This is a genomic window from Blautia marasmi, assembly GCF_900258535.1.
GTDB classification, from domain to species: Bacteria; Bacillota; Clostridia; order Lachnospirales; family Lachnospiraceae; genus Blautia; species Blautia hominis.
In genome coordinates, this window is sequence record NZ_OIWX01000001.1 from 2,325,344 (window position 1) to 2,383,014 (window position 57,671).

At 48.3% G+C, this 57,671-nt stretch carries 50 protein-coding genes, 1 tRNA gene and 1 pseudogene (1 of these 52 cut by a window edge); 41 read left to right on the forward strand and 11 right to left on the reverse strand.

Translation table 11 applies throughout. The annotated features are described in order from the left end of the window. On the forward strand, positions 1–153 hold the 3' portion of the coding sequence (locus C6P39_RS10040) for a galactokinase (protein WP_104803684.1). 1,104 nt of this gene lie to the left of the window's left edge; 153 of the gene's 1,257 nt are visible here — the last part of the coding sequence; its start codon lies off the left edge, out of view; the stop codon is at positions 151–153. Positions 154–389: 236 nt separating this feature from the next. Here the strand turns inward: C6P39_RS10040 and C6P39_RS10045 are convergent, their stop codons facing one another. After that, a complete protein-coding gene (locus C6P39_RS10045; RefSeq protein ID WP_104803685.1) occupies positions 390–1,340 on the reverse strand; it encodes an AraC family transcriptional regulator in 951 nt (316 codons plus the stop codon). 215 nt (positions 1,341–1,555) lie between these two features. Between C6P39_RS10045 and melA (C6P39_RS10050) the strand changes: the two genes are divergently transcribed. Next, positions 1,556–3,022, forward strand: a complete 1,467-nt coding sequence (gene melA, locus C6P39_RS10050) for an alpha-glucosidase/alpha-galactosidase (RefSeq protein ID WP_104803686.1) — start codon at positions 1,556–1,558, stop codon at positions 3,020–3,022. A 306-nt stretch (positions 3,023–3,328) separates the two neighbouring features. Here the strand turns inward: melA (C6P39_RS10050) and pdaA are convergent, their stop codons facing one another. Continuing rightward, positions 3,329–4,177 (reverse strand): delta-lactam-biosynthetic de-N-acetylase, encoded by an 849-nt coding sequence (gene pdaA / locus C6P39_RS10055; RefSeq protein ID WP_104803687.1) that lies wholly within the window; start codon positions 4,175–4,177, stop codon positions 3,329–3,331. A 142-nt stretch (positions 4,178–4,319) separates the two neighbouring features. Between pdaA and C6P39_RS10060 the strand changes: the two genes are divergently transcribed. After that, positions 4,320–5,111, forward strand: coding sequence for an HAD family hydrolase (locus C6P39_RS10060; RefSeq protein WP_104803688.1), 792 nt, complete (start codon positions 4,320–4,322; stop codon positions 5,109–5,111). Positions 5,112–5,162: 51 nt separating this feature from the next. Here C6P39_RS10060 and C6P39_RS10065 read toward each other — a convergent pair whose 3' ends face one another. Further along, positions 5,163–5,369, reverse strand: coding sequence for a HEPN domain-containing protein (locus tag C6P39_RS10065; protein ID WP_158661523.1), 207 nt, complete (start codon positions 5,367–5,369; stop codon positions 5,163–5,165). A 194-nt stretch (positions 5,370–5,563) separates the two neighbouring features. Then, positions 5,564–5,902, reverse strand: a complete 339-nt coding sequence (locus C6P39_RS10070) for a nucleotidyltransferase domain-containing protein (protein WP_104803690.1) — start codon at positions 5,900–5,902, stop codon at positions 5,564–5,566. A gap of 514 nt (positions 5,903–6,416) precedes the next feature. Here C6P39_RS10070 and C6P39_RS10075 point away from each other — a divergent pair. The 6 genes from C6P39_RS10075 to C6P39_RS10100 all read left to right on the forward strand — a co-directional run bounded on the left by C6P39_RS10075 (position 6,417) and on the right by C6P39_RS10100 (position 12,736). Continuing rightward, positions 6,417–7,784 carry an ABC transporter substrate-binding protein gene (locus C6P39_RS10075; RefSeq protein ID WP_104803691.1) on the forward strand — a complete coding sequence of 456 codons (1,368 nt, stop codon included), beginning with the start codon at positions 6,417–6,419 and terminating at the stop codon, positions 7,782–7,784. 97 nt (positions 7,785–7,881) lie between these two features. Then, positions 7,882–8,772: a carbohydrate ABC transporter permease gene (locus C6P39_RS10080; protein ID WP_104803692.1), complete on the forward strand. Its 891-nt coding sequence runs from the start codon at positions 7,882–7,884 to the stop codon at positions 8,770–8,772. A gap of 13 nt (positions 8,773–8,785) precedes the next feature. Then, positions 8,786–9,628, forward strand: a complete 843-nt coding sequence (locus tag C6P39_RS10085) for a carbohydrate ABC transporter permease (RefSeq protein ID WP_104803693.1) — start codon at positions 8,786–8,788, stop codon at positions 9,626–9,628. A 208-nt stretch (positions 9,629–9,836) separates the two neighbouring features. Next, entirely contained in the window at positions 9,837–10,835 is a 999-nt protein-coding gene (locus C6P39_RS10090) for a Gfo/Idh/MocA family protein (RefSeq protein WP_104803694.1), read from the forward strand. 45 nt (positions 10,836–10,880) lie between these two features. After that, entirely contained in the window at positions 10,881–11,921 is a 1,041-nt protein-coding gene (locus tag C6P39_RS10095; RefSeq protein WP_104803695.1) for a zinc-dependent alcohol dehydrogenase, read from the forward strand. Beyond that, entirely contained in the window at positions 11,918–12,736 is an 819-nt protein-coding gene (locus tag C6P39_RS10100) for an AraC family transcriptional regulator (RefSeq protein WP_104803696.1), read from the forward strand. Before C6P39_RS10095 ends, C6P39_RS10100 begins: the two co-directional genes overlap by 4 nt. Positions 12,737–12,776: 40 nt before the next feature. Here C6P39_RS10100 and C6P39_RS10105 read toward each other — a convergent pair whose 3' ends face one another. After that, a complete protein-coding gene (locus tag C6P39_RS10105) occupies positions 12,777–13,619 on the reverse strand; it encodes an AraC family transcriptional regulator (RefSeq protein ID WP_104803697.1) in 843 nt (280 codons plus the stop codon). A 141-nt stretch (positions 13,620–13,760) separates the two neighbouring features. Here C6P39_RS10105 and melA (C6P39_RS10110) point away from each other — a divergent pair, with 141 nt between their 5' ends. From melA (C6P39_RS10110) to C6P39_RS10120, 3 genes are all read left to right on the forward strand, one after another. Continuing rightward, positions 13,761–15,083: an alpha-glucosidase/alpha-galactosidase gene (gene melA, locus C6P39_RS10110; RefSeq protein WP_104803698.1), complete on the forward strand. Its 1,323-nt coding sequence runs from the start codon at positions 13,761–13,763 to the stop codon at positions 15,081–15,083. A gap of 390 nt (positions 15,084–15,473) precedes the next feature. Further along, on the forward strand, positions 15,474–17,417 hold the full coding sequence (locus C6P39_RS10115) for a putative bifunctional diguanylate cyclase/phosphodiesterase (protein WP_104803699.1): 1,944 nt from the start codon (positions 15,474–15,476) through the stop codon (positions 17,415–17,417). A 476-nt stretch (positions 17,418–17,893) separates the two neighbouring features. Further along, the gene (locus tag C6P39_RS10120) at positions 17,894–18,151 is read left to right on the forward strand and encodes a hypothetical protein (protein WP_104805898.1); all 258 of its coding nucleotides are present in this window, start codon (positions 17,894–17,896) and stop codon (positions 18,149–18,151) included. Between the two features lie 22 nt (positions 18,152–18,173). Here C6P39_RS10120 and C6P39_RS10125 read toward each other — a convergent pair whose 3' ends face one another. Then, on the reverse strand, positions 18,174–18,755 hold the full coding sequence (locus tag C6P39_RS10125) for a LysE family transporter (protein WP_104803700.1): 582 nt from the start codon (positions 18,753–18,755) through the stop codon (positions 18,174–18,176). Between the two features lie 130 nt (positions 18,756–18,885). Here C6P39_RS10125 and C6P39_RS10130 point away from each other — a divergent pair, with 130 nt between their 5' ends. Continuing rightward, positions 18,886–19,437, forward strand: coding sequence for a helix-turn-helix domain-containing protein (locus C6P39_RS10130; RefSeq protein WP_104803701.1), 552 nt, complete (start codon positions 18,886–18,888; stop codon positions 19,435–19,437). Positions 19,438–19,561: 124 nt separating this feature from the next. Here the strand turns inward: C6P39_RS10130 and C6P39_RS10135 are convergent, their stop codons facing one another. Then, positions 19,562–20,749 carry a MalY/PatB family protein gene (locus C6P39_RS10135; protein ID WP_104803702.1) on the reverse strand — a complete coding sequence of 396 codons (1,188 nt, stop codon included), beginning with the start codon at positions 20,747–20,749 and terminating at the stop codon, positions 19,562–19,564. A 354-nt stretch (positions 20,750–21,103) separates the two neighbouring features. On the opposite strand from C6P39_RS10135, the gene C6P39_RS10140 reads away from it, so the two are divergent. From C6P39_RS10140 to C6P39_RS10155, 4 genes are all read left to right on the forward strand, one after another. Then, a complete protein-coding gene (locus tag C6P39_RS10140; RefSeq protein ID WP_104803703.1) occupies positions 21,104–21,949 on the forward strand; it encodes an HAD family hydrolase in 846 nt (281 codons plus the stop codon). A 323-nt stretch (positions 21,950–22,272) separates the two neighbouring features. Further along, positions 22,273–24,033, forward strand: a complete 1,761-nt coding sequence (locus C6P39_RS10145) for a phosphotransferase (RefSeq protein ID WP_104803704.1) — start codon at positions 22,273–22,275, stop codon at positions 24,031–24,033. Between the two features lies 1 nt (position 24,034). Then, on the forward strand, positions 24,035–24,931 hold the full coding sequence (locus tag C6P39_RS10150) for an NTP transferase domain-containing protein (protein WP_104803705.1): 897 nt from the start codon (positions 24,035–24,037) through the stop codon (positions 24,929–24,931). Between the two features lie 56 nt (positions 24,932–24,987). After that, entirely contained in the window at positions 24,988–25,929 is a 942-nt protein-coding gene (locus C6P39_RS10155) for a DMT family transporter (protein WP_104803706.1), read from the forward strand. Here C6P39_RS10155 and C6P39_RS28460 read toward each other — a convergent pair. Continuing rightward, on the reverse strand, positions 25,916–26,059 hold the full coding sequence (locus C6P39_RS28460) for a DUF6783 domain-containing protein (RefSeq protein WP_334293915.1): 144 nt from the start codon (positions 26,057–26,059) through the stop codon (positions 25,916–25,918). The two genes, C6P39_RS10155 and C6P39_RS28460, sit on opposite strands and share 14 nt — an antisense overlap. Between C6P39_RS28460 and C6P39_RS28465 the strand changes: the two are divergent. Both C6P39_RS28465 and spoVT read left to right on the forward strand, forming a co-directional pair. Next, positions 25,997–26,209, forward strand: a pseudogene (locus C6P39_RS28465) (DUF6783 domain-containing protein); the annotation flags it as partial. The gene C6P39_RS28460 and the pseudogene C6P39_RS28465 overlap by 63 nt on opposite strands. Positions 26,210–26,227: 18 nt before the next feature. Further along, on the forward strand, positions 26,228–26,770 hold the full coding sequence (gene spoVT / locus C6P39_RS10165; RefSeq protein ID WP_104803708.1) for a stage V sporulation protein T: 543 nt from the start codon (positions 26,228–26,230) through the stop codon (positions 26,768–26,770). Between the two features lie 79 nt (positions 26,771–26,849). Here the strand turns inward: spoVT and C6P39_RS10170 are convergent, their stop codons facing one another. Together C6P39_RS10170 and C6P39_RS10175 are read right to left on the reverse strand one after the other, a co-directional pair. Beyond that, positions 26,850–28,313 carry a nicotinate phosphoribosyltransferase gene (locus tag C6P39_RS10170; RefSeq protein WP_104805899.1) on the reverse strand — a complete coding sequence of 488 codons (1,464 nt, stop codon included), beginning with the start codon at positions 28,311–28,313 and terminating at the stop codon, positions 26,850–26,852. Between the two features lie 312 nt (positions 28,314–28,625). Continuing rightward, on the reverse strand, positions 28,626–29,207 hold the full coding sequence (locus C6P39_RS10175) for a M15 family metallopeptidase (protein WP_104803709.1): 582 nt from the start codon (positions 29,205–29,207) through the stop codon (positions 28,626–28,628). A gap of 158 nt (positions 29,208–29,365) precedes the next feature. On the opposite strand from C6P39_RS10175, the gene C6P39_RS10180 reads away from it, so the two are divergent. The 22 genes from C6P39_RS10180 to C6P39_RS10285 all read left to right on the forward strand — a co-directional run bounded on the left by C6P39_RS10180 (position 29,366) and on the right by C6P39_RS10285 (position 56,187). Then, positions 29,366–31,726 (forward strand): ATP-binding protein, encoded by a 2,361-nt coding sequence (locus C6P39_RS10180; protein ID WP_104803710.1) that lies wholly within the window; start codon positions 29,366–29,368, stop codon positions 31,724–31,726. A 151-nt stretch (positions 31,727–31,877) separates the two neighbouring features. Then, the gene (locus C6P39_RS10185; RefSeq protein WP_104803711.1) at positions 31,878–32,726 is read left to right on the forward strand and encodes a MurR/RpiR family transcriptional regulator; all 849 of its coding nucleotides are present in this window, start codon (positions 31,878–31,880) and stop codon (positions 32,724–32,726) included. Between the two features lie 444 nt (positions 32,727–33,170). After that, entirely contained in the window at positions 33,171–34,208 is a 1,038-nt protein-coding gene (locus C6P39_RS10190) for a zinc-dependent dehydrogenase (RefSeq protein ID WP_104803712.1), read from the forward strand. Positions 34,209–34,250: 42 nt separating this feature from the next. Next, complete coding sequence (locus C6P39_RS10195) at positions 34,251–35,093, forward strand: class I fructose-bisphosphate aldolase (RefSeq protein WP_104803713.1); 843 nt, start codon at positions 34,251–34,253, stop codon at positions 35,091–35,093. Positions 35,094–35,127: 34 nt separating this feature from the next. Further along, entirely contained in the window at positions 35,128–36,666 is a 1,539-nt protein-coding gene (locus C6P39_RS10200) for a xylulokinase (protein WP_104803714.1), read from the forward strand. 16 nt (positions 36,667–36,682) lie between these two features. Further along, the gene (locus tag C6P39_RS10205; RefSeq protein WP_104803715.1) at positions 36,683–37,729 is read left to right on the forward strand and encodes a DctP family TRAP transporter solute-binding subunit; all 1,047 of its coding nucleotides are present in this window, start codon (positions 36,683–36,685) and stop codon (positions 37,727–37,729) included. A gap of 21 nt (positions 37,730–37,750) precedes the next feature. Beyond that, complete coding sequence (locus C6P39_RS10210; protein ID WP_104803716.1) at positions 37,751–38,290, forward strand: TRAP transporter small permease; 540 nt, start codon at positions 37,751–37,753, stop codon at positions 38,288–38,290. A 12-nt stretch (positions 38,291–38,302) separates the two neighbouring features. Continuing rightward, positions 38,303–39,583, forward strand: coding sequence for a TRAP transporter large permease (locus C6P39_RS10215; protein ID WP_104805900.1), 1,281 nt, complete (start codon positions 38,303–38,305; stop codon positions 39,581–39,583). 27 nt (positions 39,584–39,610) lie between these two features. Beyond that, positions 39,611–40,579, forward strand: coding sequence for a D-2-hydroxyacid dehydrogenase (locus C6P39_RS10220; protein ID WP_104803717.1), 969 nt, complete (start codon positions 39,611–39,613; stop codon positions 40,577–40,579). Between the two features lie 209 nt (positions 40,580–40,788). Beyond that, entirely contained in the window at positions 40,789–42,138 is a 1,350-nt protein-coding gene (locus C6P39_RS10225) for a glucose-6-phosphate isomerase (protein WP_104803718.1), read from the forward strand. A 215-nt stretch (positions 42,139–42,353) separates the two neighbouring features. Further along, a tRNA-Gln gene (locus C6P39_RS10230) sits at positions 42,354–42,425 on the forward strand. 92 nt (positions 42,426–42,517) lie between these two features. Further along, positions 42,518–43,240, forward strand: coding sequence for an acyl-[acyl-carrier-protein] thioesterase (locus tag C6P39_RS10235; protein ID WP_104803719.1), 723 nt, complete (start codon positions 42,518–42,520; stop codon positions 43,238–43,240). Continuing rightward, positions 43,231–44,067 (forward strand): CvfB family protein, encoded by an 837-nt coding sequence (locus tag C6P39_RS10240; RefSeq protein ID WP_104803720.1) that lies wholly within the window; start codon positions 43,231–43,233, stop codon positions 44,065–44,067. Before C6P39_RS10235 ends, C6P39_RS10240 begins: the two co-directional genes overlap by 10 nt. A gap of 269 nt (positions 44,068–44,336) precedes the next feature. Continuing rightward, complete coding sequence (locus tag C6P39_RS10245) at positions 44,337–44,936, forward strand: class I SAM-dependent DNA methyltransferase (RefSeq protein ID WP_104803721.1); 600 nt, start codon at positions 44,337–44,339, stop codon at positions 44,934–44,936. Positions 44,937–45,130: 194 nt separating this feature from the next. Then, positions 45,131–48,613 (forward strand): DNA polymerase III subunit alpha, encoded by a 3,483-nt coding sequence (locus C6P39_RS10250; RefSeq protein ID WP_104803722.1) that lies wholly within the window; start codon positions 45,131–45,133, stop codon positions 48,611–48,613. A gap of 199 nt (positions 48,614–48,812) precedes the next feature. Continuing rightward, entirely contained in the window at positions 48,813–49,811 is a 999-nt protein-coding gene (gene pfkA / locus C6P39_RS10255) for a 6-phosphofructokinase (RefSeq protein ID WP_065543774.1), read from the forward strand. Positions 49,812–49,907: 96 nt separating this feature from the next. Continuing rightward, positions 49,908–51,305: a TrkH family potassium uptake protein gene (locus C6P39_RS10260; protein ID WP_104803723.1), complete on the forward strand. Its 1,398-nt coding sequence runs from the start codon at positions 49,908–49,910 to the stop codon at positions 51,303–51,305. Positions 51,306–51,317: 12 nt separating this feature from the next. Further along, positions 51,318–51,983, forward strand: coding sequence for a potassium channel family protein (locus C6P39_RS10265; RefSeq protein WP_104803724.1), 666 nt, complete (start codon positions 51,318–51,320; stop codon positions 51,981–51,983). A gap of 11 nt (positions 51,984–51,994) precedes the next feature. Then, positions 51,995–52,813, forward strand: coding sequence for a TrmH family RNA methyltransferase (locus C6P39_RS10270; protein WP_104803725.1), 819 nt, complete (start codon positions 51,995–51,997; stop codon positions 52,811–52,813). Positions 52,814–53,552: 739 nt separating this feature from the next. After that, positions 53,553–54,524, forward strand: coding sequence for a cell wall hydrolase (locus C6P39_RS10275; RefSeq protein WP_207657123.1), 972 nt, complete (start codon positions 53,553–53,555; stop codon positions 54,522–54,524). A 108-nt stretch (positions 54,525–54,632) separates the two neighbouring features. Then, positions 54,633–55,337, forward strand: a complete 705-nt coding sequence (locus C6P39_RS10280) for a response regulator transcription factor (protein WP_104803726.1) — start codon at positions 54,633–54,635, stop codon at positions 55,335–55,337. Then, on the forward strand, positions 55,324–56,187 hold the full coding sequence (locus tag C6P39_RS10285; protein ID WP_104803727.1) for a sensor histidine kinase: 864 nt from the start codon (positions 55,324–55,326) through the stop codon (positions 56,185–56,187). Before C6P39_RS10280 ends, C6P39_RS10285 begins: the two co-directional genes overlap by 14 nt. A gap of 110 nt (positions 56,188–56,297) precedes the next feature. On the opposite strand, the gene C6P39_RS10290 is transcribed toward C6P39_RS10285, so the two are convergent. Next, positions 56,298–57,671, reverse strand: coding sequence for an NCS2 family permease (locus C6P39_RS10290; RefSeq protein ID WP_095175054.1), 1,374 nt, complete (start codon positions 57,669–57,671; stop codon positions 56,298–56,300).

Sequence of the window (57,671 nt, forward strand, 5' to 3'; positions counted from 1 at the left end):
GTACACGGCGGCGGATTTGCAGGAGTGATTGCAGCTGTACTTCCGAAAGATATGACAGCGGACTATGTAAAATATATGACACCATACATGGGTGAAGAGAATATTTATGTAATGCAGATTCGCCAGACAGGTGCTGTACATATGGATTTCTAATAATTTGCAGTTGTAATAATGTACTGGCGCAAATGAGAAACGTAAACAATATTTGATCAGCGATTTTACCCAAAAGAAACCCAAAATAGAATCAGTAACATTTCTAAGTATGTGATATGCCAGCCCCCATGTGTCCAAATATACGCAAGCAAAATATATGGGCATAGGATCTGTGCATTGAAAGAAATACGAATATATAAAGCAGGAGAGTGCGGACAAAATGGCACTCTCCTGCTTTATTCCAGGGGTTCTGTATCCCAGGTCCCATCTTCCCGTATGGTATACTGCCCATGCCCTGTTGAAGTTTCCATTTTCTTTTCATGAAGCTGCCGATATGCTCTGGGGCTTGCCCCATAGTATTTTTCAAAAGTGCTGCCAAAATGCTGACGGCTGTTATACCCCGCGTGAAATGCAATATCTGTCACAGATAAGGAGCTGTTTGTCAATAAAAAGGCCGCCTGTTCCAATCGTTTTCGGTTTACATAATCTGTAATCGTACAGTGCATATGTCTGTTAAAGAGTGACTGCAGGTAGGATTTATTGATTCCGGCATAAGCGGCCAGCTTCGGAACCCGTATGTCTTCGGTCAGATGCGCAGAAATATACGACGTGGCTTTTTTCAAATACACGGCCCCTGTAGCCCCGGTATTTTCCAGTAGACAATGGGAGAGCTCCAGCATTGTGCGGAAAAACAGCAGGCGGATCAGATAATCAGCATCAGGCGCAGTGTATTTTCGTGACATATGCACGTCTTTGGAATAAGGAATCTTTTGCTCCAGCTGAGAGATAAGATCCTTCAGGGAATATCCCAGATTTCCGGTATCATGGGAAACCCAGATTGCCTTTTTGGAACGGCAGAAACGGTCAAAGGATGCGCTTTCCCGTCTTGGTTCCAAAAGGTCCAGAGTGGTCTTTTCCTTCTGGCAGCAGAATTCCAGATTCAGCAGGGAACAGGGGGAACCCTTTGGAACCCATAACCGATGCGGAACCTCACCGTCCAGAAATATAAACTGCCGTTCTCCCAGACAATGCTCCTCGTGGTTTACATAAATATGACAACTTCCTTTCGTGACATACATAATCTCACAACTGGCGTGGGCATGAGCGTGCATATCATACTCTGTCAGGGAAAGGGCATAAAAAGCCGTTATGGAGATGTAATGATGAGTAGGATTAAAGATGCTCATGGGAACACTCCTTTCTGATACCTTTATTTTGAAAGGTACATTCTTAAATGTCAAGAAAAATATATGCGGCAATATCTTGCATTTCCAATTTTGCGCAACAATACTTTCCACATCCCATAAATCTACCGTTTATAATAAACATCATAAAAACCAAGAGATGCAATAGAAAGTACGTTTGCAGACGTCCTATTGCCATAAATACGGGAGGTTATAGTATGAGTTTTAAAATAGCATTTATCGGAGCAGGAAGTCTTGTATTTGCAAGGACATTATTCACAGATATCATGTCAGTGCCCGAGCTTCGCAATGTGGAGATCGCATTTACAGATATTAATGGGGAGAACCTGGAGAGAACAAGAGCCTTATGCCAGAGAGACCTGGACGCCAGCGGGATTCCGGTGAAAATTGAGGCAACCACAGACAGAAGAGAAGCGTTCAGAAATGCCCGTTATATCATTAACTGTGTGCGTGTTGGCGGACTTGAGGGCTTTGAGACAGATATTGAAATTCCGCTGAAATATGGTGTAGACCAGTGCGTAGGTGATACACTCTGTACAGGTGGGATCATGTATGGACAGCGGGTGATCGCTGCCATGCTGGATTTCTGCAAAGATATCCGTGAGGTGGCTGAGGAGGGAGCGATTATGCTCAATTACTCCAACCCCAACGCAATGGCCACCTGGGCCTGCAATAAATACGGCGGTGTGAAGACCATCGGCCTCTGCCACGGAGAAATCCACGGAGAACTGCAGATTGCGGAGGTTCTGGGCATTCCGAGAGAAGAGTTGGATATCATCTGCGCGGGTATTAACCACCAGACATGGTACATTTCCGTAAAACACCACGGAGAGGATATGCTGTCAAAAATCCTGCCGGGATTTGAAGCCCATAAGAAGTTCAGCGAAGAAGAAAAAGTGCGTATTGATATGCTGAAACGTTTCGGCTACTATTCCACAGAGTCAAACGGACATCTTTCCGAGTATGTTTCCTGGTACCGTAAGCGTCCGGATGAAATCAAAGACTGGATCAACCTGGACAACTGGATCAACGGAGAGACAGGCGGATATCTGCGTGTGACCAGAGAGGAAAGAAACTGGTTTGATACGGATTATCCAAAAATCCTGGCTGAGGAACCGAAGAAGCTGGACGGCTCTGAGAGAGGAAAAGAGCACTGCTCCTATATTATTGAATCTCTTGAAACAGGCAAGAAATACAGAGGCCATTTCAATATGATGAATGAGGGCTGTATCACAAACCTTCCTTATGAAAGTGTTGTTGAGGTTCCCTGCTATGTAGACGGAAACGGCATCAGCGTTCCGAAGGTGGGTGATCTTCCTCTGGGATGTGCCGCTGTCTGCTCACAGTCCATCTGGGTACAGAAGCTGGCAGTGGAGGCAGCCGTGCACGGTGATGCGAAACTGCTGAAACAGGCTGCATTGATGGATCCGCTCACAGGGGCTGTCTGCAATCCTCCGGAAGTATGGCAGATGATCGACGAAATGCTGGTTGCGCAGGAACAATGGCTGCCCCAGTACAAGGAAGCCATTGCCCAGGCCAAAGAAAACCTGGCAAAGGGCAATCTGATCCCTACAAAAGAGGGGTACAAAGGTGCAGTCAGACTACAGGAGAAATCCGTTGAGGAAGTTGCGGCTGAACATGAGAAGAGAAAGATTACAGTATAAATGGCTATTGGGTTGCCGGATATGCTGTCTGTAACAAAATAAATACCATCTGCAAAGGCATTGAACTCGCTAAACTACAGCATGTTCAATGCCTTTTCTTTTGCCGTCTGTATATATTTGCGGTCATCTTAGTAAGCAGGCAGATTTACGAGGGGGTCATAACATTATACGTAACTGTTCAGTGCCCTCACAGTTACAGGCAAAAATCCATGCAGAATCGCCTTTGGTGATGGGATTTTTGCTTGGCCGTGGTACACTTTCTTGCGGTCTGCGCAGTGAATGCGCAGACCTACTGAATAGTTACCATTATACAATATTAGAAGTCTTCTTAGCCGCCCCGCTCTTTTCCACTAACTGCTCCAATGACTGGAAAGTATACCCCATCTCTTCCCATTTTGTCAGCAGTTCATCCAAAATTTGTGCGTTGGTACTGGATGTACTGTGTAAGAGCACCACAGCTCCGGGATGGATGCGTCCGATGAGTTTGCTGAATGCCTCCTCCTTGGTTGGCTGCTTATCCTGATACCAGTCCACATAGGCCAGGCTCCAGAAGAAAGTTTTATACCCCAGCTCCTGTGCCATTTTCAGATTGTTTTCGCTGTATTTACCCTGAGGCGGGCGGTAAAATTTGGTCATAGGTTTGCCGGTTGTCTCCGTGTAGAGGTCTTCCAGTTCCTGAAGTTCTTTGGAAAAGGATTCCATGGTGGATATCTTGGACATATCCGGGTGGTGGTAGGAATGGTTGCCTACCGTGTGGCCCTCTTTCACCATCCGTTTTACCAGATCAGGGCTGGTGGAGATAAAGTTTCCCACTACAAAGAAGGTGGCCGGGGCATTGTGTTTTTTCAGGGCGTCCAGGATAGTGGCTGTGTTTCCGTTTTCATAGCCGCAGTCAAAGGTGAGATAGATGACCTTCTCCTCTGTGTTTTCCGCATAATAAGCATCGTACTGCTTCAGCTCATCAAAGGTGGCATTTGCCACAGGTGGTTTGCCTTCCTCCTGGAAACTGAGACCCCAGTTGCCGTCAGCGGAGGTGGAGACGGATTCTGCCTGCCTGCCGTTTACTGCCTCGGCGATAAAACAGCCGGAAAAGTAGGCTGCGGCAAAGAGAAGGGCAATCGCAAGAAATTTCTTGATAGGAATGTTATGTATCATAATAAGTCCTGGAAGGGTTGTTTATTCTATCATATTTGACTGGCAGCGGATTTATGCTTTCTATTATTGAAGGCTGTGTACAGCCGTGATAAAATAGAGTGTCAGATAGGTTGGCGTGAACAACATGATATAAGGAGAAAAAATGGACAGTAAATTAATATTTTTTGATATAGACGGAACCCTGGCGCTGGAGCCGTCCGGGATCATACCGGACAGTACCAGGATAGCAATAGCCGGGGCGAAGAAAAACGGACACCGGGTATTTGTCAATACGGGAAGGACGTTTTACAGTATAAGTGAGGACATCCGGTCCATGGAGTTTGACGGGTATGTATGCGGCTGCGGCACTCATATTTATTACAGGGGAGAAAAGCTGCTGGAGTCGGCAATTCCCCATGAAATGTGCGTAAAAGTGGCCAAAACGCTGAGAGAGGCCAGAGTTCCTGTGTTTTATGAGGCTGACAAGGCTATATATTTTGATTTCAGCTATCCCAATCCATGGCTTCAGGAGGCAATGGAGATATTTGCCACAAAGGGCAGGAATATCGAGGAGCTGTTTTGTGATAAAAGTGAGACTTATGACAAGTGCCTCATATTCCTGCCTGATACAGAGGTAGGCAGAGAGATAAAAATGTTTTTGGATAAACACTTTTACTGTATTCCACGGGGCGGCAATGTCTGGGAGGTGACTCAGAAAAACTATACAAAAGCTACCGGGATCCAATTTATGTGCAGCCATCTGCATGCGGATATGGAGGATTGTTTTGCTGTCGGTGACAGTGAAAATGATCTGGATATGCTGAAGGCAGTGAAGAACAGTATTGCCATGGGGAATGCAAAAGAAGAGATTTTGACATACTGCAGCTATGTGACAAAAGGGATTGAAGAAGATGGGATTTACCATGCATTAAAACATTTTGGGATAATTAAATAGATGATAAAATAGCTGCCAGATTTAAACATACCGGGCAGCTATTTTGCGCTATCATTCAGCTGATCTCAAATATTTCTCCACCATATCCACAACTTCTCTCGCTGTTTCTAACTGTTCCCTGGCTTCTTCAATAGATACTATGTAGAAGTCATCATAGTCACTGGCATGACGTACTTCCTGTGCTCTGCTAATCTTTCTACTGATTTCTTTCGGAAATATACCTGCATGTACAAAATCTTTATTGAAATTACCAATCACCTGTGCGTGCTGCTTATACGCTTTGAACTCTAAGGCCAGACATCTGATATAGCCCTGAATATTGCGTAATAAGCCCTATTGTTAGATGATCTGTAATGTCCGCCTTTAAAGTTCATTTGAGCAGCTTCCAATTGTCCTTTGCGACACGGATCCTATGCAAAGCTAACTGTTTTGCTCCACCCAGATCGTCCAAATCAGGCTGCATACAACTCCACCCCTTCTTTTTTGATATTATTGTAGAATGGATACGCTCTAAGCCATTTATTAAAATGCCCTTGGTTTTTTACAATAGGCATAATCTTCAACTCGTTGTCAAAATTGTAATCAAAAGTAAGGTCAGAAAGAGCGCGCCCTTTCATTTTTATCTCTTCATCAGTCATATCTACCAGTATCATAATGTCAATATCAGAATCCGGTTTAAAATCGCCTCTGGCATATGAGCCGTATAAAATCACAGCTTTGAGCTTTTTACCATAAATCTTACAAATATCATCGACATACTGCTTCAATAACGCATTTAAAATTGTTGGCATATGGCGCCTCCTTTCCAATGTTTTTTCTTACTTATAGTATATCCATTTTTTAACCCCAAATCAACTATCAAAATTAAAACAACTATGTCATAGGTTATCCATAATATCTTAAAACGTTTTACGTGAATCGGGAGTACGGCTTTGAGCGCCCCCTAAACATATTGACAGAAAATTAATTTTGCACTTCTTTTCCAAAAAGGAAAATAGCTTGATGATTATTTAGCTTCCAAGCCTAAAAAGTCTTAAATACAGGAAAAGTATCTGATAATTAAATAATCTTATTTATCAGAAAACTCAATCAATAACAAATTTATTTGCAGTTCTACAGGTTTTTCGATTTCTAAATCCTTCCAAAAGCAAAAAAACAGTTAAAAAACATGTAAATATGCAAAGAGACTTCCAAAATATGTAAAACTGCAAAGAACAGGAAAAGGAGTGGTAAGTACATTTTCTACAAGAAATGCTATATTAAACATACCAAAAATATTAAATTTTATGCAAAGGAGATGTATTTATGGGAAGAAAATGGAAGGTATTCACCGGTTTGGTACTTGTGGGGACAATGCTGGCAGGCTGTACGCCGGGAACGGCAAAGGAGGGTGATGCTGCCGAGAGTAAAACGGAAACAACCGAGACAAAAAAGGAGGCAGGTGACGCGGGGGATGCGGCTGCTTCCGGGGAAAAGATTGAACTGAATATGTGGGATCTGAGAACAGAGGGTGCCGGTGCGAAAATGATAGACACCATCATTGAAAACTTTGAAAAAGAAAATCCCAATATATCCATCAAACGGACCGCGTTCAAGGTGGCAGACCTGAGGAACACGATCAAACCCGCCATCAACAGCGGAGAAGGGCCGGATATCTTCAGCTACGACGCCGGTGCAGGTTATCTGGGCGTGTTGGCTAATGCCGGACTGGCAATGGATCTGAGCGATTACAGGGAACAGTATAAGTGGGACGACAGATTCCATGACTGGGCGCTGGAGAAGACCGTGTATGACGGCAAACTGTACGGGGTAGCCAATGAGCTGGAAATGTTGGGTGTTTATTATAATAAGAAAATGTTCGAGGAGGAAGGCATAGAAGTACCTGAGACTTATGATGAGTTCATGCAGATATGCCAGAAATTTAAAGATAAAGGTGTCACACCGCTGATCATGGATGACAAGGAGCAGTGGCCCGGATTCCACTATGAGTCCATTTGGCTGAACAGCTTTGTGGGTGCGGACAGAGTAAAAGAAGCGGTAGCCGGAAAGATTCCCTGGACAAGCGATGGATTCGGCGCAGCTTTGGACGAACTTTATGCTGTCTTTGAGAACGGGTATGCAACGGAGAAGCCTCTCAGCCTGGCATCTGAGGATGCAAATAAAGCCTTTTACGCAGGTCAGGGCGCTATGCGTGTGACGGGAACCTGGCTGGTGTCTGCCTGTGTGGAGAATATGAAGGACAATGTGGGATTCTTCTTTGTTCCGGTAGCTTCCGATGAGTTGGACAACTGCCCTCCGGGTGGACTGGGAGAAGCTGTGGTAGTGAATTCCAAGACAAAATATCCTGATGAGACCGTAAAATTCCTGGATTACATGTTCCAGCCTGACAATATGGAACTCTGGTACGAAGCTGGCCTGATCCCTTCTGTAAAAGATGTGGATTACAGTTCTTATGAAGTCAGCGAGCTGTTCAAGGATGTTGTGGATGAGATCAACGCGTCTGAAAACCTTGGTGAAAACATAGACGTGCTGATGCCGCCTAAGGTAAATGATGTGACTCAGAACTATGTCCAGCAGTTGATCGCAGGCAAGATAGACGGCGCTGCCTGCATGGAACAGAAACAGCAGGCATTTGAGGAGGAAATAGAAGCAGGTAATTATTCAGTAGAATAGCAGAAGCATACGTTGTGAACATTCTATTGTCATGAATCAGTGAGGGGCTGCAGGTTTCTGCTGCAGCCCTGTCACGTACAGCGGGAAGGGTGTTTTTATGGATAAAAGAAAGAGGATGTTGCTGAAAAACTGGATGGGATGCTTTGCTTTTGCACTTCCGGCACTGCTGTTCTACTGTCTGTTTCTGGTGATACCTATTTTTTCAACTGTGAGGATCAGTTTTCATGAATGGAACGGCGCGGCGCCCTTCATGAAATTCGTGGGGCTGGACAATTATGCCAGAGTGTTGAAAGACCCCATTTTTTATAAGGCGCTGGGGAACAATGTTATCTGGATACTGTTCACTATATTTGTCCCGGTACTTCTTGGGCTTATATTTGCGGTCATGATGACCCAGAAGTACGTTAGAGGAAAATTTTTATATCGGCTTACCTATTTCATGCCTAATGTGGTTTCCCTTGTTGCAGTGGGGATCGTGTGGGGATGGATCTACAATCCTGAGTTTGGGATCCTGGGCAAAATGCTGAATGCGCTGGGAATGCACGGGGCAGCCGGGATTGATTTTCTGGGAGATGAGAGGCTTGTCATTTGGTTCCTGGTAATAGCCGGAAGCTGGACCTGCTATGGCTTTAATATGGTGGTGTTCCTGGCCGCCCTGCAGGGGATTGATACGACTTATCTGGAGGTGGCAAAACTGGAGGGAGCCAATGCTTTCCAGAAGTTTATCTATGTCATTGTGCCGCTGATCAAGGGGACTATCGTTCTCCTGGTATCCAATTCCCTGATCGGTTCCTTTAAGGTTTTTGACTTGATATACATAATGACAAAAGGCGGGCCATACCACTCGTCAGAGGTTATCTCCACATATATGTATAACTCAGCGTTTAATATGAATGATTACGGATACGGTTCGGCACTTGCGGTAGTCCTGGCAGTGATCATTGCGGTTTGTTCCGGTATTTTCATGAAGCTGACAGATAAAGAGTAGAGGAGGGGAATATATGAGTGAACATACAGTGGTCAGGCGGCGCCTGATCAGTATCCTGACACATGCCATTTTGATTTTGTTTGTGCTTGTTTCCGTTCTCCCTATCTTTTGGATGTGGATGGCAGCAGTAAAGCCATTTGACCCGTCGGTGAACAATCCGTTTGCATTTCCAACTTCAGTTACATTTGAATACATTAAAGAAGCGTGGACAACAGGGCGTATGGGCGGCTATATGAAAAATAGCATCCTAGTGGCTGTACCCAGGGTCTTTGTGGTGCTGTTGTTTGCATCTATGGCGGGATATGCTTTTGGAAAGCTGAAGTGGAAAGGGAGAAATCAGATTTTTTATTTCATTCTCGTTGGAATGATGATACCTATCAATGCCATGATCATACCGCTTTACTATAACGTACAGCAGCTTGGCATGATCAATACGCTGCAGGCTATGATCCTGCCCTATTTTGGACTGTCCATGCCCTTTGCCTGTTTTATGATGCGGTCCTTTTTCAGGGAACTGCCGGACGAGCTGGTGGAGTCAGCTACCATAGACGGGGCCGGGAAGTGGAAGACATGGCTGTATGTGATGCTGCCGCTGACAAAACCTGCCCTCACATCTCTGCTCATATTTGAGTTCATGTGGTCCTGGAATGACTATCTTCTGCCTATGCTGATGGTGTATGACGATAAATACAGAACACTCCCTCTGGGGCTTATGTATTTCCAGGGTGAGTATACCATGAATACGTCACTGATAGCAGCAGGGGTAACCATATGCACTGTGCCGATCATCATTGTATATTCCATTTTTCAGAGAAGCTTTGTTGACGGCATCACGGCCGGAGCAGTGAAGGGTTAGCAGCAGAAAAGAGAGCCATCCTGCGAAGATACAGCATCACCGCCGGAACAGAACGGGGACAGCAGCGGTAAAGTGAGCCATCCCGCGAAGATACGGTATCAATGCCGGAACAGAACAGGGACAGCAGCGGCAAAGCAGCCATCATGCAGAAGATACGGCAATACTGCCGGACAACAACAGAACGAACAAAAATAAGGAGAAAAATCATATGAGTATAAAAGCAGCAATACTGGGTGCCGGAAATATGGGAAAAGGCCACGCGAAAAGACTTCTGGAGTCAGGCGCGCAGATATCCTGCGTATGTGACAAGAGCAGGGCAGCCAGGGAGGCTTTTCGCAGTGAGATACAGCAGGAAAACCTGCAGGAGTTTGAAGACTTTGACAAAATGCTGGACGAGGGTGATTTCCAGGTCCTTTTCATCTGCCTGCCGCCTTTTGCTCAGGACCATCAGTTTGAGCGTGCGGCTGAGAGAGGCAAACATATTTTTATAGAAAAGCCCATTGCCCTGGACACAGATACCGGCCGCAGAATGGTGGAGAGTGCCGGGAAAAATGGCATTATCACAAGAGTGGGATTTCACATGAGACAGGGAGCAGCAGTCCGGAAAATGAAAGAGCTGATCGTATCCGGCAAAGCAGGACGCCCCGTGTTGTTTCACGGACATTATTCCTGTAATTCCCTGCATACACCCTGGTGGATCAATGTTGACCTGTGCGGCGGACAGATTTATGAGCAGGCCATTCATGTCTATGACCTGTGCCGTTATCTGATGGGGGAACCAAAATACGCTGTGGGTGTTATGGGAAATGTATGCCATAACCACATCCACAACTATACCGTGGAAGACGTGAGCGCCTCCTTTGCCGGATTTACCAACGGCGCGGTGGCAGCCATCACAGCCAATAACTGTGAGATTCCCGGAGAATGGATCGGAAGTTTTAAGGTTGTATATGAGAAAGTTACCGCTGACTTCCGCGACTTTAACCACGCTGTCTTTACCTACACAGGGGAAAGTGAGATCAGGACAGAGACCGTTGATTCCCGGGAGGACGCATACCTGGACGAAGTGAAAGAATTCCTGGCATGTGTGAAGGAAAAAAGACAGACAACATGTGACATCAGAGAAGGATTTAAGAGCCTCTGCTATGTGGAAACGGTAGTGGAGTCCGCCGGCATGGACGGTGTGAAGATAGGTTTACATAAATAATCTGGTGATCAATGAAAATGAACACTAATATAGGAGGACAAAATTATGAAACAATTACTTTTAGGCGTGAACGGAAAGCCTGTTTTGGAAGAATATGAGGATCAGCCTTTACAGGCAGGTTATGTGAGGGTGGTGTCGGATTACGGTGCACCAAAACACGGCACGGAGCTGCACGGGTATGAGAAGGATCCCTTTGCAAAGGTTTATTATGATGAGGATACCCATATTTTCAGACCCAGGGAGAAGGAGCTTGTGTATGACGGAAGGTCTGGCCTGGGAAATATGTGGGTGGGCAGGATCACTGAAATAGGTGAAGGGGTAGAAGGACTGGAAACAGGGCAGAGAGTTGCCGGGTACGGGAACCTGAAAAATACCCATACGGTAAAGGCGGAGGACGTGCTTGTTATGCCTGAGACTATGACCTGGAAAGAGGCAGTCTGCTATGATCCTCTGCAGTTTGCCCTGGGAGGGATCCGGGACGGGCATGTGCGTATGGGGGATAAGGTGCTGATCTCAGGGCTTGGCGCCATTGGCCTTATGGCTGCCCAGGCTGCAAAGGCGGCGGGGGCCTCCCTTGTAGTGGTATCTGATCCCATAGAGGGAAGACGCCAGGCAGCACTGGAGAACGGGGCGGATATGGCTTTTGACCCCACAAAAGAGGATTTCGGACTGATCCTCAGGGACAAGACAGATGGGATCGGCATGGATGTTGTGATCGAGACAAGCGGTAACTATAAGGCGGTGGAGCAGGGGATCCGGGCGCTGGCGTACGGCGGCAACTTTGCCATGGTGGGCTGGCTGGGAGAATGCCATATTCCCATCAATCTGGGATATGAGGGACATTTTAATCAGTGCCACTTCTATTTTTCCCGGGCGTGCAGTGAACCCAACAATGATTACCCCAGATGGAGTTTTGACCGGATCTGCAAAGAGGCCTGGAATATGCTGTGCAAGGGTATGTTCTCCTGTGAAAATATTGTTGCTCCGGTGGTGGAGTTTGATACCTGCGATGAGAGCTATCTGCACTATATTGTGGAGAATCCACAGGAGAGCGTGAAGATGGGCGTGGCGTTTAAAAATGTATGAGTGAACGTTTAAGACCTTTAATACAGCGGGCGGTCCTGGATATTGTGGAGTACGATTACCAGACCAGAACAGAGATGGTGCAGCTGGACAGATTGATGCCCTTCTGCGTGATGTCCTATCTGAAAAGAGGGGAGGCTCTTCTGCGCATTCAGGGAAAAGAGTACAAGTGCAGAGGCGGGGACGCTATCTTCGTACCGCCCAATGTCAGGCATGATCATGTTAAGACATCAAAAGAGGAGACAGAGTTTCTGTGGTGGCACTTTAATTTCAGGACAGCGTATAACATAGACGTACTGAGCTTTCTGAAACTCCCATACAAAGTACATATGGAAAACAGCAGTGAATTTGAACAAAAATTTTTTGACTATATGGAAGCCATACAAAATGAAAAGACCATCGCCGATATGATATACAAAAATGCAAAGGCCCTGGAAGTCCTGGCATGTATCTTTGACAGCTTTTTAAGATCAGAGAAAGCGCAGCTTGCCCCGGATATTCCGGAGGTATTCATGGATATTTTCGATGATATATCCCAGATGCCCAGAGCAGGTATGAACCTGAAGACACTGGCGGAAAAATATCATATGAACCCTACCTACATTTCCAATAAGTTCAAGGAATACTTCGGAATCTCCCCCATTTTCCTGCAGCGGAATATGCTGTTTGAGAAGGCAAAGGATCATCTGGTATCCTCAGCCATGAACATAAATGAGATCTCTGAGGAGCTGGGCTTCTCGGAACATGCGGTATTTACCCGGTTTTTCACGGAGAGAGCCGGTATATCCCCCAAGGAGTTCAGAAATACAGGTTTTTAAACAGGGCGGCGGAAAGCCGGCGCCGGCTGGCCTTGTCCCGTCAGATCGGTTCATCAAGGGAGTGCTGCGCGTATTTGGTCTCACTCTCCAAATATCCCCTGAACTGGCTGGGGGTAAAACCGGTAGCCTTTCGGAACTGGCTGCAGAATGCAGCCGCATCCCGGAACCCGCAGGAATAGGCGATCTCTGTGATGGTATATTGTGAGGTGCGCAGCATACTTGCGGATGTGCGCAGCCGGAGGCGCATGAGATACTGTTTTGGGGAAATATGCTCCTCCTCCATAAATATACGGTATAAATAGGAGCGGTCAACACCGATGTATGATGCAATATCTGAAATCCGGATATTATAGCTGTAGTTGTTGTTCATATACTCCATAGCTTTTACAAGGTATTGGCGGGGATAATCTTGCCGGCTGCTGGGTTCCTGCCCCTGCATGGAACCCAGAAGTTGGAAAAAGTATCCCATGAGTGTCAGGCTGTTCTGTCCGGGAGAAAGAAAGGAATCTAAAAGTTCCAGGATCCGTGCAGTGACAGCCGCCCTTTTCTCCTCGTCTTCGGGACAAAAATATACGCAGGAGCTCCCGAAACAGGTTCTCTTCAGTAAGTCCTCCACACTCATACCATCAAAGCCCACCCAGGCATACCGCCAAGGCTCTTTCGTATCTGCCTGGTAGTAGGTGGACTCCATGGGAGATATGAGGAACGCATCCCCTGCCTTCAGATGGTACGTCTCCCCGTTTCTTTTATAGACACCTTTTCCATCCAGCACCACATGGATCAGATAGTGGGGGCGGACGGCAGGGCCGAAGGCGTGCCCCGGGGTACAAGGCTCAGTGCCGCAGAAATAGATGGACAGGGTGCCCGATGGATCTGCATTCATTGTGTTCACTCCTTTGTGTGTAACGGTTACCGTTATGCAACATTTTTACAATATTAAGAAACAAATAAGATAGAATCTTTTCTGTTCTGATTATATAATAAGAACCATCAGAAAACAACAGGAACGGGAGGAAATGATAAAATGGCTAAGATTACTTTTATGGGTGCAGGAAGCACCGTATTTGCAAGAAATGTACTGGGAGACTGTATGTGCAGCCCCGCACTGCGTGACAGCGAGATCGCGTTATATGACATTGACAGGCAGCGCCTGGAGGATTCCGAGATCATCCTCAATGCAATCAACAAAAACGTAAATGAGGGACGCGCACAGATCAAGACTTATCTGGGTGTGGAAAACAGAAAAGAAGCATTGAGAAATGCAACATTTGTTGTAGACGCTATCCAGGTGGGCGGATATGACCCCTGCACCATCACAGACTTTGAGATTCCGAAAAAATTCGGTCTTCGTCAGAGTATTGCGGACACACTGGGGATTGGCGGCATCATGAGAGGCCTGCGTACCATTCCGGTACTGGAAGGTTTCGCCAGAGATATGGAAGAGGTCTGCCCGGATGCGCTTTTCTTAAACTATACAAACCCCATGGGCATTCTGTCCGGTTATATGCAGCGTTACACAAATGTAAAGACAGTAGGCCTGTGTCACAGCGTGCAGGTTTGCTCTGAGAAGCTGCTTGAGAAACTGGATATGAAGGACAAGCTGGAAGGCCGTGTGGAGACCATTGCAGGTATCAACCATATGGCATGGCTGCTGGATATTAAGGATAAGGAAGGCAATGACCTGTATCCGGAGATCCGCAGAAGAGCTGCAGAAATGAATGCATCACAGAAACATGACGATATGGTCCGCTTTGAATACATCAAACATCTGGGATACTATTGTACAGAATCCAGTGAACACAATGCGGAGTACAACCCGTTCTTCATCAAATCCAGATATCCGGAACTGATTGAAAAATTCAACATTCCGCTGAATGAATATCCAAGAAGATGCATTGAGCAGATCAAAGGATGGGAAGAGGAGAGAAACAGCATCCTCAAAGATGGAAAGATCACTCACGACAGAAGCAAAGAGTACGCTTCTTATATCATGGAGGCAGTTGTCACCAACCAGCCATACAAGATTGGCGGCAATGTGATCAACAACGGCGCTATCGAGAACCTTCCTGCAGATGCATGTGTGGAAGTTCCCTGCCTGGTTGACGGAACGGGTGTCAATCCCTGCAGAGTGGGAAGACTTCCGGTACAGCTTGCTGCTATGAATATGAGCAATATTAATGTACAGCTGCTGACCATCGAGGCAGCGGCCACCAGGAAGAAAGAGTACATCTATCAGGCTGCCATGATGGATCCCCACACAGGTGCAGAGCTGAGTATTGATGACATTGTGAAAATGTGTGACGAGCTTATTGACGCACACGGGGATTACATGAAAATGTACAAATAAATATGGGATAGGCATACATGTGCCTGCCGCCAGATTCACACAATATGAATATGGAAACAAATTCCGGGTGCTGCAGATCTGCAGCACCCGATTTTGTTTTGCTGAGAAACTAAAGTTTGCTTTTCCTTGTGTAAAATGATAGAATGTATTGCAAGAGACAAGGAGTCTTATGGTGAAAATGCTGATGTTTATCCGAACTGAATTCAGCAGATAGCAAAAAATATGTAATTATTCAGTAGTTCCGCGCATTCACTGCGCTGACCGTAAGAAAGTGTACCACGGCCAAGCAAAAATCCCATCGCCAAAGGCGATTCTGCATGGATTTTTGCCTGTAACTGTGGAGGTACTGAGCAGTTACAAAAATATATAAATATTGTCTGGGGGATACAGATGAAAAAATATATGAGGATATTTTTTCCGATTTTATTCCTGTGCCTGTTGATCATCAGTGGTATATCCGTAAAAATGATCCATAATATCAGTAATTACGGTACACTGATCAACTACGTGGGAATTGTCAGAGGGGCATCCCAGAGGCTTGTCAAGCTGGAAATGAATGGGGTAGAGAAGGATGACCTGATCGACTATGTTGGCTCCATTCTGAAAGAATTAAGGACAGGCCGGGGGGAATACGGGCTTGTACTGACGCAGTCAAAGGAGTACAACCAAAATCTGGAGCTGCTGGATGCACAGTGGAATATAGTCCTTGACAAGATACAGGAAGTAAGAGAAGGAAAAGATAAAACAGGTCTGTTAAATGAGAGCGAGACACTTTTTAAAATTGCCAATGACACAGTATTTTCACTTGAAAGGTATTCTTCTTACCGTTCATCCCAACTGGGCATGTTTATTTCCGTGGTGTCGGTCATATGCCTGATCCTGCTCATCTACTATATCAAGAGCTTTTTTAACTTAAAGAAAAAGAATACAGAGTTAAAGGACATTGTCAGCAGAGATAAGCTGACAGGAGCTTACAATGAAGCTGACTTTAAAAAGGAAGCGGCAGGGATAGTGGCCCATAACCAGGACAAGAAATTTGCTGTCCTCTATATTGATATTGAGAATTTTAAATATATTAACGATGTTTTCGGATACGCGTATGGTGATGAGGTACTTAAGACCTATGCGTCCTTTATGCTGAAGGATACAAGGGAGAACGAGGCGTTCGGCAGGAGTGTGGCGGACCGTTTTACAGCGATGCGCTGTTATGAGGAAAAGGAGGAACTGCTGGCAAGGCTGAAGGAAGTGGACAGGAAGTTTTTCCGGGCAGGCGGGAGGCTGTCAGGCAGACATCTGGTGACGGTTGCCTGCGGTATCTGCTGTATTGAGGATGTGATCGAGCATCTTGACATTGGCGGTTTGATCGACAGGGCCAACTTTGCGCAGAAGACCATTAAGAATGATCCCAATCAGCATTACGCTTTTTATAATGAGAACATCAGAAAAAAGATGATAGAAGAAAACGGAATCCGGGACAGGATAGACAGTGCCATGGAAAAAGGGGAATTTGTGGTATATCTGCAGCCCAAAGTGGCGCTGTCAAATGAGGAGATAGCCGGGGCTGAAGCCCTGGTCCGCTGGCAGCTCCCGGACGGCAGGATGCTGCCCCCGGGTATGTTCATACCTATCATGGAGAAGAGCCATGTGATCGGAAAGCTGGATAAATATGTATTTGAAAAAACATGTATCTGGATACATGCCAGGCTGAAAGCGGGGCTGCCTGCGGTACCTGTCTCTGTCAATGTATCAAAGCTGCAGTTCTATAATTCTGATTTTGTAAAGGAATACAAGGAGATCAAGGAACAGTATCAGGTCCCGGACGGTATTCTGGAAATAGAGTTCACCGAGACCGTAGCCTTTGAAAACCAGAAATATATGGTGGAGATCATTGAGGAACTGCACGCGAACGGATTCGGCTGTTCCCTGGATGATTTCGGTTCCGGGTACTCCTCCCTCGGACTGCTGAAGGATATTCAGATAGATGTGCTGAAGTTGGATGCTATGTTCTTCAGAAACAGCGCTGATATTGAAAAAGAGAAGCTGATCGTCAGAAGCGTTATCACCATGGCCAAGGAACTGAACATTAAAGTCGTGGCAGAGGGGATCGAACTGCGGGAACAGGTAGAGTTTTTGAGGGAAACAAGCTGTGATCTGATTCAGGGCTTCATTTACTTTAAGCCAATGCCACTAAAAGAATTTGAAAAATTAATAGATGTAAAAGCCTCGGAGCAGGCCCGGTCATATGAGGTGCCTGCCATGCAGAATATCATGGGCGGCCTGATTATGCCTGCCCTTGTAAATGGAGGCGGTATATTTGTGAGACATCCACAATAAGCCGGAAACGGCGGTGGATGTCTTTTTTGGCCCCAAATTAATATGCATCCGCAAGCTGACCGCAGATTGTACAAAAATAAGCCGGAAGTGAAGAAAAATAGAAGAATCCCCTTTATGGATTGAAAAACCGTGATATAATTATACCTTATCGAGCAGCAGATGCTGCGAGCAGCCCGGAGGGCATAAAATATGGAATGCCCTTGGGTATACCTTATCGAGCAGCAGATGCTGCGAGCAGCCCGGAGGGCATAAAATATGGAATGCCCTTGGGTATACCTTATCGAGCAGCAGATCTGCGAGCAGCCCGGAGGGCATAAAATATGGGATGCCCTTGGGTATACCTTATCGAGCAGCAAATGCTGCGAGCAGGCCCGAAGGGCGTAAAATGCGGGATACCCTTGGGTATACCTTATCGAGCAGCAGATGCTGCGAGCAAGCCCGAAGATATGTGTATAAAAACAAAGGAGAACAGCAGTATGGGATTCAATCCGATAAAAATGATGCAGGCCAGAACTGCCATGGCGCAGTTCGAGAAACGCCATCCGAAGGTCAGAGGATTTCTGGAGTCCGTGTCTGCGGACGCCCTGCAGGAGGGCACCGTGGTGGAAGTCAGCGTGACCACACCTCAGGGAAGGAATTATATTACGAATATCAAAGTCACCAAGGAAGATATAGAGCTGTTTCAGAATGCCAGGCAGGTAAGCCGGGGACGGCAGCAGGAAAAAGACATCTGATCCCGCCGCCCGTTTCAGATTTTCAGAAAAACAGAGAGACTGCGCAGTACACAAGGAGAAGTGCCATAACCGTATTGACAGCCCGGGAATGCCTGGAGAAAAATCTGCAGAAAGCAGCTCCAAACATTGCCCAGACAAAGCTGCCGGAAGCCCCAAGCAGGGACAGTACAACAGTAAATCCGGCCAGTGCCCCCGGGGAATGGAAGGCCGGCAGAATGTACAGGGACATTGCGGTAATGGCATAGATATATATTTTGGGATTGATAAACTGCAGCAGCATGCCGGAGACAAAACTGATATCCTGCCCTGCGTCTGTCTCAAGCCTGGAGGAACTTTTCCGGACCTTCCATGCCAGGTACAGCATATAAGCCGCCCCCAGGATCTGCATAACGATTTTTACTTTCGGCAGAAAGGAATACAATGCGGTACTGAAAACGGTGCAGACAGTCATAACAATGGAGAAACCCGCCAGTATCCCTAGGTTAAACCGGATACTGCGCCGGAAACCATACCGTATGGCATTGCTCATGGACAGAAGATTGTTGGCACCCGGCGTATAGGCTGTGATAAAACAATAGATCAGAAAATCATACAAATGGAACATAGAACCCCCCTCTTTACAAGATTTGTCTCATAGAATATAATATAGTGGTATAAAGTGTATAATATATTGTTCTGTACAATATAATAATACATACTGTGCAATATATTGTCAAGCGAAAGGGGAAACTTTTATGGATACCATGAATATCATTGTGGCCCAAAATATAAAAAGGCTTCGTGAAGAGAATAAATTGAGTATGGAGGAGCTTTCCAGACTGAGCGGAGTGAGCAAAAGTATGCTGGCCCAGATCGAGAGGGGAGACGGCAATCCCACGATCTCCACGCTCTGGAAAATATCGAATGGCATGAAGGTGCCTTTTGACGCGCTGACCATCCGTCCCAAAAGCCCGTACGAGCTTGTGAAGCTGTCAGATACACAGCCCTTGTATGAGGACGGCGGCAAGGTCAGAAACTATCCTGTTTTCCCTGATGATGAGGACAGGCGGTTTGCGGCATATTATCTGGAACTGGACCCAGGAAGTTACTGGGAATCAGAGCCTCATTTAAAAGGCACAGAGGAGTTCATAACAATATTCAGCGGAACTATGGAGATCCTGGCTGACAGCCGGAAATTTCAGGTGCAAAAAGGGGAGAGTATCCGGTTTAAGGCGGATACTGCTCATTCCTACAAGAACATAGGTGAGGAAATGACGATTCTGCATATGATCTTATTTAACCCCTGATGCAGGAGTTCGGTATTTATTTACTATATACTTAAACAGCATAACAGCCAGTTACTTATTTTACGATGTACTAGCTATACAGAAAAACGTTCCCTGGCCATCCGGCCGGAGAACGTTTTTAATATTATAGAGAAAGTGCATCCACCGCGCTTTTTATTTGTTCCAGCGCCTGCCGGATAACGGCTCTGGGGCTGCCCAGGTTCATGCGGAAGCAGCATTCTCCGCCTTCACCGAATACAGTACCTTTATTCATCCACACTTTAGCCTTCTGTACAAGGAACTCTTCCAGAGCGTCGCTGTCCATGCCAAGGGCGGAGAAATCCAGCCAGATAAGATAAGTGCCGTCCGGCTCCATGAGTTTTACCTGGGGAAGGTTTTCTTTCAGGAATTCCCGTACCAGGGCCACATTGCCGTTCAGATATTCCAGAAGCTCGTCCAGCCACTGCTCCCCGAAGGTGTAGGCAGCTTTGCAGGCATCCAGCGCAATTACGTTGCTGGCCTCAATGCTGGCCCGGGAGATTTCCTTCTCAAACTCCCTGCGGATGTCCTCATTGGGGATGAAGATATTGGACAATCCGAGACCCGCAATGTTGAAGGTTTTGCTGGGGGCTGTACAGATGATGCTTAACTGGGTCATCTCCTCGTTCACGGAAGCCCACTCTGTGAAGGTGTGGCCGGGAAGGATAAAGTCATGGTGTATTTCATCTGCCACCACATAGACATGATGGCGCAGGCAGATGTCCGCGATCTTCTTCAGCTCCTCCTCGCTCCAGATACGGCCGCCGGGATTGTGGGGCGTGCACAGAACCAGCATTTTTACCTGTTCCTCGGTTATCTGCTGTTCCATTTCCTGAAAATCTATGTAAAACCGTTTGTTTTCTTCAGTCTTTAAACAGTGTGTTACCACCTTTCGGTTGTTGGCGGTCAGAACGTTCTTGAAAGGGTGGTAGACCGGCTGCATGATCATCACACCGTCCCCCTCCTGGGTCAGGGCGCGGACGGCTGTGGCAATGGCGCAGACGACTCCGGGAATGCGGACCATCCACTCCTCCCTGACATCCCAGCCGTGGCGTTTCAGCATCCAATCATGGACAGCCTGAAAGTAATCCGCATGTACACCCGCATAGCCGAATATACCGAATTTTCCGGCCTCTGCGATCGCGCTGCATACCTCTTTTGGGGAGCGGAAATCCATGTCGGCTACCCACAGGGGGATTACATCTTCAGGTACATGATATTCCTTTTTAAATGCGTGTTTTATGGAATTGGACCGTGTGCGGTCAATATATTCGTCAAAATTGTATTCAGCCATATAAATTCTCCTTTGCATTTACTGTGTTTGTCATGGAACAGTATAACATTTTTTTCTGAAGATGCCTACTGTTAAAGACGCTTTCTGCAAGTTATACAAAGATAACTGAAATATTTCTGCAAAGTGCCGGAAGTATGTTTGTTGCGGCATGAATAAGGAAATAGTATAATAGAATGTAACTATTCGGTATGTCAGCGCATTCACTGCGCTGGACGTAAGGGAACAACCCGCGGCGGGAAAAACCATGATCCGGGGCAGAGTAATGGTACAGCATAGCCCGGACCGCGGCCTGTGAACAGCAACGAACAGTTACAATAGGATAGGATCATTTATTGTAAAACGGAGGGCAGGAGAATGAAAGATGTAGCAAAAGATTTTGAAAAGTCAAAGGATTTTTTAATATGTATTGATTCTGACGGCTGTGCCATGGATACCATGGATGTAAAACATATGCGCTGTTTTGCGCCGTGTCTGGTACATGAGTGGGATTTGGGGGAATACCGGGATGATATTGTGCGGCTTTGGAGAAAGATCAACCTGCTGAGCAGAAGCCGGGGCATCAACCGCTTTAAGGGGCTGGCAAAGATCCTGGTAGAGATCAACGAAAATTATGCCAGAGTGGACGGTATGGATGAGCTGGTTTACTGGGTGCAGACCACAGATGAATTATCAGATGAGAGTCTCAGGGAGGCCTATGAGAGAACCGGCTGTATCTGTATGAAAAAAGCACTGGAGTGGTCAAGACTGGTCAATGACTCTATTGTCATGATCTCCAACAGCAGAAAGTCACCATTTGACGGGGTGGAGGAAGCCCTCAAGCTTATGCGGGATAAGGCGGATGTGGTCATCGTCACAGCATCCAACGGCAAGGAAATACGCAAAGAGTGGGAGGACAGCGGTCTTATGGAATATGCGGACCTGCTTCTGTCCCAGGAGTCCGGTACCAAGGAAGCATGTCTGCAGTCTCTGTCAGAACGGGGGTATGAAAAGGACCATGTGCTGATGATCGGGGACGCACCTGCGGATAAGATGGCAGCCGAAAGTGCCGGTGCACTGTTCTATCCTGTTCTGGCCTATCAGGAGACAGAATCCTGGGAGGAATTTTCAGAGGAAGGCTTAAAGCATTTCCTGGAGGGCACATTTGCCGGAACGTATCAGGAGGCAAAGGTAAAAGAGTTCTACGCCAATCTGGATATATAGCATTTTCTATAAAGAAAAAGAAAAAAGTTCCTGTCAGATAGATCTGGTCTGACGGGACTTTTTAGTTGCACAAAAAATGAAAAAATGACCTGGGTGGTCCCTAAAAGCAAAAAAATCTTGACAAGTATACAGTGGAGCGGTATTATAATNAGAAAAAGAGAAAAGTTCCTGTCAGATAGATCTGGTCTGACGGGACTTTTTAGTTGCACAAAAAATGAAAAAATGACCTGGGTGGTCCCTAAAAGCAAAAAAATCTTGACAAGTATACAGTGGAGCGGTATTATAATAGCACAATGTTCATGAAAAGGAGAAAATGAAATTACATGAATATACAAGAATATGATATTATGAACGCTATTATAGATAAGGGTTACCGTAATCAGAGGATTCTGTCAGAGGGCACAGGTTATTCGCTGGGAAAAGTGAATCAGTCCTTAGCAGCACTGGTACGGGAAGGGTATTTAGATAAAGAATACACACTCACAGACAAAGCAGTAAAGGAAATCGCGGAGAAGAAACCAAAGAATGCCATCATTCTGGCTGCCGGATACGGTCTGCGCATGGTCCCCATCAACCGTGAGATCCCCAAGGGTCTTATAGAAGTCAACCATGAGCCTCTGCTGGAGCGCCTGATAAAGCAGCTTCATGAGGCAGGTATACACCGGATTGATGTGGTTGTGGGATTTATGAAAGAGCAGTACGAATATCTCATTGACCAGTACGGTGTGAATCTGATCGTCAACCGTGAGTATGGGGAGAAAAATAATCTGCATTCCCTCAAGCTGGCAGTTGATAAAATCTCCAATACCTATATCATCCCCTGCGATGTGTGGTGCGGTTTTAATCCCTTCTCCGAAAGAGAGCTGTATTCCTGGTATATGGTTACGGATATGGTGGATGATGAGAGTGATGTGCGTGTGAACCGTAAGCTGGAGCTGGTTGCTGTGGATGCGGAAAAAAGCGGAAACGGCATGATAGGCATTGCCTATATTCTGGAGCAGGATGCGGAGAAGCTCAGAAACAGGATCCGGGAACTGTCCGGGAAAAGGTCTTCAAGCAACGCGTTCTGGGAAGATGCGCTCATGGAGAAGGAGAAGATGGCAGTGCCGGCCAGAGTGGTTCCCGCCAGGGAAGTGTACGAGATCAATACATACGAACAGCTCAGGGAACTGGACGAGAAGTCAAAGCAGCTAAACTCCCAAATCCTGCTGGAGATAGCAGGGGCACTGCACTGTGAACTGAATGATATTGTACAGATCGAGGTGCTGAAAAAAGGGATGACAAACCGTTCCTTCCAGTTTGCCTGCCGGGACAGGCGCTACATTATGAGGATTCCGGGGGAGGGCACAGAGCAGCTCATCAACCGCAGGCAGGAATATGAGGTGTATCAGGTCATCAAGGATCTGAAACTGAGCGACACCATACGGTATTTTGATCCGGACAGCGGATGTAAACTGACGGAGTACCTGGAAGGGGCAAGATGCTGTGACTCGGAAGATCCTGAGGACGTGAAAAAATGTATGAAGGTCCTGAGGAAATTTCACGGAAGCGGCCTGAAAGCAGAGCATACCTTTGACATTTTTGAGAGGATTGAATTTTATGAGAGCCTGTGGAAGGGGGAACCTTCCTGCTACCGTGACTATGCAGCGACAAAAGAAAAAGTATATGAGTTAAAGAAATTTATAGACAGCCAGCCGAAAAACTGGATCCTGTGTCACATTGACTCCGTGCAGGACAACTTCCTGATCCAGGGAGAAGGTGAGGACGAGAAGATCTCTCTGATAGACTGGGAGTATGCGGGTATGCAGGATGAGGATGTGGATATTGCCATGTTCGCCATATATGCCATGTACGAGAAGGATAAGGTGGACGAGCTGATAGACGCCTACTATACGGAAGGGTGCACCGGGGAGGTAAGGCTTAAAATATATGCATACATTGCAGTCTGCGGTTTCCTGTGGAGCAACTGGTGTGAGTTCAAAAGGCATGAGGGCGTGGAATTCGGGGAATACTCTCTGAGGCAGTACGGATACGCCAAGGAATACTACAGGTATGTAAAACAGGGATTGGAAGGAGAACAGTGATATGTCTTATCAGGCAGAAAATGCAGTCATTCTGGCAGCCGGCCTGTCCAGCAGATTCGCACCTATTTCATATGAGATGCCCAAGGCCTTGATACCTGTCAGAGGTGAGGTACTTATTGAGCGCCAGATCCGCCAGCTTCGTGAGGCAGGCATTGACCAGGTCATTGTAGTCACAGGCTATAAAGCGGAAATGTTTGAGTACCTGAAGGAAAAGCTGGGCGTTATTCTGGTCCACAACCGGGAGTACCAGGAAAAAAATAACCACAGCTCCATCTACGCAGTCAGGGAATATCTGAAAAACACCTATATATGCTGCGGAGATAATTATTTTAATATAAATCCTTTTGAAAAAAATGTGGAGCAGAGCTACTACTCCGCCCTGTACGCAGTCGGGGAGACGGATGAGTGGTGTATGGAGACGGACGGGGACGGTATCATCACCTCCGTGAAAATAGGGGGCAGGGATGCCTGGTATATGAACGGACCGGTCTTTTGGTCAGAGGAATTCAGCCGAACATTCCTGGACATTCTGGAGGAAGCCTATGGAAAGCCCCAGACGGCTGACAAGATGTGGGAAAATATTTATCTGGAAAACATAGACAGCCTTCCCCTTAAACTCAGAAAATACGATGACAGTGTCATCTATGAATTCGATTCCCTGGAGGAGCTGAGGGAATTCGACGGGACATACAAAGAGCATTCCGGTTCCCGCATCATGGAATACATATCGGAAACCCTGGGATGCAGGGAAGGTGACATTTACAGTATCAATCCGGCAAAGAATGCGGACGGTTCTGTATCAGGCATACAGTTTCTGGCTCCGGGCGGTGCCTACCAGTATGACTATGCAACGGGAAGTATCGTCAGATATGCCATGCAGGGAAGCTGCCGGTCTTAAGGCGGCTGAAGGGAAACTTGGTCTGACGGATGGTTTGAGAAAAAGGAGAGTATAATATGATCACAGGTTTGGCAGCAGGTATCTTCTGGGCGGCAGATACGATTATTTTAGGGATCGCCCTTGCAATGACACCGTTTGTAAGTACAGAGCAGGCTGTTTTTCTGGCCCCCTTTGTGAGCACTTTTCTGCATGATTTCTGTTCTGCAGTGTGGATGCTTTTCTATATGGGGATCAGAAAGCAGATGAAACAAGTGATCCGGGCGCTGAAGACCAGGAGCGGTAAGTTCATCATCCTGGGGGCACTGTTTGGCGGCCCTATCGGTATGACCGGATATGTGTTTGCCATTAAATATCTGGGCGCAACCTACACGGCAATGATCTCCGCCATGTTTCCGGCTCTGGGAGCCGTGTTGTCCTACATCTTTCTGAAGGAGAGGATGAAACCCATTCAGATCATGGGATTTATTGTGAGCATCGGCGGTATGGTGGCACTGGGATATACACCTGGAGGAAGCCAGATCAGCAATTTCGGACTAGGATTTGCGTGTGCGCTCCTCTGCGTGGTGGGCTGGGCTGTCGAGGTGGTGATCTGTGCCTATGGCATGAAGGACCCCAATGTAAATAATGAACATGCCCTTATGATCCGGCAGATGACCAGCGCAATCTTCTATGGCGTTGTGATCCTCACAGTGATAAAAGGCTGGGGATTTACCGCGGATATTGCATTTTCCAAGACCACAGCCATTATCCTGGCGTCCGCCTTCTTCGGCACAGCGTCTTACCTGTGCTACTATAAAGCCATCAATACAATGGGAGCGGCAAAAGGCATGGCTCTTGATATTACATATTCCGCATGGTCCATTGTGCTGGCCCTTGTGTTCCTGGGACAGATGCCTGACGTAAAAAGTGTCATCTGCGGAATCGTCATCCTGCTTGGTTCATTGACCGCAGCAGCGGACCTGAAGGAAATTTTCGGGATGAAACCTAAAACAGCTTAGAGTGTGTCTGAAAATTCATTCCGACAATCTGCACGCCCCACTTTGCGGTATATTTGCCCCCAATTCGGTCAACGTAGCCCGCTACGCCTCCCTCATCGGGATCAAATCTCCCACAAAGTGTGACGCACAGCTTGCCGAAAGCAATTTTCAGACACACTCTAGTTTAAATAACAAGAAAATGTATAGTTTCCTCTATTTTACAAATACTACATTTAACTGCCAAAGTTACCATTCGCTTCAGGCGAAGGTGAAGTTAAAGAAGATAAATGTCATAATGTAAAATGGAGGAAATTTTTTTATGAAAGCTACAGGTATAGTCAGGAGAATCGACGATTTGGGGCGTGTGGTAATTCCGAAGGAGATCAGACGGACACTGCGTATCAGAGAGAGCGACCCGCTGGAGATCTTTACGGACCGGGAGGGAGAGATTATCCTGAAAAAATATTCGCCCATCGGAGAGCTTGGGAATTTTGCCAAAGAGTATGCGGAGAGCCTGGCTCAGGTAGCAGGGTGTATGGTATGTATCTGTGACCACGACCAGGTGATCGCCGCTTCCGGAAGCGGTTCCAAAGAATATATGGGAAAAAGGATCCACTCTGAACTGGAGGACGTGATCGCCGACAGAGGCAATGAGGTTATTACGGAGAAAGGTTTTCTGAAAGTAGTGGAGGATGACAGGTCTGAATACAGCTCACAGGCGTACTGCACCATCACATGCGCCGGTGACAGTATCGGTATTGTCATTCTGCTTGGAAGAGAAGGTCAGAAGGCATTCACGGAGACAGAACTTAAGCTTGCCCAGGCGGCTGCCGGATTTCTGGGACGCCAGATGGAGCAGTAGAGTTCAAGGGAAACATAATGCACCTGCCCAAAACCTGAAAGTGAGGTTTGGGGACAGGTGCATTTTTCATGTACGGATCTTATTCGATGGCAGCTTCGCCCATTTCCTCCAGGAGCCTGGATTTGATGGCGTACAGCTTGTCGGATAGATCCACGTAGACCTCCTGGGGATTTACGAGACGCATGGTCTCACTCCAGAGGGTCTTCTTTTCTTTGGCGCAGATATCCCGTATTTCCATTACGGACGGGGAAGTGTAGACACATTCGCCCTTCAGGAAGACAGGCACCAGAAGCTCACGCAGTGTATAGGTGCCGCCGCTGATCTTGGTCTTCTTCCAGGTGGCCATTGGGTCAAAGATGATCATATCCTTTTCCGTGTCAAAAGTCTCCTCAGCCAGACAGATCAGATCGGCGCGGATCTTGCCCGTGGCCTTGTCATATATCCTGTAGACGGTTTTGTTTCCGGGGTTTGTTACCTTTTCCACGTTTTCAGAGAGTTTGATCTTAGGAGCAAAATCCTCGTCATCCTTCTCCTTGATGGCTGCCAGCTTGTATACGCCCCCGAAAGCCGGATGACCGTTGGAGGTGATTAGGTTGGTGCCCACGCCCCAGGAATTGATCTTGGCGCCCTGGGCCTTCAGGCTGTCGATCAGGTACTCGTCCAGGTCACTGGATGCGGAGATGATGGCATCTCCAAATCCTGCCTCTGCCAGCATCTTGTAGGCCTGTTTGGAGAGGTAAGCCAGGTCACCGCTGTCAATGCGGATACCGTATCCCTTCAGCGTAATGCCCTCCTCCTGCATTTCCCTGAAAACGCGGATGGCGTTGGGAACACCGGAATCCAGCACATCATAAGTATCCACCAGAAGGATACAGGCATCCGGGTACTGTCTGGCGTACGCCTTGAATGCCGTGTACTCATCAGGGAAGCTCATGATCCAGCTGTGGGCATGGGTACCCTTTACCGGCACGTTGAACATCTGGCCTGTCAGCACATTGGAGGTGCCGATACAGCCGCCGATCATGGCTGCTCTGGCGCCGTATATGCCGGCATCCGGGCCTTGGGCCCGCCGCAGGCCGAATTCCATGATGCCGTCTCCCTTGGCAGCGTATACCACCCTGGAGGCTTTTGTGGCGATCAGGCTCTGATGGTTCAGGATGTTCAGAAGCGCTGTCTCAATAAGCTGGGCCTCCATGACAGGGGCGATGACCTTCACTAGGGGTTCCCTTGGGAAGATAACAGTGCCCTCCGGGATGGCGTAGATATCACCTGTAAAATGGAAGCCCCGCAGGTATTCCAGAAAATCCGTGTCGAAGATCTTCAGGGATCTGAGATAGTCAATGTCATCCGGGGAAAAGTGGAGGTCACGGATATATTCAATGATCTGTTCAAGTCCGGCAGCAATGGCGTATCCTCCGTCACACGGATTTTTTCGGTAAAAGGCATCGAAAACGACTACCTGGTCAGTAGGGTTCTTAAAATAACCCTGCATCATGGTCAGCTCATATAAATCGGTCAGTAATGTTAAATTCAAAGCTCTCATACTATAGTGCTCCTTTGCAATAGCTTTATCTGTCTGCTTTCCCTTAAAAAGCGGTCTGTTCTCCGGGACTGCGTCAGCCTTGGTGATATTATAGCACTTTTTGTGCAAAATGCAAGGATACACCGGCATTTTGCTGGATCCTTTCGTGTATTTGTTACTGTACACTCCGTGTCCAGTAACACGCTTCGCGATGCACAGATATGGAGCATTCTGCACCATATCGCGCTGGCTGCCTCGTGATTTTCATGCTTCCGGCATGAAAACGCCTCCCGGTAAAGTGGCCTGTGTACAGTAACGTGTAGTTTCGTATATTTATAACAAGTGGTATTCTTCCAGCGTTAATCCGGTGAGAGACAGATAGAGGGCCAGCGGTTCCCCCACATAGCGGATGTGCCAGGGCTCATAGGGAAATCCGGTGAGGGTTTCCTTGCCCTTGGGGTAGCGGAGGATGAAGCCATAGAGGGAGGCATAGGCACTGAGCCATTTTCCCTCCGGTGTCAGGGCAAAGGTTTCCTCCAGGCCATAGTTTTCAGAGGGGCAGGATACATCCAGGGCCAGACCGGTCTGGTGTTCGCTGCTTCCCGGAGGAGCCACGGCGATCATGGGTGCTTCCCCGGTTTTCCTAAGCAGTTTCTCTCTTTTTTCAAGCGCAGCCCGGTACAGCTCTTGCTGGCGGCTATAGGGGCGGTAGCCTGAGACGCCGCACAGGCGGATGCCTTCCTTCCCGGCCCGCGAAAACAGTTCCTCCGCGGCTGTGGCCGCGTCTTTGACCAGAAGCCGCTTTTTGTCACCCGGAGGCGCAGAAAACGGTATGGATGGCTCCGTCAGACGGCTGGGGATGTAGGTTTCCGGCAGGAGATGCTCCCGGTTGACCAGTATGGAAAATTTCGACATGGATTGACCTGCCTTATTATTGGTATTCAACCAATATTCTATGCAGAAAGAGGGCAAAAAAACACAGTTCCGGGATAGTAATAGGAAATATTTTGTAGTATACTGTACCCATATATCAGGGGAATAAATGGGCGGTATTGAGAGAGAAGGAGACAAGTATGCTTGAACAGTTCGGGGATATAACAATGATACAGGAAGTCCTTCAGCAGGCGCAGACAGGGCTGTGGATCATAGAGCTTGAAGAGGGGAAGGAACCCAGGATGTACGCGGACAAAGCCATGCTTGGTTTGCTTGGTCTGGAGAAGGAGCCGGAACCTGAGGTCTGTTACAGGGCCTGGTATGACCGGATCGTACCGGAGTATTACCCGCAGGTGGAGGAAGTGGTGGAGCAGATGAGGAGCCACAAGCGTGCCGAGGTGCAGTATCCGTGGAGACATCCAAAGTGGGGCAGGATATATGTCCGCTGCGGCGGTGTGCAGGATGACAGTTATAAAGAAGGGATCCGGCTGCGGGGGTACCATCAGAACATTACGGATACCATAAGGGCAGAGCAGGAGTCCGATGCGGTCATCAGAGCCTTGAGTGAACGGTATAAAGGGATTTATCTGTGCAATATGGAGACTGAGGAGATCAAAACCATCAAAGACTACCGGGAGATCGGCGGTTATGTGAAGGAGTGTTCCAGTCTTCAGGAGTTTTTGTGCCTGTATGCCTCCGGGAGTGTGCTGCCGGAGTACAGAAAGTATTTTCTGGAGCTGGCATCGGGAAACAGACTGCTGGAGCGGCTGGCCGGTGAGAGCAGCCGGGTGGAGTACATCTACCGTGTGGCGGCAGGTGACTGGAGACAGATCCTTCTCCTTCCTTTTTCCGTGTCCGGCGGGGAAAGCCCTATCATCATAATGGCTTTTGATGACCAGAATGCGGAGATGGAGGAGCATTACAACCAGATGATCGCCCAGGCCGCTGTTTCCAGAATGTATACCCTGGCTGTCAGCGTGGACGTGGAAAAGACAGAGTATCACTGTGTGCACTGTGCGGAGGAAAACCTGGGCATCAGGAAAAACGGCAGCTTTGCCGGATATATAAAAAGGCTTCATGAATGTATCTATGAGGAGGACAGGGAAGCCCTGCAGAATATTTACCGTGAGGAGAGCTACCGGGATACGGGATGCCTGGAAGGTGAACTGCGCATGTGGGATAAAAAGAAAAAGCTCCATTATTACACCTATTACTCAGCTCTCATAGAACAGGATACCGGGGGAGGCTTCCTTCTCCTCATGCGGAATGTGGATGTGAAGCGGGCGGAGGATGAGAAGAATCGCCAGGCCCTTCTTGCGGCTTACGAGTCTGCCAGAACCGCCAATGAAGCGAAAACTAACTTTCTTGCCAGGATGTCCCACGACATCCGCACACCTATGAATGCCATTGTGGGGATGACTGCCATAGCGCAGGCCAACGCGGGAGATACCGGGAAAATACAGGACTGTCTGCACAAGATCAGCATTTCCAGTGAACATCTGCTGGAGCTTCTCAATGAAGTGCTGGATATGAGCAGGATTGAGAGCGGTAAGATAAGCCTGGCAAAAGAGTCCTTTCACCTGCAGGAACTGATACAGAGTATCGGTACCATAATCGGGCACGAGATAGAGGAAAAGGGCCACAGACTTACCATATGTACAGACCAGATCATCCACAGGGACGTCCAGGGGGACACAGGACGCATCCGGCAGATCCTACTGAACCTGATCACAAATGCGGTGAAGTATACTCCGGACGGGGGATGCATCCGTATTGCGGCAAAAGAGAGGGCATCGGATATAGCCGGTTACGGCAGATTTGAGCTTATTGTGGAGGACAACGGAATTGGAATGGATGAGGGATTCCTGGAACATGTCTATGATCCCTTTGAGCGTGCAGATGATGAGCGTGTGAAGAATATCCAGGGAACAGGCCTGGGCATGTCCATTGTGAAGGGCCTTGTGAGTATGATGCAGGGGGATGTGCAGGTGCACAGCACACCGGGGGAGGGAACGCGTTTTACGGTAACCCTGTATCTGAAACTGGAGAGCAGGGGGGAGATCTCCGAAAACCGGGAGTCGGAGCCGCCGGCAGCAAACCTGCCGGATGGCAGACCCTTGGCGGGCATCCGGATCCTGCTGGCGGAGGACAATGCGCTGAACCAGGAGGTTGCCCGGGAACTGCTGGAAATGGCCGGGGCCGTGGTGGAGCTTGCAGTAAACGGCAGGGAGGCTGTGGATATGGTGCAAAATAACCCGGACCGGTATGACACGGTGCTTATGGATATCCGTATGCCGGTTATGGATGGATGTGAGGCGGCAAGGCGCATCCGTGCCCTGGGAAGACCGGATACGGACAGTATTCCCATCATTGCCATGACAGCCAATGCATTTTCGGAGGATGTAAAGCAGTCCCTGGAGTCCGGTATGAATGCCCATATTGCAAAGCCCATTGATATGCAGAAGATCATCCATACTATCCTGGAGTGCATCCCAAACTGAACAGCCGGACGCAGTGGAAATGTCTCCTTGTCTGCAGCAGATCCATAAAGAGTGCAGGCAAAAAGATCAAATCTGGGTTGAAATTTTTTTTCAAATATGATATGATTTTTTTGTAAAAAAGAAAATAGCAGATAAAAGAGGAGAATGAGCTGTGGTAGGAGGAAGCTGCAAGGAGAAAATTTTAGGGAGAATGCACTTGCTTACCAACACGGAAGCGAAACTGGCAGCTTACATACTGGAACATTATGAGGAAGTGCTGAACTGTAATATTACGGAGCTGGCAGAGGAGGCCGGGGTAAGTGATGCGTCTGTGGTGAGATTCTGCAAGAGTGTGGGCTACAAGGGCTACCAGGATTTTAAGGTCAATGCAGCCAGGGACGTGCTGCCCAGGGATAAACATTTTAACCCAAGCCTGGAGCAGGGGGATGACCCGGAAACCATCTGCAGGAAGATCTTTGCCTCAGAAGTAAATGTTTTGAACAGGACGTTGGCCGGAATAGATCTGCCTTCCCTCATAAAGGTGGCAGACCGGATACGCAGCGCTAAACGTCTGATCTTTTTTGGCAGCGGCGGCAGCCTTTTGGTGGGAAAGGATGCCCAGCATAAATTTATGAAAATAGGTATCCGGGCGTTTGTCTATGATGATGTGGATATGCAGCTCATGGTTTCGTCACTGATGGAGGAGGGGGAGCTTGCCTTCGGCATTTCCCATTCCGGAAGTAACTGCAATGTCATAAATTGTCTGCGGAATGCCAGGGAAAACGGAGCCGATACCGTGGCTTTGGTGAGCCAGGGGAAGACACCGCTTTCCAAGATTGCTGATACGATCCTGTATTCTTCAGCGGAGGAGACCATATTCCAGTCGGAATCGGTAAGCACGCGGATCGCACAGCTTGCCATGATCGATACGCTGGTGGCGATCGTGGCGTTTGAGGATTATGAGAATTCTTACATGGCGATCCAGAAGACCAGAAAGGCTACTTCAGAAAATAAATTGTAACTATCCAGTAGGTCTGCGCATTCACTGCGCTGACCGTAAGAAAGTGTTCCACGGCCAAGCAAAAATCCCATCGCCAAAGGCAATCCTGCATGGACTTTTTGCCTGTAACTGTGAGGGTACTGAACAGTTACAATAAATTGTAAAACAGGTGCTTTAAGAGCAGGCCTGCCCAGATGAAAAGGTCCGGTTTACCGGGCCTTTTCTTTTTTTTAATTGTGAAAAAAAATTACAGAAAAACAAGTCATAAATGAAAAATGAAAAAATGATTTTCTGAAAAATATTTTTCAAAACGCTCTCATAATGGTGAAAAAACATGAAAATACAGCGATATAGACAAAAATGCGGTCCAAAATTGAAAATAATTTACAAAAAATAAAAATACTATTGAAAATAATTTTTAAATATGCTATGATGGCATCAAGATAAAAAAAGGAGTGAGATAGTATGAGAGCAGTTGTTTTAAACGGGCCAAATGATTTTGCACCGACAGATCTGCCGAAACCTCAGATCGGGGATAACGACATACTTCTGGAGATGAAAAAAGCAGCGATCTGCGGAACGGACATGCGGATCCTTGCAGGGACCAAGACAAAGGGTGTCCGATATCCCTCAGTCATCGGCCATGAGATGTGCGGCGTCATCTGTGAGATGGGAAAGAAGGTATCCGGATTTCAGATAGGGGACAAGGTGTCCATTGCCAATGTAATCCCCTGCGGTTCCTGTCCGGCCTGCCTGGCAGGAAGAGAGAATGCCTGCATGAACCGCAAGGCGGTGGGATACGAGTTTGACGGGGGATTTGAGGAATATGTACTGATCCCGGAGATCGCTATTAAAAGCGGCAATGTCATCAAGCTTCCGGAACATGTATCTTTCACGGCAGGAGCCTTGATAGAACCTCTGGCCTGCTGTATCCGGGGACTGAAAAATGCCGGTACCGGATTTAATGACACCGTATTGATCGTAGGTGCCGGACCGATCGGACTGATGCACATGCAGCTTTCCAGGATCGCAGGCGCCAAACAGGTGATCGTCAGCGAACCCAATGAGATGAGACGCCAGGTTGCACTTGAACTGGGGGCAGACAGAGTGGTGGACCCGACCAAAGAGAACCTGGAACAGATTATCAGCGAGGCTACAGGCGGTATGGGAGCAGATGTGATCATTATGGCGATCGGTGTTCCGGCGCTGGTGAACTCCACTTTGAAGCTTTGTAAAAAAGGCGGTACCGTAAACCTCTTTGCCGGATTTGCCGGAACAGGGGAATGCACCATAGAGGTGAATACCATCCACTATAACGAAATTACCGTCAACGGAAGCACCGCATACAAGCGTGCCGATTATCTGGAAGCAGCAGACATGGTCATGACACAAAAGATCAATCTGGATAAGATCGCAACACATACATATAAAATTGATGAGTTTCAGCAGGCTTATGAAATGTGCAGAAGCGGACAAGGCCTGAAAGTTATGATTGAACCGTAAACCAATAACAATTATATATAGAAGAAAAGGAGATTAATTATTATGGCAATGTTAGGAAAAGAAGTAAGAATGAGCAGACTGGTAAACCCCAAAAGCAATAAAATGATGGCAATTACAGTGGACCATGCCACATCAAGAGGGATCGCACCTCTGACAGGTCTGCATCATGTGCAGGATACCATTGATAAAATAATTCTGGGAAGACCGGATGCCATGACTCTCACAAAGGGCATTGCGGAGCACTGTATGTGGAACCACGCAGGGGAAGTGGCAATGCTCATGAAGATATCCAACTATTCTCCCGTAGCGCCCACCAAAGACACCATCTTCGGTACTGTGGACGAAGCGATCCGCATGGGAGCTGACGCGGTATCCATGGGATGCATGACACTGGGAGATTTCCAGGGTGAGCAGTTTGAGGCCATCGGCAGAGTTTCCGAGGAATGTATGAGAAAGGGAATGCCACTGATCGGACATGTATATCCAAAAGGAGAGAGCGTGAAGCCGGAAGACAGAACTGCCTGGGAAAACATTGCGTACTGTGTGAGAAGCGCATGTGAGCTGGGTATGGATATCATTAAGACAACCTATACAGGGGACCCGGACAGTATGGCAAAAGTAGTGGCAACCGTGCCTTCTACCTTCCGTATCGTGATCCAGGGCGGAGATGCCTGCAAGACACTGGATGACTATCTGCAGATGACCAGAGAAGCTATGGACTGCGGTGTTGGCGGTGTGACAATGGGAAGATTTGTCTGGGATTACAAAGATGTGACAGCCCTTGTTATCGCGCTGCGCTATATCATCCATGAAGGATACAGCGTGAAAGAGGCAAAAGAGCTTCTGGCCCAGCTTGAAAATGACAAAAACTACAGTGAATTCTAAGTAAGACCAATAACATACGAAACGGGTGTATAAGATGGGAAATAGATACTTATTGGGAGTGGATGTGGGAACCACCAGCATTAAAGTGGCAGTTATAGACGAACAGGCTAAAGTCTTAGGGATGAGCAGCAGTTCATACCGGCTGATCACGCCGAATCAGGATTACGCACAGATTGACACAGAGGATATGTGGAGTGCCTATCTAAAGTGCATCCGGCTGCTCCAGGAAGGAAAAAATATAGACATGTCCCGGGTGGCCGGAATCAGTATCTCCAGCCTGTGTCCCGGACTTGCGGCTCTGGGTGAGAACGGGGAAGTGCTTACAGACCCCATTATATATTCCGACCGGCGCAGCACCCGGGAGGCGGAGATGATACTGGAAGCCGTGGGCCGTGAAAAGCTTTTTGAGATCACAGCCAATACAGCTATGGCAGGCGCCATGTCAGGAACCTCTATGCTGTGGATCAAGCGTAACCTTCCGGATATTTATGAAAAGACAAAGTATTTTGGCCATGTGAATACGCTGCTGGCGCAGCGGATGTCCGGAAACTTCGCCATGGATTATTCCAATGCCTCCTATACGGATTTATTTGAAACCACAGGAGGTTTCAGGTGGTCTCCATTCCTCTGCGAAAAAATCGGGATCGACATGGAGAAGCTGCCTCCCCTCCATGCGTCCACAGATGTGGTGGGAGGTTTGATCCATCCCGATTTGATCCATATGGGAATTCCCAGAGATACCCCGATCATTATCGGCGGAGGGGATACGGCCTGCGCTACTTTAGCGGCAGGCGTGACCAAAGCCGGTCAGGTATGTGAATCCGTGGGAACCACCAATGTTCTGACGGTATGTGTGGACCAGCCTAGATTTGACAAGGGATTTATCAACCGGTGTCATGTGGTGGAAGGCACCTGGATCTATCAGGGGGCCTTGTCCCATACAGGCGCATCCTACCAGTGGTTCCGGGACAACTTCTGCCAGGATCTGGTGGATAAGGCGGTAGGCACCGATAAGACGGCCTTCCAGCTTATGAACCAGGAGGCGGATGAGGCGGAACCGGGAAGCGGAGGACTTGTATTTCTGCCCTATATGCTAGGCGAGAGAAGCCCTATCTGGGACCCTTACGCAAGAGGTGTTTTCTTCGGCGTGTCCCTGCAGACCACCCGGAAAGAGATGAACCGGGCAGTTATGGAGGGATGTGGGTACGGACTGAGGCAGCTCTCTGAGATCGCCGAACGGGTCACAGGACAGAGGATACAGGAATTTACGTCTATCGGAGGCGGCGCCAAGAGTGAGACCTGGGCACAGATCAAGGCGGATATTACAGGAAAAGATATCAGGATTCTGGATATGAACGATATGGCCCCCATCGGCGCGGCATTGCTTGCGGGGGTGGGCGCCGGGATTTTCAAGGATGTCTATGAAGCTGCTGACAAGGTGGAGAAAAAAGTATATAAAGTTATCCGAAGCAGCCGGGCACATGATGATATTTACAATAAGAGATATCAGGTATATATACAGTTATATCCACAAATAAAGGAACTATATAAGATTGGGAGCAACTTACATTAGGAAAAGGAGAAGAAAAATGAAGAAAAGAGTATTAGCAGCAGTGCTGTCAGCAGCTATGATATGTACCGGACTTGCAGGATGCGGAGGAAACGGCGGGAGCACCGATGCTTCCGGAAAAGCAGATGCAGGAAAGAAGACGAAGATCACCATCGCAGTGCCGGACCCTGAGTCATCCTATATCTACCAGGCAGCGCAGGAATTTGCGGACCGCGCCAGTGAGTATTCTGAAGGCACACTGGAATTTACGGTTTCCGGAAACGGTTCCCTCTATGGCGGGGACACAGCAGCCGGTATCAAACAGCTTTCCGCAGGTTCCCTGCAGATGCTGATCCTGGCCAGCAGTGTGTATGCCAGCTTTGAACCCGGATACAATGTGATCTCGGTGCCTTACATGTTTGATGACCAGCAGCAGCTTCTGGATTACTTAAACAGCGACACAGGAAAAGAACTGATGAACCGTGTATCCGATATGGGGATCACCACAGTGGGAAGCTGGACCAGGTCTTTCCGCAAGATCACCAATTCCAAAAATCCTGTGAACAAACCGGAAGATTTAAAAGGTATGGTCCTCAGAGTGCCCAACAATGCCCTGTATGTGGAGTTCTTTGGAGCCTGCGGTGCAGTGACGACACCTATGAACTTCAGTGAGGTTTACAATGCGCTTCAGTTAAATACTCTGGACGGACAGGAAAACCCTGTGGATGTTCCCTTCTCTAACAAGTTCTATGAGGTACAGAAATATATCTCCGGCACAGAGCATATGGCAGACGCCTGGCTGGTAGGCATCAACAGCGCTGTCTTTGACGGATTATCCGAAAAACAGCAGGAAGCCATCACAAAAGCAGGTGAGGAAGTGCAGCAGTGGAATGTTGATTTCATGGAAAAAGAAGACGAGACTGCCCTGCAGACACTGCTGGATAACGGCATGGAGTACAATGAGATTTCTGAGGAAGACCGTCAGGAATTCGTTAAAGTCTCCCAGTCCTGTTACGACAAGTTTAAAGAACTGATCGGGGATGACGAACTGTTCGATGCTACAACAAAATTTTGCGGTAAAAATTAAGAAAATGGTGGAGGTGTTCTTATGGAACGAAAGAAAACAGCCCTGTCCAGATTCTTTGATGTGATTGACGGAGTGGAGAATGTGGTTCTTGCCATTATGGTGGTGGGAATGATATTCACGATCCTGGTGCAGATCATAGGGCGTGTGATCGGACATCCTTTTCCCTGGACAGAGGAAACCAGCAGGTATCTCTTTCTGTGGATGATGTTTGTAGCGCTGGCGGCAGGTTTTAACCAGGCGGAATCTTCCCGCGTCACCCTGTTTGTGGCAAAGGGACCCAAATGGCTCAGAAAGTTCAGTGAAATATTATACGCGGTGATCGTAACTTTGTTTTTCGGATTCATGATCATTTACGGATGGGAAGTTGTCCGGCAGCAGATCATGATGAAGGAAATGGGGACAGCCCTGATGATCCCCATGTACATGATCGGCATTTGCCAGCCGGTTGCCGGGGTGCTGGGCATCATCGGTGTCCTGCAGAGTTTTATGGAATATCACGGCAATATTGAGATCGCCGGAAAAAGTAAAGAAAACAAAGAAACAAAAGAGAAGGAGAGGTGACGGAAGATGGTAATGAGTATTACATTATTGGTGGTTTTCCTGCTGCTTATGTTCCTGGGAGTTCCCATTGCGATCTCCCTGGGCGCGGCTTCTGTATTTACAATTGTGACAATGTCCTCACTGCCTCTTTCCATGGCGGCACAGTCAATGTTTACCTCTATGAACAGCTTTATCATGGTTGCGGTTCCGCTGTTTATTCTGTGCGGTTCTCTCATGGATGAGGGCGGAGTTGCGGATAAGATCTATGATCTGGCGGAGTCCATGGTGGGCTGGATCTTCGGCGGCCTGGGCCATGTGTCTGTTGTGGTAAATATGCTGTTTGCGGGAATGTCCGGTTCCTCTGTGGCAGCCATTGCATCCATCGGTAAGATGAGTATCAATGCGCTGGAGAAGAAAGGCTATCCCAAGGATTATGCTACGGCCATCAACCTGTCCGGCTCCATGCTGGCTTCCGTCATCCCGCCAAGTATCCTGATGATCAACGCGGCAGCTACGGCCAATGTCTCCATCGGGCAGGCCCTGCTGGCAGGACTGATCCCCGGGATCATCATTGGACTGATATTCATGGTTTACAATTACTTCTATTGTAAGAAGCACAAGATTGGCGACCGTACTCCTTTTGAGGGAAAACGTCTTGGCAAAGCATTTGTAAGTGCCATCCCGGCACTGCTGACCCCGGTCATTTTGCTGGGCGGCGTATATACAGGTTTTTATACCCCTACAGAGGGGGCAGCCATTGCGGTTGTCTATACGATCCTGGTTTCCGTTTATGTGTATAAGAATCTGAAATGGAGAGACATTCCCCGCATTATCTGCAAGAATGCCCGCTCCACAGGAACCATTCTCTTTGTAGCCATTGCAGCAAAGCCCGCCTCTCTGATCTTTGAGCTGGACGGACTGCCAAGTGCAGTGGCAAATATGATAACCGGTATTTCCGACAACCGGATCGTCATTATGTTTGTACTTTACCTGTTCCTGATCTGTGTAGGCATGTTCATGGACGCCACAGCAGCAATTTTCATCTTAGTACCCATCCTTCTTCCTGCAGTGCAGGCGGTTGGTGTATCCCCGCTGTTCTTTGTGGTATTCCTGGTCATCACCCTGTCCTTTGGACTGATCACCCCGCCGGTTGGCGTATGTCTCTATGCGGCGCAGAATGTTACGGGGCTTGAATTGGAGAAGATAATCAAGGCATCCGTGCCATGGATCATCCTGATCGCAGTTGCCTTATGTATCTTTATTGTATTCCCATCCATTATTACAGTACCTGTGGGACTCATATTCGGAACCTGACAGAGGAATATTTGAGGAGGAAATGTTATGAAAATTGTAGTGTTAGACGGATATACGGAAAATCCCGGCGATCTGAGCTGGGAAGCGCTGGAACAGTATGGGGAGCTTACGGTCTATGACCGTACTTCCTATGTGGACTCCCCTCTCATCGCCGAGAGGATCCAAGATGCGGAGATCGTGGTGATGAATAAGACCCCGATCACCAGGGAAACCATTGATAAATGCCCGAATATCAAGCTGATCGCTGTGCTGGCTACCGGCTATAATGTGGTGGACTGCGCATATGCCGCGGAAAAAGGCATTTCCGTGGTCAATGTTCCCACTTACGGGACCCAGATCGTAGGCCAGTATGCAGTGGGACTTCTTCTGGAGATCTGTTCCCACTACGGACACCATGCGCAGACCGTAGCGGAAGGCAGATGGGAAAACAATGCGGACTGGTGCTACTGGGATTATCCTATGATAGAGCTTTACGGCAAGACAGCCGGGATCATCGGACTGGGAAGGATCGGCCAGGCTACTGCTAAGATTCTTCAGGCCATGGACATGAAAGTGCTGGCCTATGACGCTTACCAGAGCGAAGCAGGCAAAAAGCTGGCAGAGTATGTGGATCTGGACACTCTGTTTGCCCGGGCGGATGTGATCTTCCTCCACTGTCCGCTTTTTCCTGAGACAGAAGGCATCATTAACAAGGAAAATATTGCAAAAATGAAGGACGGAGTGATCCTTATAAACAACAGCCGCGGACAATTGGTGGTGGAGCAGGACCTGGCAGACGCATTAAACAGCGGAAAAATATACGCTGCGGGTCTGGATGTAGTATCCACAGAGCCGATCAAAGGTGACAACCCGCTGCTGAAGGCTGAGAACTGTTTTATCACCCCCCATATATCCTGGGCAGCGCAGGCATCACGCCAGCGCATTATGGACATAACGGCTGACAATATAAAAGCTTACCTGGAAGGCAGTCCTGTGAATGTTGTAAATAAGCAGTGACCGTGAAGAAGTAAAACAGTCGTATAAGTAAGACAGCTGGCTCGGCGGCCTCTTGAGGCAGGGTGCGCTAGCATCCGCCGGATAGCAGATTGTGAAACCGGACAGCAGATTGTAAAACCGGACAGCAGATTGTAAAACCGGACAGCAGATTAGGAAACCGGACAGCAGATTGTGAAACCGGGCAGCAGATTGGGAAAGGAGTGAGGCGTATGGGAAATAAAGTGTCATTTGACTATTCAAAAACAGCGGGGTTTATCAGCGCGCATGAAGTGGCGTACATGAAGGAAACCGTGGAGCAGGCTAAGACAAAGCTGGTGTCAAAGAAGGGGGAGGGCAGCGATTTTCTTGGATGGATAAATCTCCCTGTGGAGTATGACAGGGAAGAATTTTCAAAGATCCAAAAAGCGGCTGAAAAGATCCGGTCTGATTCCGAAGTGCTGGTGGTGATCGGTATTGGCGGTTCTTACCTGGGTGCCCGGGCAGCTATAGAATTCTTAAGGCATGGGTTTTATAACAACATCAGCAGAGAACAGAGAAAAACGCCTGAGATCTATTTTGCGGGCAACAATATCAGCAGTACCTATCTGAAAGGGTTGATAGATGTGATCGGCGGCCGGGACTTTTCTGTGAATGTGATCTCCAAGTCAGGAACCACCACGGAACCGGCCATTGCGTTCCGCGTATTTAAGGAAATGCTGGAGAACAGATATGGCAGGAAAGAGGCAGCCAAAAGGATCTATGCCACCACGGACAAGGCCCGTGGAGCTTTGAAAAGCCTGGCATCGGAGGAAGGCTATGAGACTTTCGTGGTCCCGGATGATGTGGGAGGCCGTTTCTCGGTGCTGACCGCAGTAGGGCTGCTTCCCATTGCCGTCAGCGGGGCGGATCTGGAAAAACTCATGGAGGGAGCTGCCTATGGGAGGGAGAATGCGCTGAATCTTCCTTTTGAAGAAAATGATGCGCTCCTCTACGCTGCAGTCCGGAATATCCTCCTGAGAAAAGGCAAGTCCGTGGAGATTCTGGCTAATTATGAACCCAGTGTACACTATGTGTCTGAATGGTGGAAACAGCTTTACGGGGAGAGTGAGGGCAAGGACTGGAAAGGCCTCATGCCCGCCTCTGTGGACCTGACTACGGACCTGCACTCCATGGGGCAGTTTATCCAGGATGGCTCCAGGATCATGTTTGAGACAGTCCTGAATGTGGAGACGCCCAGAGAAGATCTGGTGATCAGGGAGGAACCGTCAGATCTGGACGGACTGAATTATCTTGCCGGAAAAACGGTTGATTTTATTAACAAGAGCGCTATGAACGGTACCGCCCTGGCCCATACCGACGGCAGTGTACCCAACCTGCGTGTGAATATACCGGAACAAAATGAGTTTTGTCTGGGGCAGCTATTTTATTTCTTCGAGTTTGCCTGCGGCGTCAGCGGCTATATACTGGGCGTGAATCCTTTTGACCAGCCCGGAGTGGAGAGCTATAAGAGCAATATGTTCGCGCTGCTTGGAAAGCCGGGCTACGAAGAAACACATGACCGGTTGACAAAAAGGTTATAAAGAAAGAGCCAATTGACTATTTACTGTCCCGAAAGGATCCAGGCGATCAAGCCTTGCCCATACCTTCCGGGACGGTGGATATAAAACGGTAAGACGGCCTTGGAAAGCGAAAATCAGGTTGTCGTTTAGGCCTGGAAAATTTTTTTGAAAAAAATTAAAAAAAGGGCTTGATTTTTTTTGAGATATACCTTATAATTCATTTTGTTGTGAAACAATGGGCTATCGCCAAATGGTAAGGCAACGGACTCTGACTCCGTCATTTCAAGGTTCGAATCCTTGTAGCCCAGCTAAGAATCAATATCCCAGACGAAAATGTCTGGGATATTTTGGTATACAGGAAAATGATTCGGTACAGGTTTTTTGTACCTGGGAGGCAAAAATGAAATATTCTTTTGAAAGTTATGTCCGCTACAGCGAGATCGGGGAGGACAGGAATCTGACCCTGAATTCTGTCATCAATTATTTCCAGGACTGCAGTACCTTTCATTCGGAACATGCAGGCGTGGGGATTGATTATCTGCAGGAGAAGAACCGGGTATGGGTTCTGTCCTCCTGGCAGATCATAGTGGAGCGGTATCCTAAACTCTGCGAGAGAATTAAGATAACTACCTGGCCTTACGCGTTTAAGCGTTTTCTGGGCAGCAGGAATTTTACTATGGAGGACGAGAGCGGTGCCACTGTGGCATACGCCAACTCCCTCTGGACTTATCTGGACCTGGAGACAGGTATGCCTGTGAATGTGTCAGAACAGCAGATCGCAGCCTATACACTGGAAGAAAAGTATCCGATGGAATATGCGCCCAGAAAGATCAAGATGCCCCAGGATACTGTGGAATATGAAAGCTTTCCGGTTCGTCCCCATCATCTTGACACCAACCACCATGTGAATAACGGACAGTATGTGGCAATGGCGGAAGAATATGTGCCGGCTGATTTCTGCGTGCACCAGATGCGGGCAGAATATAAGGGACAGGCAGTGCTTGGCAATATGATAGTACCAAAAGTGAAGCGTGAACAGGGATTATGCACCGTAGCTCTCTGCAGTGAGAACGGCGAACCCTATGCGGTTGTGGAATTAAAGGAGAAAAGAGAATGGAATTAGGTAAAAAACAGAAACTGGTTGTTGTGAAGACCGTGGATTTCGGTGTATATCTGGGAGACAGGCAGGATGCCGGGGAGATGGACCGCGTGCTGCTTCCGGGCAAAGAGGTGCCGGAAGGCACCAAAGAAGGGGATCAGATGGAGGTGTTTCTCTATAAGGATTCCTCGGACCGTCTGATCGCCACCACAAGGACGCCTGAACTTATGATGGATCAGGTGGGATTTCTGAAGGTTGCCCAGGTGACCAAGATCGGTGCATTCCTTTCCTGGGGACTGGAAAAGGACCTGTTCCTTCCATATAAAGAACAGACAAAAAAAGTCCATGAGGGGGAGGAAGTCCTGGTATCCCTCTACATTGACAAAAGCAGCCGTCTGTGCGCGACCATGAAGGTCTATCATTACCTGAAAACCGGATCGCCCTACATTGTAGGGGATACCGTGACCGGTGTGGTGTATGAGCAGAGTGATAATTTTGGTGTGTTTGTGGCTGTGGACGGGCAGTATTCCGGCCTGATCCCGAAGCAGGAGGCCCAGGGCAGTTACAAGGTGGGGGAGGAATTGGCACTCCGCGTGACACTGGTGCGGGAGGATGGAAAGCTGAATCTCAGCGCCAAGCAGAAGGCCCACATCCAGCTCCATGAGGATGCCCAGAGTGTATATGAGATCATCCAGGATTTTGAAGGGGTCCTGCCCTTTGATGACAAGGCCTCCCCGGAGATCATCCAGCGGGAATTCGGTCTGAGCAAGAATGCGTTCAAACGCGCGGTGGGGCATTTGCTGAAAGAAGAGAAAATCGAACTGAAAAACCATAAAATTTATATACGTTAGATGCTTCACGAATAGGAAAAGGTATGATATACTTGTACCGTAAATCAATTTATCAAAGTAACTATACTACGATCACATAGTTACTTATCAAGTAACTATTCAGCAGGTCTGCGCATTCACTGCTCTGACCGTAAGAAAGTGCACCACGGCCAAGCAAAAATCCCATCGCCAAAGGCGATTCTGCATGGATTTTTGCCTGTAACTGTGAGGGTACGGAACAGTTACTTATCAAATTCTTTATTTGTACTTGTCCAGAAGGAGGAAAATAAGTGGACTCGATAGATTATTATGACCGATACGCGGTACCTTATTATGAAGAAACTGTGGATTTGAGCATGGAGGAGCAGTTGGAGCGCTTTATGGACCTGCTGCCTGAGAATGCCGAAGTCCTTGATTTGGGCTGTGGGTCGGGAAGAGACACCTTGTTTCTCGAAGACGAAGGATTCAGCGTGACCGCAATGGACGGCTCCGCCAGAATGTGTGAACTGGCTGAGATCCATACGGGCAGGGATATCCTGCATCTGCGCGTGGAAGACATGGAGTTTGACGATGTGTTCCATGGTATCTGGGCGTGCGCCGTTTTGGGCCATTTTCCGCCGGACAAGATCCAGGACATGATGCAGAAGATACTGAATGCACTGAAGGATGACGGGATCCTGTATTTCTCTGTGCGCAAAGGCGACAGGAACGGCAGATACAACGGACGGTATTATTATGACTACAGCAGGGACTCTCTGGACAACCTTCTGGATTCCATACCGAACATCAAAGTGCTGGATATTTGGAAGACCAGCGATGCCCGCGGGGAAGACCACAATAACAGGTGGTATAACGTGCTGCTTCGGAAAGTAAAAAGTAAAGAAGAATAGACGTGACCATGTAAATACCGGTTACTATTCACAGTCCTGCAAAAAACGCAGTTCTGTAAACAGTAACGCGCTTTGCGATGCACAGATATGGCGCATTCTGCCCCATATCGCGCCGGCTGCATCAGGATTTTAACAAATACTGCATCGTTACGGTCAGACACCATACAGGAACAGTAAAACAGAGGAGATCAACAGTGGAATTTACCCATTTACATGTACATACAGAGTACAGCCTGTTGGACGGTTCTAATAAAATAAATGAATATGTAGCCAGAGTAAAAGAACTGGGAATGGATAGTGCAGCCATAACGGACCACGGTGTCATGTTTGGCTGCATAGATTTTTATAGGGCAGCAAAAGCTGCGGGGATCAAGCCGATTCTGGGATGTGAGGTCTATGTGGCGCCCGGTTCCCGGTTTGACAAGGAGATTGGCAAAGAAGAGGACCGTTATTATCACCTGGTACTTTTGGCTGAAAACCAGGAGGGCTACCAGAATCTTATGAAAATCGTATCCGCGGGATTCGTGGATGGATTTTATTACAAACCACGTGTGGATTTGGAGATTCTGGAAAAGTATCATGAAGGAATTATTGCATTAAGTGCATGTCTTGCAGGAGAAGTTGCAAGAAATGTAACAAAAGGATTTTATGAGGAGTCAAAAAAGGCAGCTCTGCGCTACGAAGAGATTTTCGGAAAAGGGAATTTCTTTCTGGAGCTGCAGGATCATGGAATACCGGAACAGCAAAGGGTCAATCAGCAGCTTGTGCGTATGAGCAGGGAGACCGGGATAGAACTGGTGGCAACCAATGATATCCACTACACCTACAGCACGGACGCGGAAGCCCATGACATCCTGCTGTGCGTGCAGACAGGCAAGAGGCTTGCGGATGAGGATAGGATGCGCTACGAGGGCGGCCAATACTACGTGAAATCCGTAGAAGAAATGGCGGCTCTGTTTCCTTATGCCCCCCAGGCCCTGGAAAACACCCACAAGATTGCCATGCGCTGTAATGTGGATATTGAATTCGGCGTGACGAAGCTGCCGAAATTCGATGTGCCGGAGGGATACAATGCCTGGGAGTATCTGAATAAGCTCTGCTTTGACGGTCTTGCCACACGTTACAGCGGGGATATGGAGGAATTGGAAGAACGCCTGAACTATGAGCTGAAGGTTATCAAAAACATGGGGTATGTGGATTATTTCCTGATCGTATGGGATTTTATCCGGTATGCCAGGGACCATGACATTATTGTGGGACCGGGACGTGGTTCCGCCGCGGGAAGCCTTGTATCCTACACTTTGGGGATCACAAAACTGGACCCCATCAAATACAATCTGCTCTTTGAGCGTTTCCTGAACCCGGAACGTGTATCCATGCCTGATATCGACGTGGACTTCTGTTTCGAGCGGAGGCAGGAGGTCATTGACTATGTGGTGGAAAAGTACGGCAAGGACCGGGTGGTGCAGATCGTCACCTTCGGTACTATGGCGGCCAGAGGTGTGATCCGTGATGTGGGCCGTGTCATGGACCTTCCCTATGCCCAGTGTGATTCCATTGCCAAGATGATACCCACGGAACTGAATATCACCATTGAAAAAGCCATGAAAATGAATCCGGAGCTAAGAGGCCTCTACGAGGCGGACGAGACGGTGAAAAAGCTTATAGATATGAGCAGAAGGCTGGAAGGACTGCCGAGGCATACCTCCATGCACGCAGCGGGCGTGGTCATCAGCCAGAAGCCTGTTGTGGAATATGTGCCGCTGTCCAGGGCATCGGACGGATCTCTGGTGACACAGTTTACCATGACCACCCTGGAGGAGCTGGGGCTTTTGAAGATGGACTTCCTTGGCCTGCGCACCCTGACGGTTATCCAGAATGCTGCAAAACTGGTGGAGCGTGACAAGGGTGTGGTCCTGGATATGGACCATATTGACTATGATGACAAGAAAGTGTACGCCATGCTGGGGGCAGGCAAGACGGAAGGTGTGTTCCAGCTTGAGAGCGGCGGGATGACAAGCTTCATGAAGGAGCTGAAACCGGGCAGCCTGGAGGATGTCATCGCCGGGATTTCTCTCTACCGTCCCGGCCCCATGGATTTCATCCCACAGTATATCAGAGGCAAGAACAACCCGGACAGCATCACTTATGACTGCCCGGAACTGGAGCCTATCCTGGATGCCACCTATGGCTGTATTGTATACCAGGAGCAGGTTATGCAGATCGTGCGGAACCTGGGCGGATATACTCTGGGCAGAAGCGATATGGTGCGCCGTGCCATGAGTAAGAAGAAAACGTCTGTCATGGAAAAAGAACGGCAGAACTTCGTCTACGGCAATGAGGAGGAAGGCGTTCCGGGCTGTATCAACAAGGGGATCAGCGAGAAAGTGGCTAACAAGATCTTTGATGACATGATAGATTTTGCCAAGTACGCGTTCAACAAATCCCATGCTGCGGCCTATGCGGTTGTGGCCTACCAGACTGCATTTTTAAAATATTATTATCCGGTGGAATTCATGGCAGCCCTCATGACCTCTGTCATTGACAATCCATCTAAGGTTTCCGAATATATCCTCTCCAGCAGAAGGATGGGGATCGCCATCCTTCCCCCTGATATCAACAAGGGAGAGAGTTCCTTCTCCGTGGACGGAGGCTCCATACGGTACGGGCTTTCAGCTATCAAGAGCATTGGCAGGCCTGTGATCGAGGGGCTTGTGGAGGAGAGAAACCTGCGCGGTGGATTCAAGACACTCCGGGATTTCATAGAGCGTATGTCCGGGCGGGATATCAATAAGCGGACCATAGAGAATTTTATCAAGGCAGGGGCGTTTGACGGGATCCCCGGCAACCGGCGCCAGAAAATGATGGTCTATGTGCAGATACTGGATGCTGTGAACCAGGAGAAAAAGACTGCCATGACAGGCCAGATGAGCTTGTTTGACCTGGTTTCCGAGGAGGAGAAGGAAGCCTACGAGATCCGTATGCCGGACGTGGAGGAATACCCCAAGGAAGCAAAGCTGGCATTTGAAAAAGAAGTGCTGGGTGTGTATATCAGCGGACATCCTCTGGAAGAATATGAACAGAGATGGAGAAACAACATCACGGCAGTCACCACGGATTTTCTGCCGGATGAGGAGACGGGAATGCCCAGGGTCATAGATAATTCCAAAGTCACCGTGGGCGGCATGATAACAGGTAAGACCATCAAATACACAAAGACCAATAAGGTCATGGCGTTCCTTACAGTGGAGGATTTGGTGGGAACCGTGGAGATCGTGGTATTTCCCAGGGACTATGAGAAGAACGCCCAGCTCATGGAAGTGGACGACAAAGTATTTATCCAGGGAAGAGTATCTGCGGAGGATGAGAAGGCCAGCAAATTGATCTGTGAAAATATACGTTCTTTCGATGATGTGCCCAGTGAATTATGGGTGCAGTTTGCCACAAAAGAGGAGTTTCTGTCAAAGGAGGAAGACTTTTACCGGATTCTGAACGACTCAGACGGAAGGGACTCGGTGGTGGTATATATCCGTTCTCCCAAAGCAGTGAAACGCCTTGGCCCGTCCAGAAATGTAAAGATAAATGGTGAACTTCTTGGCAAACTGTACGAAAAGTACGGTTCTGACAACGTAAAAGTTGTGGAAAAGAGTATTGAAAAACTTACCAAAATGCATTAAAATAAGGAAGATTAGAGATAACTATTCAGTCAGAGCTGCGCATTTACTGCGCTGATCGTGCATAGGACTGGCGGCAGCAGGTATTCGCCCCATCGCGAAGCGATTTCAATGGGTGGATACCCATAGCTGTTCAGATTTTGGACAGCTGCGCTCAGAGGTCAAGAGGGAACAGATGAATTTACAGTAATGGAGGAGAAAAATGGCTGCGAATAAAGAGATCAAGACAATCGGTGTTTTAACCAGCGGCGGGGATGCCCCGGGAATGAATGCTGCCATCCGTGCAGTTGTAAGACGAGGCCTGAGCCGTGGCATTAACATGAAAGGTGTTTTAAAGGGATATAACGGATTACTGAATGAAGAGATAATTGATTTGACAGCCGTTGACGTTTCCGATACCATCCAGAGGGGCGGTACGATCCTCTATACGGCACGCTGTGCAGAATTCCGTACAGAGGAAGGACAGAGGCGCGGTGCTGAAGTGTGTAAGAAGCACGGCATTGACGGCCTTGTAGTCATCGGCGGTGACGGTTCCTTTGCCGGTGCACAGAAGCTGGCCAACCTGGGGATCAACGCGGTAGGCGTACCGGGAACCATAGATTTGGATATAGCATGTACAGAGTATACGATTGGTTTTGACACTGCTGTGAACACTGCCATGGAAGCCATTGACAAGGTACGTGATACCTCTACATCCCATGAGCGTGTCAGCATCATTGAAGTAATGGGAAGAAATGCCGGATATCTGGCACTGTGGTGCGGTATTGCCAACGGTGCGGAGGACGTCCTTCTTCCGGAAAAATATGACTACGATGAGCAGCAGATCATAAATAATATTATTGATAACCGTAAAAAAGGCAAAAAGCATCATATTATCATTAATGCTGAGGGTATTGGACACTCAGAGGCAATGGCAAAACGTATCGAGGCTGCAACAGGCATTGAGACAAGAGCCACCATCCTGGGACACATGCAGCGAGGCGGAAGCCCCACATGTAAAGACCGTGTATATGCTTCCATCATGGGTGCAAAAGCGGTGGATGTCCTGCTGGAAGGCAAGACCAAGAGAGTGATCGGCTACAAGAATGGTGAGTATGTGGACTTTGACATCAACGAGGCACTGGCCATGAAGAAGACCATTCCGGATTATCAGTATGAAATCAGCTATTCTCTGTCACACAACTACAGCAAGAATGTATAAAGGATGGCAACTGTGAGGGTTTTCCAAAAGGGGACCTGCAGAGTGGCTGCCAAATTATTTTCTGCCTGCATACGGAGGCAGAGGTAAGGTGTGTATATGAGAAAAATGCATGTAAAAAAGACAAAATTTAAAACTGCACAAATCATTGCATTGGGATTTGCAGGCGTTATCCTGCTGGGAGCATTGCTGCTCTCTCTTCCCATCGCATGGGCACCGGGGCATCAGATTAAGTTCATTGATGCCCTTTTTACGTCCACAACTTCCATCTGCGTGACCGGACTTGTGACAGAGTCCACGTATGCGGCATGGTCGGGGTTTGGGCATGTGGTCATCCTGATCCTGATCCAGCTTGGAGGATTCGGCGTCATAACCTGCGGTACCCTGGTGGTGCTGGCTATGGGGAAACGTGTGAGTATCCGCAACCGGAGACTGATCCAGGAATCTTATAACCTGGACACCCTGAAGGGGCTGATCGCCCTTGTGCGGAAGATCGTAGTGGGTACCCTGATGGTGGAGGCTGTAGGGATGATTCTCTATGCCTTTCAGTTCGTCCCCGAGTACGGGATACGCAGAGGTATGCAGATATCCCTGTTTAATGCAGTTTCTGCTTTCTGTAATGCGGGCATGGATATTATCGGAGACAACAGCCTTGCCAATTATACAGGCAGTCCCCTGGTGAATCTCACCACCATAGCCCTCATTGTGCTGGGCGGCATCGGCTATCTGGTGTGGTGGGACCTGATAAAATGCGCAAAGCGTCTGTATCGCAGGGAGATGGGATTCCGCCAGGCTGTAAGGGCTTTGGAACTGAATACAAAGATTGCGCTTACGGCTACGTGTATACTGATCTTTGGAGGTGCTTTCCTGATCCTGATACTGGAGTACAGAAATCAGGGGACCCTTGGAAATATGCCTTTCTGGGAGAAGTGCATGGCTGCGGTTTTCCAGTCCGTAACCTGCAGGACTGCCGGCTTCTTCACTATCCCACAGGAAAATCTCCAGGAGGCGTCCGCCATGGTCTGTATGATCCTCATGTTCATAGGCGGTTCCCCTCTCGGAACAGCCGGGGGTGTGAAGACTACAACAATTGCCGCGTTGCTCCTCACCGGCTCATCTTTCTTTAAAGGCAAGCAGGATACAGAGGTGTTCAACAGGAGGATACCGGATACCAATATCAGGACAGCCTGGGTGGTGGTGATGCTGGGGCTGGGTGTTGTGCTGGCATCCACCATCGGTCTGGCTATTGCCACGGAAGGCATGGCGGAGGGCGCGTCACTGATCAATATTATGTATGAAGTGACTTCTGCAGGCGCCACCGTGGGACTGACAAGAGGGCTTACCCCTCTGCTTCCCACAGCGGGCAAGCTGATCATTATACTGACTATGTATATCGGGCGTATCGGCCCCACAACGCTGGCGACAGCACTTACCATACACGGCGAGAAGAAACCGTCAGGTATGCATCTGCCGGACCAGAAAATTTTTATCGGCTAGGAGAATAAGGATATGAAGAAAAAAACATTTGCAGTCATAGGTCTTGGAAAATTCGGCTATGCAGTGGCAGAGACCCTTGCAAAGGCCGGGTATGAGGTTCTTGCAGTGGATGGGGACAATGAGAGGATACAGGCCATCGCCCCTTATGCATCCTACCCCCTGTGCGCGGATGTGACAGAGCCGGGCGTGATGGAATCTTTGGATTTTTCCAATGTGGATGTGGCGGTCATCGGTATATCTGACCACATGGAGGCCAGTATCATAGCCACCCTTTACGCAAAGGAGGCGGGGGTATCCTATGTCCTTGTCAAGGCCAACGGTGTGCTTCACGGACACATCCTGAAGAAGATCGGTGCAGATGAGGTTATTTTTCCGGAGTACAATACAGGTGTGCGTGTTGCCAAGAATTTTATATCCGGCAGGTTTAAGGACTTTTTTGAATTGTCAGATGAGGTGAGCATGGTGGAGATGCATGTGCCTGCTTCCTGGGTGGGAAAAAGCCTGATCGAATTGGATCTGCGGGGACGTTACGGGATCAATGTGATCGCCATCAAGGAAGGGGAGAATGTCACCATTGAGATGAATCCCAGTGAACCGTTGAGAAGCGGACAGACGTTGGGGATCGTAGGAAAAAATGAGATTCTGTCCAGGCTCAGCGAGTCAAATTATCAGGATTGAGGTATTTTTATATGATTACGAGCATGTCTAATTCTCAGATGAAACATATACAGCAGCTTATGAAAAAAGCAAAAGTCCGCCGGGAAAGCGGGCTTTTTGTGGTGGAAGGAATAAAAATGTTCCGGGAGGCGCCGGGAGAGCGGATAGAGAAAGTGTATGTATCAGCATCCTTTTTGGAATCCGGGGAAAATCGGAAGATCTTAGAGGAGAAAGGGTTTGGACCGGGAAGCTCCGGGCCGGAGGTTGTGGAGGACAAGGTGTTCCGCTCTCTGTCTGATACGGTGACGCCCCAAGGGATCCTGTGCCTGGTCAGACAGGTGAGTACGCCTCTGTCGGTCATGCTGGAGAGTGGGGAGGAGGGCAGGGTTCCTCTTCTTATGATATTGGAGGATCTGCAGGATCCGGGAAATCTGGGGACGATCCTTCGTACAGGGGAAGGTGCGGGGGTGTCCGGGGTTATATTGAATAAGAATTGCGTGGACCTGTATAATCCGAAGGTGATCCGGTCTACTATGGGGTCGGTATATCGTATGCCGGTGCTGATGGTGGAGGATATAGAGGATATCCTGCCGGAACTTAGGCGGCAGGGGGTGCGGTCGTATGCGGCCCATTTGAAAGGGGAGCAGTTTTATGACCAGGAGGATTTTAGGGGGAAGACGGCGTTTTTTATTGGGAATGAAGGAAATGGATTGACGGATGCGCTGACGGGGGAGGCGGATCGTCTGATTAAGATTCCGATGCATGGGGAGGTGGAATCGTTGAATGCGGCTATGGCGGCGGGGGTTTTGATGTATGAGGCGGCTAGACAGAGGAGGGGTGGGAAGGCGTAGGGGTGAAGGTGAAAGCGAAGGCGAAGGCGGACGGAAGCGGATGGGAGAGGGCCGGGGGGCCATATGCGTGTGAGCGAAGCGTTCCGCTGCCATGGAGCTAACCTGCTCCCAGTTCCTAAATTCATCGGCAGTGGCCTCTTCATTAAGTAACTGGGGCAGGTGGATCTCCCTGGCGCTCCACTGAAACATCGCTCACACGCATATGGCCCCCCGGCCCTCTCCCATCCGCTTCCTGGTTTTGGCTGTAGGTTTGGGGGACAACGATTTGAGGGATGGTAAAATTGTTTATGTTCGTTCTGTGTTTTGGGGGATAGGGATAAGGGGCGATCTGGGAGGATGAGATATCTTTAGAGGGGCTGGCGGTGGGGTGGGTGATTTGGGTGGTTGGTTTTGGTTGATGGGAGGGCGTGTTTTGGTGTGGATTTATTAGTTTGATTTTGGGTGTATCTGACGGAAGTGGGGGGTGTGGGGAGGGTTGTGTTGTTGGAATATGGGGATGGGAAACCGTAGCCGGAATCACGGGGGTGATTTGCGGGCTGCGGTTTTGTTTATTTTTTGGTACAAGCGATATATCGTCTTAATGCTTCATAAAATGATTGGCTTTCTGTAAATATCTACAAATTGTTACAAAAATTACCCGCTTGACAATAAAATGTAATCTTGATACAATAAGTCCGTAACAAAAATTAATAAATTTGTAACAAATAAAAACAAATGGACTTATAGGAGGCCTTTTTTTATGAAAGAAAGAATGCGACGTATTTTATGCTGTATGGGAACTGCGGGTGTCATGACTGTTATGATGGCGGTTCCGGCAATGGCGGCAGATGTTACGGAAGATGATCAGAATATAGAAGTTGTACAGGAAGCAGAACAGACAGTGGATGAGGCTGATGTTCAGGATGAAAGTGAAGTTCAGGAGGAGACTGAGGTTCAGGAAGAAGCACAGGCTGAGGATGCACAGGATAGCAGTTGGAGCGACAAGGTCGCGGCAAATGTTCTTACATATGCCAATATCCGTGAAGGGGCAGATGTGAGCAGCCAGTGTATCGGCCGTCTTCCCTCCGGAGCTGTGGCAACTGTAGTCGGAAATGATGAAGGATGGCTGCAGGTGACTTCCGGGGAAGTCAATGGGTATATCAGAGAAGATTTGGTGGTTTCCGGTGACGAAGCCAGGAATTTATATGAAGCTATGTATGGGGCAGGTGATATCTCTGCAGAGGCCGTAACTGTGGACGCGGAAGCGGAAGCAGCGGCAGCAGAGGCAGCGGCCCAGGCTTCACAGGTGTCTGCCGAGGCGGTTCAGCCGGAGCAGGGACAGGCAGCAGAGGAAACAGAGGCGGACAGCTCCCAGGCAGCAGCCCAGGAAGTATCAGTCTCAACATCAGATCTGGATTTGATGGCAGCTATCATCGAGTGTGAAGCCGGCGGTGAATCTTATGAAGGAAAGGTTGGCGTCGGAGCTGTCATCATGAACCGCATTAGAAGCGGGGAGTTTCCAAATACATTATCAGAAGTCATCTACCAGAGCGGCCAGTTTGAGCCTACATGGACGGGCAAACTGTCAAATGTGCTCTCACGGGGAGCAAGTGAGGCATGTTATGCAGCCGCTCAGGATGTCTTCGCAGGAGCAAACACGATTGGAGACCGGCTCTTCTTCCACGCTGGTGGCGGAAGCGGTCTGACTATTGGAAATCAGACATTTTACTAAAATATTCGAGTAAGGGCGGAACGGGGAAAACCTGTTCCGTTCTTTTTTTTCTGAATGTTGTCCAAAATGTAAAAGTGTATTAAAATAGGGAACAAAGGAGACTGGATTATGCTGATACAGATCGTAGAGGATGACAGGGCACTGAGTGACGGGATTGTGCTGGCTCTTGGGGAGCAGGGAACGGAATTTATACAATGTACAGGTGTAAAAAGCGCCAAGCAGGTTTATGGGGAGAAGTGTCCTGAGTTGATCATTCTGGATGTCAATCTGCCCGATGGGAGTGGGTATGACTATCTGAAATGGGTCCGCAGCCAAGCTGACACCCCTGTTTTGATGCTGACTGCAAATGATATGGAGATGGACGAAGTGATGGGCCTCAGCCTGGGGGCGGATGATTATATGACAAAGCCCTTCAGCCTGGCGGTTCTCAGGGCCAGGATCCGGGTGCTTCTGCGCAGGCGGCAGCAAAGGCAGACAGACCGTTTTTTTGTGGACGGTTTTCTCTTTGATTTTGGCGGCCTTGTTTTTGAGAAGAATGGGCAGGAGATATCCCTCAGTAAAAATGAGCAGAGGCTGCTCAGGTTGTTCCTGGAAAACGAGGGAAGGGTTCTGTCCCGGGCGGTCCTTGTGGACCGGCTTTGGACAGACGGTGCGGAGTATGTGGATGAAAATGCCCTCTCTGTTACAGTGAACCGGCTGCGGGGCAAGCTGGAAGACAGGAGAGATGGAGTTACATATATCCAAACTGTCTACGGACAGGGATATGTCTGGAAACGTGAGGAGACGGGAGAACAGGGAGATGCGGAGACGTAGAGAAATACGGAAAGTGGAGGAAATGCTGGATGCGGCTATCTCCGGTGATTTCAGGGAATCGGATTATAATGAGACAGAGCTTTCCAGGGTGGAGACTAAGTGGAAACGATTTCTGAGTACCTCCGTGCTTTCCAGGGAAAGTCTGGAACAGGAGAAGGAGAATGTGAAAAGCCTGGTATCTGACATTTCCCACCAGACAAAGACCCCTGTGGCCAATATCAGGCTCTATACCGATTTATTGAAAGAAAAACTCAGCCGGGAGGTGCACACACCGGACAGGGAACAGGAACTCAGAATGGCAGAGGAAATATCCAGGCAGGCGGAGAAGCTGGAATTTCTGATCCAGTCCCTGACTAAGATGTCAAGGCTCGAGAGTAATATACTGACAGTCAAACCCCGGGAACAAGGCCTGGAGAGGCTGATCCGGGAGGCTGCCGGGGATGTGATGCCAAAGGCAGATAAAAAGCAGATACAGGTTGTCAACACTTGTGTGGATAACATCCGTGCATATTATGATCTTAAGTGGACAAAAGAGGCGCTTTACAATGTTCTGGACAATGCGGTGAAATATTCACAGCCGGGAGGGAAAGTGACGCTTTCGGTGATGGAATATGAGCTGTATGCGGCGGTCAGCGTAAAGGATGAGGGGATAGGGATCTCGGAGGCGGACACACCTAAGATCTTTGGACGATTTTACAGGGCGGAGTCTGTCCAGCAGGCAGATGGTGTGGGGATCGGCCTCTATCTGACCAGAGAGATCCTGAAACGGCAGAACGGATATATCAAGGTAAAGTCAGCGCCGGGAAAAGGCTCGGAATTTATTCTGTATATCCGGCGCGGCAGGCTTTGACGGAAAAATGCCCGGAAGGGAAACCATGGGGGCAGTTTCCCTTCCGGGCATTCACAGTCCGGCCGTACGCGAAAGTGTAACGGCCAAGGTGCTGGACCGTTACGCCGAAATCATATCATGATATATTTAAATATAAACAGCACGGCCAGTATATACATCAGAAGACTGATCTTTTTCTGTTTTGCTTTTCCGGTAACCAGATTGATGATCACGTAGGAGATAACTCCAAAAGAGATCCCTTCGGAAATGCTGTACATGAACGGCATTGCAATGATGCAGATAAATGCCGGGATCGCTTCCGTAAAGTCCTGGAAGTCAATCTTTGTTATAGATGTCAGCATCAGGAAACCAACGATGATCAGCGCGGGCGCGGTTGCAAAGGACGGAATCGCCAAAAATATAGGTGACAGGAACAGGGAAAGCCCGAATAAAAGGGCTGCTGTCAGGCTTGTAAGACCAGTACGTCCGCCTTCTGCCACGCCGGAAGCGCTTTCTACGAAAGTGGTGGTTGTGGAGGTACCGAGTGCTGCACCGGCAGCAGTACCAACAGCATCCGCCAAGAGGGCGCCTTTGATCTTCGGAAGTTTACCGTTCTCGTCCAGCATATCTGCTTTGGATGCCACACCGATGAGGGTTCCCAGGGTATCAAACATATCTACAAACAGAAATGCAAACATGATGACTACAAAATCCATGGTAAATACTTTAGAGAAGTCCATGTGCATAAAGGTAGGCGCAAGGCTGGGAATGGATATTCCGCCGGAGAAATCCGGCAGCAGGCTGTAGAAGCCGGCTTCCGGGTTGGGAACGTAAAGACCCACAAGCTGACAGATGATTCCCAGTATCCATGTACCAAGAATACCCCACAGGATATTTCCTTTTATGTTCTTCACCAGCAGTATGGCTGTGATCAAAAGACCAATGAGAGCAAGCAGCACGGTGATGCCCTCTGACTGGAAGGTGCCGTTTTTGATGGAACCCTTAAAGGAAAATACTGTGACAAGGGTAGAGGAATCAACAACGATCTTGGCGTTTTGAAGACCGATGAACGCAATGAAAAGTCCGATCCCTACGGAAACCGCATGTTTTAGGTTCATGGGTATGGCGTTAAAGATGGCCTCCCGCACATTGGTCAGTGACAGTATGATGAAAATGATACCTTCCACAAATACCGCGCTCAGTGCCATCTGCCAGGAAAATCCCATGCCCATAACAACCGTATAGGTAAAGTACGCATTCAGCCCCATGCCGGGAGCCAGCACAAAGGGATAATTGGACAGTGCTGCCATCAGACACGTGGCGATAAAGGATGCCAGAGCCGTAGCGGTAAAGACTGCACCCCGGTCCATGCCGGATTCTGAAAGGATGTTGGGATTTACGGCAAGGATGTACGCCATGGTCATAAATGTGGTGACACCGGCCAAAATCTCAGTTTTCACATCTGTGTGATTTTCTTTTAAATGAAATATTTTTTCTAAACTCAT

What these genes read in the sequence shown, in the direction of transcription:
- C6P39_RS10045 (WP_104803685.1), bottom strand. Translation starts at nt 1,340, where the DNA reads ATGAGCATCTTTAATCCTACTCATCATTACATCTCCATAACGGCTTTT.
- melA (WP_104803686.1), top strand. Translation starts at nt 1,556, where the DNA reads ATGAGTTTTAAAATAGCATTTATCGGAGCAGGAAGTCTTGTATTTGCA.
- pdaA (WP_104803687.1), bottom strand. Translation starts at nt 4,177, where the DNA reads ATGATACATAACATTCCTATCAAGAAATTTCTTGCGATTGCCCTTCTC.
- C6P39_RS10060 (WP_104803688.1), top strand. Translation starts at nt 4,320, where the DNA reads ATGGACAGTAAATTAATATTTTTTGATATAGACGGAACCCTGGCGCTG.
- C6P39_RS10070 (WP_104803690.1), bottom strand. Translation starts at nt 5,902, where the DNA reads ATGCCAACAATTTTAAATGCGTTATTGAAGCAGTATGTCGATGATATT.
- C6P39_RS10075 (WP_104803691.1), top strand. Translation starts at nt 6,417, where the DNA reads ATGGGAAGAAAATGGAAGGTATTCACCGGTTTGGTACTTGTGGGGACA.
- C6P39_RS10080 (WP_104803692.1), top strand. Translation starts at nt 7,882, where the DNA reads ATGGATAAAAGAAAGAGGATGTTGCTGAAAAACTGGATGGGATGCTTT.
- C6P39_RS10085 (WP_104803693.1), top strand. Translation starts at nt 8,786, where the DNA reads ATGAGTGAACATACAGTGGTCAGGCGGCGCCTGATCAGTATCCTGACA.
- C6P39_RS10090 (WP_104803694.1), top strand. Translation starts at nt 9,837, where the DNA reads ATGAGTATAAAAGCAGCAATACTGGGTGCCGGAAATATGGGAAAAGGC.
- C6P39_RS10095 (WP_104803695.1), top strand. Translation starts at nt 10,881, where the DNA reads ATGAAACAATTACTTTTAGGCGTGAACGGAAAGCCTGTTTTGGAAGAA.
- C6P39_RS10100 (WP_104803696.1), top strand. Translation starts at nt 11,918, where the DNA reads ATGAGTGAACGTTTAAGACCTTTAATACAGCGGGCGGTCCTGGATATT.
- C6P39_RS10105 (WP_104803697.1), bottom strand. Translation starts at nt 13,619, where the DNA reads ATGAATGCAGATCCATCGGGCACCCTGTCCATCTATTTCTGCGGCACT.
- melA (WP_104803698.1), top strand. Translation starts at nt 13,761, where the DNA reads ATGGCTAAGATTACTTTTATGGGTGCAGGAAGCACCGTATTTGCAAGA.
- C6P39_RS10115 (WP_104803699.1), top strand. Translation starts at nt 15,474, where the DNA reads ATGAAAAAATATATGAGGATATTTTTTCCGATTTTATTCCTGTGCCTG.
- C6P39_RS10120 (WP_104805898.1), top strand. Translation starts at nt 17,894, where the DNA reads ATGGGATTCAATCCGATAAAAATGATGCAGGCCAGAACTGCCATGGCG.
- C6P39_RS10125 (WP_104803700.1), bottom strand. Translation starts at nt 18,755, where the DNA reads ATGTTCCATTTGTATGATTTTCTGATCTATTGTTTTATCACAGCCTAT.
- C6P39_RS10130 (WP_104803701.1), top strand. Translation starts at nt 18,886, where the DNA reads ATGGATACCATGAATATCATTGTGGCCCAAAATATAAAAAGGCTTCGT.
- C6P39_RS10135 (WP_104803702.1), bottom strand. Translation starts at nt 20,749, where the DNA reads ATGGCTGAATACAATTTTGACGAATATATTGACCGCACACGGTCCAAT.
- C6P39_RS10140 (WP_104803703.1), top strand. Translation starts at nt 21,104, where the DNA reads ATGAAAGATGTAGCAAAAGATTTTGAAAAGTCAAAGGATTTTTTAATA.
- C6P39_RS10145 (WP_104803704.1), top strand. Translation starts at nt 22,273, where the DNA reads ATGAATATACAAGAATATGATATTATGAACGCTATTATAGATAAGGGT.
- C6P39_RS10150 (WP_104803705.1), top strand. Translation starts at nt 24,035, where the DNA reads ATGTCTTATCAGGCAGAAAATGCAGTCATTCTGGCAGCCGGCCTGTCC.
- C6P39_RS10155 (WP_104803706.1), top strand. Translation starts at nt 24,988, where the DNA reads ATGATCACAGGTTTGGCAGCAGGTATCTTCTGGGCGGCAGATACGATT.
- spoVT (WP_104803708.1), top strand. Translation starts at nt 26,228, where the DNA reads ATGAAAGCTACAGGTATAGTCAGGAGAATCGACGATTTGGGGCGTGTG.
- C6P39_RS10170 (WP_104805899.1), bottom strand. Translation starts at nt 28,313, where the DNA reads ATGAGAGCTTTGAATTTAACATTACTGACCGATTTATATGAGCTGACC.
- C6P39_RS10175 (WP_104803709.1), bottom strand. Translation starts at nt 29,207, where the DNA reads ATGTCGAAATTTTCCATACTGGTCAACCGGGAGCATCTCCTGCCGGAA.
- C6P39_RS10180 (WP_104803710.1), top strand. Translation starts at nt 29,366, where the DNA reads ATGCTTGAACAGTTCGGGGATATAACAATGATACAGGAAGTCCTTCAG.
- C6P39_RS10190 (WP_104803712.1), top strand. Translation starts at nt 33,171, where the DNA reads ATGAGAGCAGTTGTTTTAAACGGGCCAAATGATTTTGCACCGACAGAT.
- C6P39_RS10195 (WP_104803713.1), top strand. Translation starts at nt 34,251, where the DNA reads ATGGCAATGTTAGGAAAAGAAGTAAGAATGAGCAGACTGGTAAACCCC.
- C6P39_RS10200 (WP_104803714.1), top strand. Translation starts at nt 35,128, where the DNA reads ATGGGAAATAGATACTTATTGGGAGTGGATGTGGGAACCACCAGCATT.
- C6P39_RS10205 (WP_104803715.1), top strand. Translation starts at nt 36,683, where the DNA reads ATGAAGAAAAGAGTATTAGCAGCAGTGCTGTCAGCAGCTATGATATGT.
- C6P39_RS10210 (WP_104803716.1), top strand. Translation starts at nt 37,751, where the DNA reads ATGGAACGAAAGAAAACAGCCCTGTCCAGATTCTTTGATGTGATTGAC.
- C6P39_RS10215 (WP_104805900.1), top strand. Translation starts at nt 38,303, where the DNA reads ATGAGTATTACATTATTGGTGGTTTTCCTGCTGCTTATGTTCCTGGGA.
- C6P39_RS10220 (WP_104803717.1), top strand. Translation starts at nt 39,611, where the DNA reads ATGAAAATTGTAGTGTTAGACGGATATACGGAAAATCCCGGCGATCTG.
- C6P39_RS10225 (WP_104803718.1), top strand. Translation starts at nt 40,789, where the DNA reads ATGGGAAATAAAGTGTCATTTGACTATTCAAAAACAGCGGGGTTTATC.
- C6P39_RS10235 (WP_104803719.1), top strand. Translation starts at nt 42,518, where the DNA reads ATGAAATATTCTTTTGAAAGTTATGTCCGCTACAGCGAGATCGGGGAG.
- C6P39_RS10240 (WP_104803720.1), top strand. Translation starts at nt 43,231, where the DNA reads ATGGAATTAGGTAAAAAACAGAAACTGGTTGTTGTGAAGACCGTGGAT.
- pfkA (WP_065543774.1), top strand. Translation starts at nt 48,813, where the DNA reads ATGGCTGCGAATAAAGAGATCAAGACAATCGGTGTTTTAACCAGCGGC.
- C6P39_RS10260 (WP_104803723.1), top strand. Translation starts at nt 49,908, where the DNA reads ATGAGAAAAATGCATGTAAAAAAGACAAAATTTAAAACTGCACAAATC.
- C6P39_RS10265 (WP_104803724.1), top strand. Translation starts at nt 51,318, where the DNA reads ATGAAGAAAAAAACATTTGCAGTCATAGGTCTTGGAAAATTCGGCTAT.
- C6P39_RS10270 (WP_104803725.1), top strand. Translation starts at nt 51,995, where the DNA reads ATGATTACGAGCATGTCTAATTCTCAGATGAAACATATACAGCAGCTT.
- C6P39_RS10275 (WP_207657123.1), top strand. Translation starts at nt 53,553, where the DNA reads ATGAAAGAAAGAATGCGACGTATTTTATGCTGTATGGGAACTGCGGGT.
- C6P39_RS10280 (WP_104803726.1), top strand. Translation starts at nt 54,633, where the DNA reads ATGCTGATACAGATCGTAGAGGATGACAGGGCACTGAGTGACGGGATT.
- C6P39_RS10285 (WP_104803727.1), top strand. Translation starts at nt 55,324, where the DNA reads ATGCGGAGACGTAGAGAAATACGGAAAGTGGAGGAAATGCTGGATGCG.
- C6P39_RS10290 (WP_095175054.1), bottom strand. Translation starts at nt 57,671, where the DNA reads ATGAGTTTAGAAAAAATATTTCATTTAAAAGAAAATCACACAGATGTG.